A 50,000-nucleotide genomic window follows, 5' to 3' on the forward strand; every position below is an offset into this window, starting at 1 on the left:
CGGGCTCTAGAAAGGAGGTGTTCCAGCCGCACCTTCCGGTACGGCTACCTTGTTACGACTTAGCCCTAGTTACCAGTTTTACCCTAGGCAGCTCCTTGCGGTCACCGACTTCAGGCACCCCCAGCTTCCATGGCTTGACGGGCGGTGTGTACAAGGCCCGGGAACGTATTCACCGGATCATGGCTGATATCCGATTACTAGCGATTCCAGCTTCACGGAGTCGAGTTGCAGACTCCGATCCGAACTGTGACCGGCTTTGTAGATTCGCTCCTGGTCGCCCAGTGGCTGCTCTCTGTACCGGCCATTGTAGCACGTGTGTAGCCCAAGGCGTAAGGGCCGTGATGATTTGACGTCATCCCCACCTTCCTCACAGTTTGCACTGGCAGTCTTGTTAGAGTTCCCGACTTGACTCGCTGGCAACTAACAACAGGGGTTGCGCTCGTTATAGGACTTAACCTGACACCTCACGGCACGAGCTGACGACAACCATGCAGCACCTTGTAAATTGTCTTGCGAAAGGTCTGTTTCCAAACCGGTCAATCTACATTTAAGCCTTGGTAAGGTTCCTCGCGTATCATCGAATTAAACCACATGCTCCACCGCTTGTGCGGGCCCCCGTCAATTCCTTTGAGTTTCATTCTTGCGAACGTACTCCCCAGGTGGGATACTTATCACTTTCGCTTAGCCACTGAACTTGCGCCCAACAGCTAGTATCCATCGTTTACGGCGTGGACTACCAGGGTATCTAATCCTGTTCGCTACCCACGCTTTCGTCCATCAGCGTCAATCAATTGGTAGTAACCTGCCTTCGCAATTGGTATTCCATGTAATCTCTAAGCATTTCACCGCTACACTACATATTCTAGTTACTTCCCAATAATTCAAGTCCTGCAGTATCAATGGCCGTTCCACCGTTGAGCGATGGGCTTTCACCACTGACTTACAAGACCGCCTACGGACCCTTTAAACCCAATGATTCCGGATAACGCTTGGATCCTCCGTATTACCGCGGCTGCTGGCACGGAGTTAGCCGATCCTTATTCTCACAGTACCGTCAAGCTTGCTCACGAGCAAGTGTTTCTTCCTGTGCAAAAGCAGTTTACAATCCATAGGACCGTCATCCTGCACGCGGCATGGCTGGTTCAGGCTTGCGCCCATTGACCAATATTCCTCACTGCTGCCTCCCGTAGGAGTCTGGTCCGTGTCTCAGTACCAGTGTGGGGGATCTCCCTCTCAGGACCCCTACCCATCGTAGCCTTGGTAAGCCGTTACCTTACCAACTAGCTAATGGGACGCATGCTCATCTTTCACCGTTGTGACTTTAATTATAAAATGATGCCATCCTATAATGCTATGAGGTATTAATCCAAATTTCTCTGGGCTATCCCTCTGTGAAAGGCAGATTGCATACGCGTTACGCACCCGTGCGCCGGTCTCTACATCCGAAGACATATACCCCTCGACTTGCATGTGTTAAGCCTGCCGCTAGCGTTCATCCTGAGCCAGGATCAAACTCTTCATCGTATATTTTAATATTATATCTCGATGCCTTATTCAGGTTCTTTTAAAATCTTCCGATTCTACTGCTCTTATTTCTTTTGTTCCGATTTTCATCGGAACGGCTGTCAATTCAATATGTCTACGAACGTGTATTTCTGTCTTTTCGCCTGTATCTCAAAGCGGGTGCAAAACTAAAAATTCTTTTTGTTTCTCGCAAGAAAAATTTGAAAAAATTTTGAAGCTTTTTTTTCGCCTCCTTCTTCCATTTTCTATGCCAGTATCTCAATGAGCTTTACGCGTTTTGCGGGGTGCAAATGTAAAAAGCTTTTTCTTTTCCCGCAAGCTTTTCCGAATCTTTTTTCTGAAAATTTATTTCCTTTACGATTCTTCTTTCCTGCCTGAATTTCTAAGAGCGTTTTCGCTGTTGCGGGTGCAAAAGTAGAACCTTTTTCCGCTTTTCCAAGCTTTTCCGCCCCGTTTTTTTCATGTTTTTCCGATCTTTTTCCTAACTGTCTGGCAACGGTGTTTTTACATTTCATCTTTTTTTGGTCCTGCGTAGGGTTTTTCTGGGTTCGGGTGCGGTTTTCGTGATTTTTGGTCGGTTTCGATGTTGTTTTTTGCTAGATTTTCAGTCCTGTTTGCGCTTTGGACTTGATTTTTCAGGAAATCTGAAATGCCAAAGTACCCGTTTTCCGCCGTTTTGAATCTCGCGGTGTCGCTAAGGCGCCAAGTTTTTCCTTTATCTTCTTTTGAAAACCGATGCCCTAGCCCCGATAGTAGTGGAAATCCTTTTGTGCCGGGGTTCGGCACAAAAGATTGTAGCGGATAGCGGGATTAAGCTCCTCACTAAAACCAATGTTCAAATCCTAAATTCCAAAACCCAAAAGGCTTCGGCTCCGCTCAGCCAGACAATCTATACTTATATATTATAAGTAAGTATAAAAATCTGCCTATCTGCTGGATGAACCTTATAGTAAGTACTTACTGTGATTCCGGGGACTTGTGTTTTGTAGAACTTCCTATTTTCAATATTTTTTTCATCCCGTTTGTTTTTAGTTATTAAATCAATTCGATACCTCCTTTATATATATGTAACAAAAACATTAAAGAGTTTGGGAATTTTTTCATTCTTAAGATTTCAATCATTCATTATTAGATCAAGAGTTTGAAGCGGAAATAAAAAAGCATACTGTAAGGGTGTTACGCTATTGAAACAAATAAATTCCTTAAATAAAAGTTATATTTTGCATTTCACTGTTTTAAATGAATATTTTTTCATTTAACTTTACTACATGAGACCTTTAGATCCAGAAAAAAGAGAGAAAATTTTAAAGTCCGTATATGCACTCACCGGCAAACAAGGATTAGCAAGCGTTAATATTTCAGGCATAAGCAAAACAGCTGGCATTGCTACTGGAACATTGTATATCTATTTCAAAAACAAAGAAGATCTAGTACAGCTCGCCTATGCAGCTGTCGAAGATAAAATGACGCAGGCAATGTATTGTGATTTTGATATTAATTTACCTACAAGGCAATCGCTTAAACAGATTTATGTCAATATGCTCAACTACAGGCTGAAAAATTATGATGAAACCGTATTCATCGATCAGTATGTACAGTCCCGATACATACAGATAAATTTCTCAAAACAGCTGGCCGAATATGAAATACAGAACAAACCTCTGTATGATCTTTTAGAAAAGGGACAGCAGGAAGGAATCATTAAGACCATTGATGCCATTATACTGATTAGTTTTTTTGATGGTGCAGTACGCTCGTGTTCTACAGGTATCATTCAAAAGTTGTTTCCATTGAATCAGCAACTTATCGACGACTATTTTGATATGGTTTGGAGGGGGATGATCTAATGATTTCGATTTTAAATGAACGATTTTTCAATTAACAAATATTAATACTAAATATTATGAGCATTTTTAAAGACAAAACAATTATAATTACTGGAGCGGCAATGGGACTTGGATTAGCGGCAAGCAAAGCCGTAGCGTTAAAAGGAGCCAATCTTTCGATAGTAGATTACAACGCCAAAGCACTGGAAAAAGCTAAAGTAGAAATTCAGTCAGTAGCGCCCGATGCAAAGATCATAAATATAGTCGCTGATGTTTCAGATGAACAGGCCGTAAAAAATTATGTAGACAAAACAGTTGAGGAATTTGGACGCATAGATGGTTTCTACAATAATGCAGGTATCGAAGGAAAACAGGCTTCGATAGTTGATTATGATATCAATATCTTCAAAAAAGTAATTGACATCAACCTTATGGGAGTGTATTACGGACTGAAATACGTGATTCCGGTTATGCAGAAACAAGGCGGAGGAAAAATTGTAAACGTTGCTTCTGTTGGCGGAATAAGAGGTGTTATTAATCAGATGCCGTATGTTGCAAGTAAACATGCCGTTTCAGGTATGACCAAAAATGCGGCTATAGAATATGGTAAAGATGGAATATATACCAACGCAATCGCGCCTGGAGCTATCTTGACTCCAATGGTTGCGGAAGCTTTCAAACAAGTAAATCCAGCCGATCCAAAAGCTGCTGAAACAACATATGCACAAAGAAACCCAACAAGAAAACTAGGAAAACCTGAAGATGTAGGTAACCTTGTCGCTTTTCTGCTTAGCGATGAATGCCAGTATGTAAATGGGCAGACCATTGCAATTGACGGTGGGGAATCAAACCTTTATGGCAATTCATAAATCAAAAAAACTTTATTAAGAAGCGGATTAAAGCATATGCTATAATCCGCTTTTTTTACAGTAATCAATGGAATACTTATTAAAAAGAATCTCATTTAAATATACAGAAAAGTGATCTAGTTAATTTATAAAGCCAAAGTTTCTAATAAAACCTCATCCCTTCATTCCTAATAATAATTTGAAAACAGGTAGAAATACTGTATTGCAAATCAAATCATTATAATAACTTTAAACATATTTCTAAACAGATGGCATTATTAAACGACAAAAATATGAAAATAGGAATCATCGGCATTGGAAGCCTAACGCTTGAACTGGCACAGAGAGCAGCATCTGCGGGCTATGAAGTTCTTATAAACCATCCTCGTGGCAACTCCTTCATACGGCAGACAGTTGAGAATATAATCAATACCAGATTAGTTTCGCTACAAGAAGCTGCTTCGGGAGATATTATCATACTTTTTGTTCCTAGAGAAGAACTCGAGAAAACCATTGGCATGCTGCCTGATATGACTGGCAAAATCATCGTGCATACCAGCGGACTGATCTTTAATCCAAAACTTTTGGTATCGGGCATTACCAGCGCCCTTACTTTTCAGATTACAGCTTCACTGCTTCCTGATGCTCATGTGGTAAAGCTTTTCAGCCCAGTAATGCTGGAGCCTAAAAAAACGTCACTTATAACAAAAAAGAAAGATGAAATCTATTTTGCAGGCAGCCATGTCCCTTCAAAAAACAACATCAAAACCTTTTTAAAAGACCTTGGGTTCGAACCTTTGGATCTTTCTTCTAGATTAAAATCTCAATCTGCCCTTTCCCAAAATAAGAACAGCTTATTGAAGGTTTGGTATCAGCACAATCACAAATCAAATTGATTTTTTTACAGGCTTAACAAAATTAAATAGAGATTCAAAAAATAGCACTTAAGAATCCCTAATTATGGATTATGGATTTCCCGTGTTTGAATGTGGTCTGTTCAAAGAATCTTTCTCTCTGGGCCTGCGATTTTCTGGACGCAGATTTTTAAGTTCGCTCTCTTCTGCAAAAGTTGCGTCTTCTTTAAATTTACCCGTCGAAATTTCAAAATCATCTGCCGTTCCAGTTATTTTCATCGGAATATTTATAAGTCCCATTGGCGGCAGACCTACCCGAAATCCGACATTTATTTTGCCATCCATAGTAACCTGCCCTTCCAATTTTGCCCTAAAACCTGCCATTTTCATGGTTGTCGGCGTTATAGTCATTACATTATTTTTTATGGTTGAATGAATGGCAATTTTATTAAAAGTGGCTTTCTCTAAGTCAGCGGCATCTGCTTTTTTAGCTACATGGTTTAAAAGCTTGAAATTTTTAAATTTAATATCCTCCAAAGTCAATGTTCCCTCACCCTCAATGGATTTAAAATCCATATCCATATTCTGATCGATGCTTCCTCCCAATTGGTAGTCAACTGATACCAAACCGTAAGCATCTTTAGCCATACTAACCAATTCGGCAAAAATCGGAATCTCTGCATAAGCACGTTGGATATCAAAATTACTGGCTTTAAAATTTGCATTGTATTTCGCCAAACGACGATGCTGGGCTTTATAATCACCTGTCATAGCCATTTTGGTTCCAGCCATATTAAAAGCGGCTTCCGTTACCTGAACTTTGCGATCATTAACGGCTAGGGTTCCTGTAAAATCTTTAATCTTATAAGTGTCAAATTGAAGATTATTAACTTTTGCCACTATTTTTAAATCGGCTGTGCTTGGAATCCTAATTACATAATTTTTATTCTTTGCAGTGTTATTTTTAGGAGCTGCATCTACAGATATAGAATCTGTTTTTTGGATTGCTTCTTCTTCAGCTTTCTGATCTGTATATTTTGCAATCATATCAAAAAACTCGTTTGCATCAATCTGATTACTAGAAAGGTTAATATCTGCTTTAAGTTTTTCGTTGAATTGACGTAGATATTTTCGATTAAAAAGATATCGCAAAACGTTATGAATATAGCCATTCAATACAATATCTGATTTGCCATAAGTTACATTGAATTCTTCAAAACGCATCTTATCTTTAAAGAACTTAAATGTTCCTTTAGAAATTTCAAAGGGCTCAGTAAACATGGCACTCTTGATTACTAAATTCCTAGCTTCTAATTTACCTCCGTTTTTAATATTCTCGTAATTTTTGGCATCTATATCTTTTTTAGATCCCTTAGCAATCAGATTGGTCTGGATAACTCCAGAAATGCTCATGTCTTTAACGGGGAATATCTGGGTTAGTTTACCAACATCTAATGTTCCCTGCGTTTTGATATTGTAAACCAAATCGTAGAGATTGCTGACCTCACCCTGAACTTTAAACGGTGATCCAGCTAAAGCAAATTCAGCTTGCTGTAATTTTACATTTAAATCTTCTCCAGTACCTCTCTCACTTGCTATCGCAGCATTTAGATTTATATTTTCAACAGGTATATTAGGGAATTTAAGTGATTTCAAATATCCATTCCTAATACTTACAACTACTTTTGAAGATGGATATTTTTTCTGCTTGCGGTTTAAAATTCCATGCATGCTTACCTTTAGATTTAAATCTCCTTTAACTTCTAAACTGTCTAAAGGATAAAATTTATGCACTTCTGCTAAATTTATTTTCGATTCCAATTCGGTATCTACGGTAAAAGGATATAATTTATGAAGTTCAAAACGTCCGCGGACAAAATTCCCCAACGCCTCAGCATTCAAATTGTCTATTTTGGCCGAAACGTTACGTAAAATACTGTCTTTAGCCGTTAACACTAGATTTAAACTAATGTTTTTTATGGCGTCCTTTTTCTTTATATTTTGAACAAATCCATTTTTTAAATTAAGAGTCAGCTGAAATTTAGGTATGCTTTTTATTATAGTATCTACCTTGTTTAAACGCGGACTAAAACCTAACCCTCTTTCAAAGACACCATCGGCTTTTAAATCCAAAGCAATGTCGCCTCTAATATCATTATCGTTCAGATTTAAGGCTTCCTTCAATTTTTCCAAATCTAAATCAGCTTTTACAGCGGTTTTAATTTTTGGCTTTTTGAAACCTTCCGAATGGAAATTAATTGTAGTTTTCTTTTTATCAAGATTAAATGAGAGATTTTCCAGATCAAACTTTAATTTATTAATATCTAAATCTTTAACCTCTGCTTTGGCCGATATATTGATATCTTTTACTGGCTCCTTAATTCTTTTATAGGCAATTGCACCCTTATTAATCTGCAAATCAGCAGAAACAACTGGTTTCTCTGACAGGTCTTGCATATATTTTCCGCGTGCAAAAATTCTAAAATCAATATTGCCCGTAATTGTCATCTCTTCACGCCACTTATCGTAAGTTGGAGGTACGAGAGAGAGCATTTCTTCTAATGTAGAATTTTTAGATTGCATGCGCAAATCAAAATCATATCCACCTTTTATAAACGCGAAATGACCGTTAAAGGAAAACGGGAAATTTTTAATTCGAATAACATTTTTCTCAAATTTAAACTTAAGCGCTTTAGCATCTATGTAAGTGATTATTTCAGCATTGACAGGTTTATTTCGCACATAGTCAACACCGTTTAAACTAAAATCAAATGACTTAATTTTTACATTAGAATCAAGATCAAATAAAGCTGCGCTTAAATCACCTTTCCCTTTATAGTTCAAATCCTGAACCTTAAATTTTAAAAGTGCGCTTCTGTCATTGTATGAAATATTAGTTTGTTTAATGACAACTCGCTTAATATTAAATTCCGTCTCCGTGGTATCTGTAGGAGTTTTAGAGGATTTTAGAATATTAAAATTGGCATTCCCTTTTGAATCGATTTCAAGGTTTAAATCTGCTTCATCCAGATATACCGCATCTAAAACAATCTTGCCTTTCAATAAACTATAAAAATTTAATCCAGCTGATACTCTTCCCGCCTTTACGATGCTTGCTGCTTCAAACTGTTTCTTTTTGCTGATTATGCTGACATTTTTAGCATAAACCGTTAAGGCAGGAAAATGTTTGAAAACGGAAAGTCCAATCTGTTCAAAACGCACTTTTGCATCCAAATTTTCATTTGCTATACTTTCTAATTTATTTGTTATTTGATCTTTAAATACATACGGAACAATTGTTAGCACAATTATTAAAAGCAGAAATAAGGTCGTAATACTAATTGCAGTTTTCTTTAAGAACTTCTTAGTCATTTTTTAAAAGGTATCATTTTAAGATTTTAAAAATATAGATTTAGCAGTCAAGAAAAAATCTTGATTGAGATATTAACTCAAAAATAACAATTAAATCTTAATTAGATTTCTCAGGTGCTATTCGCTGGAAAAATCTATACATACCAAAAGCTGTCTTTTGCCTCTTCACAGACAATTACAATTACGAACCCAATTTCTTTTGCTCTAGATTTGAACGCTTTCAAAACTTGTTCAAATAGATTTGATACAATATATACCTTTCTATTTTATAAATAATCTACAGGCGTCGCCAAAATAATCTCTCTACTTTCTAATAAAGGAACAATCTGGCCTAAAACCAAATCTTGAAAATGTGCTGAATTTCTATGTTCTGCAACAGCAGTTTCATTAGTATATCCTTCAAATAACAATATCACATTAGCATCAGAATTGCTTCTATGAATTTTATAAAACAGATTCCCCTTTTCTTTTGTGCTTTGATGCTGCACCGCTTTTAATATATTCAAAACGTTTTCAACTTGATTTTCTTTTACTTTCCATGTAGCAAAAACATGAACTGGATTTTGATTTTCCATTTGATTTTTCTTTTATAATTATTTTTTATTCTTTAATTCTGAAATCGTATTGGCCTTTGTTCCTTTGCGAAAAAGGCCAATACGATTTGAAGATTATTTTTTAGAAGATTCTAAAACAACAATCATCTTTTCAGCAACTCCTTTTGCGGAAGCAGGATTTTGTCCTGTCACCAAATTGCCATCTGCGATACTGTGAGGTGACCATACTGCAGCAGCGTGAAATTTAGCACCTTGTTTCGTTAATGCAGTTTCCAATAAAAAAGGCACGTCTGCAATAGCATAACCTCTTTCTTCCTCATCTGTAAAAGAGGTAATATTTTTACCATTTACCAAATAAGATCCGTTGCTTAATTTTACATTTAATAAAGATACGGGGCCGTGACACACAGCACCAACAACAACATTTCGTTCGTAAGTATCTTTAATCACTTTTTTTAGCAGTTCATTTTCTGGCATATCCACCATTGGCGCTAGTCCACCAGGTACAAAAACTGCATCATATTTAGTAACATCAACAGTTGAGAGCTTAACGGCTTTCTGCATCTTTTCCCATCCTTTTCCTGTTAGAAAGGCAAGATTGTCAGGATCATTTGCCAAATTAAGAGCGTCTAAATAAGGCGTATCTCCCGTTAAACTTGCAAAATCTACTTGATAATTTGCCTTGTCAAATTCGGCATAAGGATGTGCTACTTCAGGAAGAAAAGTACCTGTTCTTCTATTATTTGGTCCAATTGCATTGGCATTCGATACGATAATTAATATTCTCTTGTTCATTTTAGTTTCACTTTTAAGAGTTGTTTTTTGTTTTAGTGCTGTGTTTTCTTTTTGATTTTGTGCGTAAGAAGAAAAAAAGGCAATTGCCATCGATAGAATCATAAGTTTTTTCATTGCTGTAATTTTTTAGGCTGTTATAAATTATTTATAGAGCAAATTTATGTCAGCTCTACTCCTCAATACGAGGAGGAAAGTCACAAAAAAAGTGTGATGAGAATCACACTTTAAGAATAAACGGTTATGTTATTTACTATTGGAGTAAAGCCTGCTGAGGGTTTCACGGCTCACACCAAGATATTCGGCTATATATTTCTTGGGAATTTTTTGCATTAGATTTGGATAAAGCGCGGCAAATTCTTTATAACGCTGTTGTGGATTATTAGAAAGCAAGGAAACTATTCTTTGCTGAAGAGCCATATATCCTTTGGTTAATTTTACTCTAAAAAAGTGTTCCATCTTATGGAGTGCTACAGAGAGCTGTTCTCTACCCTCGAGTGTCAGGCATAAAACTTCTCCAGGCTCCATACAAACCACATAAAGGTTTGCAGGCTTTTGATTGAAATAGGCAATATAATCAGACATCCACCAATTTTCTGTGGCGAATTGTACGATGTGTTCCTTTCCTTCTTCGTTAAGATAAAAAACCCTGAAAATACCGCTCATAATTATGTATTCATATTTTGCATCATCGCCCTGCTGAATAAGATACTGATTTTTTAATACTCTTCTTATAGTAAAAAACGGCTTAATCGATTCAAACTCTTCATCTGTTAGAGTAATAATTTCTTCAATATGTTTTCTAAGCTTTTCCATGGTTTATTTTTGGCTTTTCAAAGGTATAGGATTTAATTTTGTTGATGATTAGCTACAGTATAAAAGTTCGCCCCTAATTATTTCATATTTATACTACACGATCTTCTTTCAAGAGGACTTTTAAACAAAGTAATTTCGGACGTTTAAACAAAATTAAACTTATTCATCCTCTCTAATTTTGTTCCAACAAATTAAAACAAATAAAAATGGAACAGAATAATTATCAAGGAGCATTACAGAAAGCATTAAATTCAGGGTTTAATGCCAAATCTACAACAAGTGAAGTTATAGACAGAATTAATCTTACGGGAAAAACTGTCATAGTAACTGGCGGCAATACAGGAATCGGTCTGGAAACTGTAAAAACCCTTTCTCAAGCAGGTGCATCTATCATTGTTCCGGCAAGAGATGTAGAAAAGGCGAAAAGAAATTTAGGTAAAATTGCCAATGTACAAATCGAAGAAATGGATCTTATGGATCCAAATTCCGTTAACGCCTTTGCTCAGCAGTTTTTAAATTCAGGCAAACCACTACACTTACTTATTAACAATGCAGGAATTATGTGGGTACCTCTGCGCAGGGATAGCCGAGGTTATGAATCACAGTTGGCTACAAATTATCTGGCGATGTTTCAGCTAACAGCAAAGTTATGGCCAGCCTTAAAGAAAGCAGACGGCGCAAGAGTGGTTAACGTATCTTCTGGCGGGCATCAGTTTTCGGATTTTAATTTTGAAGATCCTAATTTCTTAAATAGAGAATATGAAACCTTACAGGGATATGGGCAGTCTAAAACGGCTGTAAACCTATTTTCTCTCGAACTTGATAATCGTGCCAAAGCATATAATGTTCGCAGTTACTCCTTGTGTCCTGGCGCCGTTGGGGAAACCGAATTATCTAGAGAAGCCCCTATTGATTTATTTCAAAAATTAGGCTTTAGCGATGCTGAAGGTAATATTCTTCCGGAAGTTGCAGCTTCATTAAAAACAATTCCACAGGGAGCTGCCACAACTGTTTGGGCTGCTACGAGCCCGCTTCTGAATAATATAGGTGGCGTTTATTGTGAAAATGCAGATATAGCAGATTTGAATGCAAATACGTCTGTAATTGGTGGAGTTGCGCCTTATTCATTAAATGAAATAAGCGCTAAAAAATTATGGGAATTAAGTGAGGACATGACGGGAATTAAATTCGATTTCTGCTAAAATTTGTATCTTTATACCACACAAGAATTTATGGATTATCAGGTAAATTATATAAACCCAGACATTAAACTTTCCCACTACACTGGTAAATTGTTTAAAACGGAAGCTGCATTTAACGATCATCTGCTTGTGTGGTTAATTTCGGGTGAAACAAAAATTATTCAAGCAGATCAAAGTTTTGTGTTTGGCGCAGGGAGTACTTTTTTGATACCAAGAAACCAATTGGCAACTATTATTAATATTCCTAAAGATGGGCTTCCACACAAAGCGGTTGCCATGCATTTATCTGCTAAAAGGCTCAGGGAATTTTATAATCATGAAAATACAGGACAAAAAATTGTCCAATCTAAAGTTTTCAGTTTTCAAGAACATCCTTTGCTTGAAAGTTGTCTGGCTTCTCTGATTCCTTATTTCAGTATGCAGGAAAACTTTCCAGAAAATATTGCATCATTAAAAATCACCGAAGCAATTTCTATCCTAAGAACTATTAGCAAGGATATAGACTCTGTTTTGTCAGATTTTGATGATCCTGGTAAAATTGATTTAATCTCTTTTATGGAGAAGAACTATATGTTTAATATGCCTTTGGAGAAATTTGGATATTTAACAGGACGAAGTCTGACAACTTTTAAACGTGATTTTCATAAAGCTTTTAACAATACACCTCAACGCTGGCTAACCCAAAAAAGATTAGAATTAGCTTATCATCACCTTGTCGAAAAAAACAAAAAACCTATTGAAGTTTATTATGAAATTGGCTTTGAGAATTTATCGCACTTTTCTTTTGCTTTCAAAAAACAGTTTGGTTACGCACCGACAGAATTGCAAAAAAACAAAAATAGCTCGTATTAGTAAATTCTTAGCTGAGTTTCAATTTAACTTAAATCTCCAACAAAATGCCGAGTATAAAACATAAAAAACTACAAATCAATAATTTTCACAAACACCTATAATGCATAAAAACCAATTCGTTTCTGAATTGGTTTTTTATTTAATAAATATCTGTTTGCCGAAAACAAATTATTTAACTACAGTCGCTTCAAGTTCCACTTTTAAGGTTTCAAAGAGACTTTTCACTTCCATTAAGGTAGTGGCTTGTTTGATGTTGTGTTTTGAAACCCAATCCTGAATAATAGAGAAATGCGGCCAAAGCTCATCAGTTGCTGTGGTGTAGATATTGAGTCTGACAATCCCACTGCATTCATAACCTGCTTCAACAATTACCTGTTCGAGATTTTTAATGGCAAGTTTCATCTGGGATTCCATATCTTCATTACTTGAGATTCCGTCTGCGCTGATGGCAGTCTGTCCCGAAACATACAAAGTTCCCTCTGGATTCTTTACTTCTACTGCCTGTACATAACTGCGTTCATTTTGCCACTGCCAAGGATTTATGATTCTTTTTTCCATTTCTTGTTTATTTAAAATTTATACTGCAAAATTGGAAATAAGAAACAGAATCAGCACTTGACAATTATCACTAATATAAAGTGAGGTTTATCACATTAGGATGACAATCGGCTTAATGTTTCGCGGGAAACCCCTAAATAAGAAGCAATTAAACTTTTGGGAACTCGCTGGGTTAAGGTAGGATATTGTTTTAGAAACTGTTCATAGCGTTCTTGCGAATTGGAAGTCATCCATGAAATAATACGTCGTTGCGAACCAAGAAAACCAAAATTAGCTTTCTCTAAAAAGAAACGCTCCATTTTCTGCAGTCCGTTACATAGTTTTTTATAATCTTCAAACGTAAAACAAAGCACCACTGAATCTTCTAAGCATTCAAGAGACATTGTCGCTTCTGTTTGGGTAAAGAAGGCGTAATAATCGCTTTCCCACCAGTCTTCCATAGCAAAAGAAACAACATGTTCTTTTTCTGAATCGTCAGTATGAACCAACTTTAAAAGGCCTGAAACTATAAAATAAAAACACGGAACATGAGCACCCTTCTGAATTATAAACTGGTGTTTTTTAAATTTTTGAATTGAAAAATGCTCGCTTACGAATGTGAATTCTTCATCTGTCAGCGGAATAATTTTTTCAATATGTTCACGTAATTTTTGTTGCATATGCTTCAAAGATATCTAAATTTAATTAATTGAAAAGAATGAATATATTTTGGATAAGACATCTTATAAATTTAGGTTCGAATATATTATTCAAGAAGTATAATTTCAATGAATACCATTATTCGATGTTCGAATTTTCACTGCAATACATTCAATTTCTATAGAAGCATTCTTTGGCAGCGATGACACTTCGATAGTGCTTCTGGCTGGAAAACGCCCTTTGAAGTAGCTGGAATAAATTTTATTGACAATGTCAAACTGCTTTATATCGGTGATAAAAATCGTGGTTTTCACTATGTGATCTATATCTGAATTACTGGATTGAAGCAATGTTTCTAAGTTTTCAAGCACTTGAACAGTCTGCTCATCAATCCCATTTTTAAGAATATTAGTTTTAGGGTCAATCCCTATTTGTCCTGAAACAAATATTAGATCACCATACTCGATAGAATGGCTGTAAGGCCCAACCGGTTCAGGCAAATTGGAATTTTTAGATGTGATTATCGCTTGTGAATTACTGCATGATGAAAGCACAATCAGGAAAAATAATAGTGCAACTTTATTCATAAAATTATGTTTTTGATTAGAATTAAAAAAAGGATTGATCTTTCGACCAATCCTTTGCTGTTTATTATTTTTTAATAAAGTTTAATAACTCTGAATTGAATTTCTCTAATTCTTCAATAAATAAAGCATGACCGCTTTTTTCTAATGGCACAAGTGTAGAATTTGGGATGAGTGCATGCATCTGCTCTGCCAAATCATAAGAACAGATTTTATCAAGTTTACCATGCAAGATTAATGTTGGGATTTTAATCTTTTTCAAATCATCGCGAAGATCAGTATCTCTTAATGTTTTTAAGCCTTCAGCCATTGCATAAGGAGATGCCTGCGCCTGAATTGTACCCAACCATGCTCCATATCCAGCAGAAACGCTAGTTGCATTAGCAGGGAATATTTGTCCGAAATTCTCCAATAGCTGCGGTCTGTTTGTATTGTTAAGCTGAATTAATCCGTCAATATCTGCCTTAGTCCAATTACCATAATTGAAATCTGCTCTTTTTGTCCAGATTGGCGCTGCGGCTCCAAATAAAGCTAGTTTAGAAATATGCGCTGCATTGTATTTTGCAATATAATGAATTACTGTTGCTCCTCCCATTGAAAAGCCTCCCAAAGTTGCATTTTCAATTTTAAGTTTATCTAAAACAACTTTTATGTCATCTGCAAAAACATCATAATTGTATTTTCCGCCTGGCTTATCAGAAAGACCAAACCCTCTTAGACTGATTCCGATTACGCGGTAACCTTTTTCAACAAAATACGCATATTGATATTCGTACATGGCATCACTTAAAGGCCATCCGTGAATTAAAACTATCGGCTGTCCTTCTCCCAAATCAGTAATATGAAGTTTTACATTTTTTTCCACTTCAATATACTCTTCTCTTCCATAAGAAGCAGGAATTCTTTTTGTTTGCGCAATAGACTGCATGTTAATCAATAAAGCAGTAAATAGTCCGATTGATAATATTAAGTTTTTCATTTTTTTAAATTTTAATGTGTGATTTATTTATTTGTTATTTTGATAAGGCAAAGTTGTTCTTATTTCAAAAGAGTTACAATGGATGCTTTTCGCTTTGCACTGCACTTTTTTCTTTTTCATTCTGGGCTTCTAATATTTAGGTTCATCGCTAATTGTTGTGTTAATTTGATACTGCAAAGTTGCATCAGCAGCCGACGATTTACAATGGACAGATTTCTCCTTAAACTGCATTATTTTCCCTTGTGCATTCTAACGCCTGAAATATTCCTAAATGAAACATTCATATAGGCTGATTTGAGTTTACTCCAAAAAAAAACATGACTTAAAAAAGTCATGCCCTATCATATTCATTCATAAATGTTCTAAAACTGCTTGCGGAAAGTCAGCGGAGAAATACCAGTGCTTTTGGTGAAAAACCGAATAAAGTAAGCATCGTCATCATAATTCAAACTGTATGCTATTTCCTTAACAGTAAGTGCTGTATGTGCCAAAAGACGCTTGCTTTCCAGAATAATTCTGTTTTTAATGATCTCGTTTGGCGTATCTTTACTAATTAAACCAATTTTCTTACTTAGATTTTTAGGCGTTAAATATAGCATTTCGGCATAGTCTGCAACGCTGTGATGTGTTTTGTAATGCTGTTCTACCAATTTGCTGAACTTTCTTAGAAACTGAACATCAGCCTGCTGGTCGGTATCAGCCAAAAGATGCTGCTGTTTCCAGATTCTGGTAGATTTCAAAATTATAAATTTCAGCAATATTCGGAGCATTTCTTCGGTATTTGAATCTTCGAATTTCATTTCATTGTCGATCTCCTCTATTAATCTGCGAATCTCAGCCGACTGGCTTTCATTGAGCGCAATAAAAGGAATTTCAAAAACATTGTTATACAATATTCCGTCACAAGCCACCTCCTGATCATGGATTTCAATGCAGTAAAAATCACGGTTAAAATGTAGTAACAGCTCCCCATTAAACTTATTCTCAAGTGGTTTTATTATTACTTTCGGATTCACAAAAAGCAGCGAATCATGATCCATTTCAAACTCCTGAAAATCGATCTGCACTTTAGTCTGTTTGGGTAAAAACAAGACCTTAATATGATCTTCAATTCTGGACAGCATAATGCCATCCATCTCCTCTTGGGTAAATTTTATATTTCCGAATTGCTTATAAGAGAATTCTCTGATCATAGATTTCTGGTTTAAAAGTACTTGCTGTGATTTGATTTATATAACAGATTGCACTGATGAAGTGGTCGCAAATATATAAATTATTGGAGCTATCCAACGACAGATTCTGCCTGTTCACCGAAAATGTGACCTGCTCTCTCTTCTTTCTGATGACCTTTACCAAAGAAAACAAAGGAATATTGTTTTACTAACTTTAAAAACTAAGATTATGAAAGCTAAAATCGGAATTACAGAACAAAACACAGCAGCTGTTTCTGCAGAACTTGCAAAACTATTGGCAGACGAATTTGTACTTTACACCAAAACCAGAAATGCACATTGGAATGTCACAGGTGATAATTTTCATGCCAATCATATTTTCTTCGAGAGCCAATACAAACAATTGGATGAAATTATTGATAGTGTTGCAGAACGTATTCGTAAAATCGGGCATTATGCACCTGCATCCTTAAAATCATATCTAGAACTTACGCATCTTACTGAATACAGCGAAAGAACAAATGACGGAGCTGGTTTTATGAAAGATTTATTAAATGACCACGAGAGTATTATTGAATTTATCCGAGGGAATATAACTCCTTTTGCAGATGATTATAAAGATTATGGCTCAAGTGATTTTATCACCGGATTAATAGAAAATCATGAAGAAATGGCTTGGATGATCCGCTCTTACTTTAGATAAATAATATGGATTAAGTATATTTGTCTGAACCAAAAACCGAATACCATGAAGGCGTTAATTGTTGACGATAATGATATTGCAAGAACCACTTTGTCTCATCTGGCAAAACAAATTCCAAACCTGACAGTTGTAAACGAATATTCAAATGCTATTGAGGCGTACCATCATTTACAGGAAAATCATATAGACTTGATTTTCCTAGATATTGAAATGCCAGAGATGACTGGAATTGAATTGACTAAAAACCTTTCTGGAAAAGATATCATTATCATTTTCACTTCTTCTAAAAAGGAATATGCATTGGAAGCTTTTGAACTCAATATTGCAGATTATATCTTAAAACCGGTTACTCCTGCGAGATTTCTTCAGGCGGTCAGTAAAGCGCAGTCCATTTTGGAAAGCAGAAAAGAAAATGTGCAATTTGGTAAAGAAGAATTTTTGTTTGTCAGAGATTCTAATATCACAAGACGCTTAAAACTGGATGACATTTTATACGCCGAAGCAATGGGTGATTATGTAAAATTTTACACCACGGAAAAAATGTTTGCCATTCATGGTAAGATGAAAACCGCCGAAGAACGTTTACCGAAAGATGATTTCATCAGGGTGCACCGCTCCTTTATTGTTTCGGTCAGCAAAATTGACACTTTACAAGATGGCGGCATTATGATTAATAAAAAATTCATTCCTGTCGCCGATGCATACCGCAAGGCACTAAACATCAGAATGAATGTGTTTTAAGATTCCTTAAATCCCTGCCTCAATACGGTCTTATCCAATTAAGATAATACCATTTATACTTTTATTTTATGACAAATACGTCTACAGTAATGGGCAATAAACGCTTCAGCTATTTTATAGTCAGTAGTTTTGTTTTATGCAGCATCCTCTTGATAGCTGTACAGATAAATTCGGCTAAAAATACTAAAGCGCTCATCAAAAACAATAATACGCTTTTAAACGAATTGCGTTCTAGCAATCATTTAAGAGAAATTGACCGTGATATACTGGGGGTTGAAAGCAGAATCAGGGCTTCTATAGCAACCAACGATACTACACATTTGGAAGGAATTGACCAAAAAATTAAACAAATAAGAAATTTTCTGGACTCCCTTTCTGTAGACAATTCAGATCCTGAAGAAGAAAAATTAATTCAGAGACTCGGAATTTTGGCAGAGGATAAAATGGCAACAAAAGGAAAACTACTTCATCGTTATGATTCTCTTGGAAATATGGATGATGAAAGCTCTATTGCAAATCCAAGAGCCAGAATAATCTCTAATGAAATCACTGGTATCACTGCTAAGATTTATCACAAACGCAAACTGCGAATGATGGAACTCAGTGCATTAAGTGTCAAAATGGGAAAAAGGGCCAAATTGTATGACATTTCTTTACTCGTTTTATTGGTTTTAAGCGGCGCCGTTATTGGCTATCATATTGTAAAACAGTTTAAAAGACAGCATTTCCTGATTAAGGAACTTGATATTGCAGAAAAAAAAGCATCTGTAGCAGCTCAGGCAAAAGAAAATTTCTTAGCCAATATGAGCCATGAAATCAGAACTCCTTTGAGCGGAATTTTAGGCTTTACCAATTTATTGCAGAAAAGACCTTTAGACGAAACTGCAGCAGAATTTGCGGCTTCCATCCAGCGTTCGGGTGAAAATTTAATGACTATTGTCAATGACATTCTTGATTTATCTAAGATTGAAGCCGGAATGATGCGAATTACTCCCGGAATATTCAGCATCAACGGATTATTGAATTCTGTTGAAACACTTTTCTCAGAACGTGTAAAAGAAAAAAAACTGACGATTTCAAGTAAGGTTGATAGCTCTATTCCAGATACATTAATTGGTGATGCGACACGATTGACACAAATCTTGGTAAACCTTATCGGTAATGCCATAAAATTTACTCATCAGGGATCTGTAAATATTGAAGTTTACAACAAAAATCAAAATGAAAATGAGGTCGTTTTAGGTTTCAAAATTACGGATACTGGAATTGGAATTGATAAAGAAAAACTAAGCGAAGTTTTCGACAGATTCAATCAGGGGGAAGATTCAACAACCCGAAATTACGGCGGGACTGGTCTTGGATTATCAATTGTAAAAAAATTGATTTTGCTACAAGATGGTGATATTAAAGTCAGTAGTAAACAGGGAAAAGGCACCACTTTTAGTTTTTACATTCCGTATGAAATTGCCAAAGAGCAGCTTAATACTATACCAGAAGTAAATATAGATCACTTTAAAGATATTTCTAACATTCCTTTGAGGGTGTTAGTGGTAGATGACAACGCCATCAACCAGAGTCTTATGAAACATTTACTCTCGCAGTGGAACATTACTTTTGAAATGGCTTCTAACGGTCAAGAAGCGGTTGATTACCTTATAAATAAAGAATGCGACCTTGTACTGATGGATTTACAAATGCCGCAAATGGATGGTTATACTGCTGCTCAGCAGATTCGTGAAATCTTAAAACTTGATATTCCTATAATTGCTATGACAGCACACGCACTGCCTGGCGAAAGGGAAAAATGTCTCAGCCATGGTATGAATGAGTACATTTCAAAGCCTATAAAAGAGGAAGAACTTTTTAAAATGATTACTGATTTTGGATTGAAAGAAGCAGGATCAAAAGACATAAAAGTCGTCGAAAATAATCCTGTTTTTGATTATATCGATCTTACCTATATGAAATCTGTAAGTGGCGGAAACAAAAGCTTTGAACAGACAGTCACCAAACAATTTATTGATAATGTGCCACTGCATTTGGAACAACTTATAATGGCTTATCAAAATCAGGATTTTAAAATTGTAAAACTTCGAGCGCATGATTTACATTCAAGTATTGCAATAATGGGATTACAGTCCCTTCTAGAGGAAAAACTCGACCTACTGGAAATGGCTTCAGAACAGAATACCACTTTGAAACAGATCTTAGATGATGTAGAAAATATTCTGAATCTGTCACTTTCTGAATCCAAAGTATTTTTAGAAACGATTTAAAAAATAAAACAATGAATTTATTTTCACCAATAACACTTCGCAATCTTACCCTAAAAAACAGGATTGTATTATCTCCTATGCAGCAGTACAGTGCCAAAGACGGAATACCTAATAACTGGCATTTGGTCCATTTGGGAAGTCGAGCTGTTGGAGGAGCTGGATTAATTCTTACCGAATGTACAGCAGTTGCTCCAGAAGGACTGGCGACACTTTATGATCTAGGAATTTGGAACGAAGAACAGCAAAATGCTTGGAAAAATATTGTAGATTTCGTTCATGAACAAGATGCTAAAATTGGAATTCAATTATGGCATTCTGGTGCAAAAGGAAGCCTCAAACATCCCAATGAACATATGAAACCTCTTGCTATAGAAGAAGGAGGCTGGGTTGTAAAATCATCATCTGCCACAGAAAATCACGGAGTAAAAGCACAGGCTTTATCAATTGCCGAAATTCAAGAACTTAAAAAGTCTTTTGTAAATGCTGCCTTGCGCGCAATTGATACAGGATTTGACACTATTGAATTGCATGCTGGGCACGGATATTTATTTCACCAATTTTACTCCGAAGTTATCAATCAGCGTACAGATGAATATGGAGGAAGTTTTGACAATAGAATTCGTTTTTTAGTAGAAACAGTTCAGGAAATCAGAAAAACAATTCCTGAAGGAATGCCTTTGATGGTTAGAATTTCAGCTGTTGATTATATAGAAACGGCTCTGGGTTGGACTTTAGAAGATAGTGTTCATCTTTCAAAAATATTAAAAGAAAATGGTGTTGACTTCATAACGGCTTCTGGCGGAGGTTTTACAAATGTGAGTAAAGATAAAGTCTTTCCGGGTTATCAAGTTCCGTTTGCAAATACTATTAAGCAAGAAACAGGTATTTTGACTGGAGCGGTTGGAATGATTACTGAGGCCGAACAGGCAAATGCTATTATTGCAGAAAATAAAGCAGATTTAGTAGTGATCGCTCGAGAACATTTACGCAATCCTTATTTCAGTATCGAAGCCGCTAAAGAATTAGAAATGAATATTGAAATTCCCTGGCAGTATAAAAGAGCTTTTTAACCAATTAAACAAAATAGTTATATGGAAAATCAAGGCGCATCTGTTGTGATCACACATCATATTTTGGATGGAAAAGAACAGCAATATGAAAAATGGCTCGACGAAATTGTTCCAATTACCAAACATTCAAGAGGTTTTATAGACCTTCAGATTGTTCGACCTATTCCACATTTAACGTTTGTCTACACAGTTATTATTCGATTTGATAGCATTGAAAATCTAACAAACTGGATGAAATCTGATAATAGAAAATTACTGATTGAAAAAGCAAATCCTTTTTTTAGAAAAAATGACAATTATAAGATAAGATCTGGTTTGGAGTTTCTTTTTAATACCGAAAACGAAGGAAACAAAGTTCCAGTTCGTTGGAAACAATTCCTCGTAACCTGGTCGGCTATTTATCCTTTATCACTTTTAATTCCGCTACTGGCAATTCCACTTTTAAGATTTTTAAAAATTCCTTCCAACCATTATTTTGATGGCTTAGTCATTTCAGGCTTCATCGTATTTTTAATGGTATTTGTCGTAATGCCAAATTATACCAGACTTATTAAAAAATGGCTTTTTAAATAATCCAAAAAACTCCTCTTTATAAGATTAAATCACTGTATGCTACAGTGATTTTTTTTTGTAAAGTCTAACAATTTCGATGTTTCGTAAAAAAATCCACTTAGATATACAAACTATTTTATAAGAAGTTTCTATCATGAAACTCAACGACTGTTTTTGCCCATTTAACGAATTCCAAATGCCAATCGCACATATCTTCAATAGCTTTACAATAGAATTAGCAAACCACTATTACTAATCATTAAAAGCTATTATCATGAATACTGAACTATTAAGCTTCAAATACGAATTAGAAAAAAAAGAACCACGAACCAATGACGGCGGTACAACAAGAGGAGCTTCTGTAAAAGATTTTCCTGCTTCAATAGGAATTGCAGGAGTTTCAATGCGATTACAACCCGGAAGTATGCGCGAACTGCACTGGCACGCAAATGCAGCCGAATGGGCTTATGTTATTTCTGGAACTGTGCGCACAACGATTATTCATCCAAACGGTCATAGCTACACCGATAATTTTGAACCTGGAGACGTATGGTATTTTCCAAAAGGATACGGACATTCGATACAGGCAACGGGAACCGAAGAATGCCATTTTATTTTAATTTTTGATAATGGAAATTTTTCAGAAGACCATACCTTCAGCGTTACCGATTTTATTTCGAGCATGCCTCCGGAAATCGTTTCTCAAAATTTGGGAATTACATTAGAAGAAGTCGCAGCATTACCTCAAAAAGAAGCCTATTTTGCAGCTGGAATTGTTCCTGATGAATTATCCTTTGCCGCCGCTTCCCGCCCTGAAGAATCAGATATTGAATTGACTAATTTACATCGTTATCCGCTACATGCACAGCAACCGAGAATAGTTCCAGGTGGTGGCTTGCAAAGATTGGTAACCAGCAAAGAATTTCCCATCAGCACTACAATGGCAGGTTCTATTATAGAATTACAGCCTGGCGCTTTAAGAGAAATGCATTGGCACCCAAATGCAGATGAATGGCAATATTATATTTCCGGTCAAGCCGAAATGTCTGTCTTTTTAGCAGAAAGCACAGTGGTTACGGAACAGTTTAATGCAGGAGATGTTGGCTATGTACCAATGGGCGCGGGACATTACATAAAAAATACTGGAAATACAGTCTGCAAAATCTTAATCGGATTTAACAGTGGTATTTATCAATCTATTGATTTGAGTGAATGGCTTGCAGGAAATCCAAAAGATGTGGTTGTAACCAATTTTGGTCTGGAAGAAGGCGAAATAGAAAAGTTCCCTAAAAGTAAGTTGTTTATTCAGCCCAAAAAATAATCGCTGTGGCTGTTTCAACAGAATTTCCAACCTCATTTGATCAAATCAGAATACAGGAAAAACTAGCTATATTTTTAGCTTTCATTGCCGGATATCTCGATGCTGTCGGAATTTTGAAATGGAAAATTTACGTTTCCTTTATGAGTGGTAACACCACGCAATTAGGAGTGGCACTTTCTAATGAGAAATCATCCATAATAATCACAACATTTACTGTAATTCTTTTCTTTATACTCGGAATATACACAGGAACATGTTTATCGCTGTGGAAAGAATCAAAAATACCGACGTTGCCTTTTTTTATCGTTTCAGGAATACTGGCTATATATACAGCAATATCACAATATTATACTATAAGTGATGTATTGTCAATTGCTATAATTGGTTTTTCAACAGGAATTATGAATACAATTGTAACGATGGTAGGAAACCAAAAAATAAATACTGATTTCGTTACAGGAACTCTAAACAGTCTGGCAAGAAATACAGCAATGCTCACTATGAGCAATGATAAAACCAACAAAAAGCAGTACAAACAAAATGCTATTCGTTTATTACTCCTATGGGCAGGATTTATATCAGGAGCTTTTACTGCACCGTTGTTATTTCCATTATTAAAAAGTTCGACACTCATCCTGCCCGCCATACTACTAATCGTTTGCGGATTGTTTTTGCCAATTAACGAACTAAACCTTAAAAATAAATCTTATGCTACAGAGAAATGACGTTGCGCCAGATTTTACATTATTTGCAACACCCGACCAAAAAATCACCTTATCAGAATTTAAAGGAAAAAACGTGATTTTAGCCTTTTATCCCGCTGACTGGAGTCCAGTTTGTAGTGATCAAATGGCACTTTACAACGAAATGCTGAAATACTTCAAAAAATACGATGCTGAAATATTCGGCATTTCAGTAGACAGCAAATGGTGCCATATGGCTTTTTCTCAATCTAGAAATCTGCACTTTCCTTTATTAGCTGATTTTGAACCGAAAGGAGAAACTTCAAATAAATACGGCGTATACAATAAAGAAGAAGGCGAATGCAACCGCGCTCTTTTTGTAATTGATAAAGAAGGAATTATACAATGGAGTTATCTATCACCGATGGCAGTAAATCCAGGAGCTGATGGAATTTTAGAAGCATTAGAAAAACTTTAAAAAAAATAATTATGTCACTACAACCAGCAGTCAGTAAAACTGACCATACACAAGGAAAAAAAGATGCCGATATTGTAATCGTTGAATATGGAGATTATCAATGTCCGTATTGCGGCGCTGCCTATCCTGTTCTTAAAGAAATAATGAAAAAATACGGAAAACAAATACAATTTGTTTTTAGAAACTTTCCGTTATCCGAAATGCACCAATATGCGCGACCTGCAGCAATCGTAGCAGAGGCTGCGCCATTGCAGGGAAAATTTTGGGAAATGCACGACGCTATCTACGAAAATCAGGAATATTTAAATGAAGCTTTTTTATTGGAATTAGCAGAAAAATTGGAGCTCGATCCTCAACAATTTAATACTGATATTAAAAACCCTGAAGTTGCGGCTAAAATAGATTCTGATTTTGAAAGCGGGGTTAGAAGCGGCGTAAACGGTACTCCTTCCCTATTTGTAAACGGCAGAAAATTCAACGGCGGTCCGGAAGATTTACTGCAGTTGATGGGTGAGATTGTGAAATAAACGAATGTTCTTCAAACGTTTTTAAAATCACATAAACACATGTTAATTAATAATGCAAAATATATTTTTGATCCGATTATTAATTAAATTTACGTAGCAATCTTAATCGCAATATCATGGAAATAAATTATTCGGAATTAGTTTCCATCAAACATGTCAGCGTACAAAGAATTGATGAAACTAAAACCTCATCCTTTTTAGATACACTTTCAGTTGAGGAACCTCTAGAAATTAGATTATCGTATGGTTCCAATACACAGAGAATTCAAAAGAATATTTCGGTTACCATGCGTACTCCTGGTAATGATATTGATCTTGCGATTGGTTTTCTTTTTACTGAAGGAATTATTACTTCTTTTGAAGATATAGAGGACGCTTATTCTGTAAAAATGAATTGTCTTTCACAAAAACAAAACATTGTACAAATTGATTTAAACGAGAATTTCACTCCAAATCTAATGCAAACAGATCGGAATTTTTATACTACTTCAAGTTGTGGCGTATGCGGAAAAAGTTCCATTCAATCTATAAAAACAGCAAGTCCTTTTGTTAATTTAATAAAACCAAAAGTTACGATCGAGGCTTCGGTATTTTATCAGTTACCCGAAAAATTAAGAATTGCTCAAAGCGACTTCGAATCAACTGGAGGACTTCATGCATCGGGACTTTTTACTATCCAAGGTGATTTGGTTCTTTTAACTGAAGACGTTGGAAGGCACAATGCATTAGATAAATTAATTGGTAAATCACTTAGAAATCAATCACTGCCATTAAAAGAAAATATTTTGCTTCTTAGCGGAAGAGCGAGTTTTGAATTAATCCAGAAAGCTGCAATGGCGGGCATTTCTATTATTGCGGCTATTGGCGCACCGTCAAGTCTGGCGGTAGAGCTTGCAGCAGAATTCAATATCACGCTTTTGGGATTTCTAAAAGAAAACAGATTTAATATATACAACTCATCGGATCAAACCGTAATCGTCACTGGCTGAAATAAATTAGTCCGAGCACAACGCAATTTCAATTAAACCAAAATGTAATGAAGGAAGATCAACCACAAAATATAGATGATTTAACCAATAAATTACCCGAAGCGGAAAATCCGTACCAGCTTTCAAAACTTAAATTAACAAAAGTAGAAAAATGGGCTGCCGGAGTTCCAGCGGTTTTGGCAGCTGTAAGTAATTTAATTGAAGATAAAGCAGTCCTTAGAGGCGGTAAAGCTTTGTTTAAGATGAACCAAAAAGGAGGTTTTGACTGCTCTAGCTGTGCGTGGCCAGATCCTGATGATGACAGATCTCCTTTGGGCGAATATTGTGAAAACGGAGCAAAAGCTTTAGCAGAAGAAGCCACAACCAAAAAAGTCGATGCTGCTTTCTTTAAACAAAATTCCGTTTACAATCTTTCACAATTAGACGATTACCAAATTGGAAAAATGGGAAGACTCACTGAGCCAATGTATCTCCCTGTTGGCGGCACACATTACGAGCCAATCAGTTGGAATGATGCTTTTACAAAAATTGCTTCTCATTTAAATGCATTGGAATCTCCAAATGAAGCTGCTTTTTATACTTCAGGAAGAACAAGCAATGAGGCTTCTTTTTTGTATCAGCTTTTTGCAAAAGAATTTGGAACCAACAATATGCCAGATTGTTCCAATATGTGCCATGAAACTTCTGGAACTGCTTTGAAAACCACAATCGGTATTGGAAAAGGGACGGTTACTCTAGAAGATTTTTATGATACAGATGTCATTATAATTATTGGACAAAATCCAGGAACAAATGCACCGCGAATGCTGAGCGCTTTAGAAAAAGGAAAGAAAAACGGAGCGAAAATTATTGCTGTGAATCCGTTGCCAGAAGCAGGTTTAATGGGATTCCATAATCCGCAGGAGATAAAAGGAATAATTGGTTCAGGCGGAAAATTGGCCGATCTTTTTCTTCCAATAAAAATAAACGGCGATATGGCACTTCTGAAAGCTATTGAACTTTTATTAATTGAATTGGAGAAGAAAAATCCAAGTGAAGTTTTTGATCACGAGTTCATCAAAAACAAAACAACTGGTTTTGAAAATTTTGAGAAACAATTTAAAAATTTAGATTTAGATCATTTAGCTTTTCTTTCTGGTGTTCCTAAAGATTTAATTATCGAAGCTGCAGAAATCATTGCCTTCAAAAAAAGAATTATCGTCTGTTGGGGAATGGGATTGACACAACAACCCAATGGTGTTGACATGATTAGAGAAATTGTCAATATATTATTAATTAAAGGAAGCATCGGAAAACCTGGAGCTGGAGTTTGTCCTGTTCGAGGGCATAGCAACGTGCAAGGAAACCGAACCATGCTTATTGATGAGAAACCTACAAATGAACAATTGGATCGTCTTCAGGTTTATTTTGGATTTAATCCGCCAAGAAATCATGGTTACGACGTTGTTGAAACTATAAAAGCAATCCACGAAGAAAAAGTAAAATTTATGTTCTGCATGGGTGGCAATTTTCTATCGGCAGCGCCAGATACTACGTACACCGCAGAAGCATTCAGAAAACTCAAACTGCTAGTATCTGTTTCTACAAAACTCAACAGAGGTCATTTAGTCCACGGAAAAGAATCTCTTATACTTCCTACGCTTTCGCGAAGTGATATGGATATCGTAAACAACGAAGTGCAAATTATTAGTACTGAGAATTCTATGGGCGTTGTACAGTCTTCTAAAGGAGTGCTTAAACCTATATCAGATCAATTTGTAAATGAAACACAAATTGTCTGCCGCATGGCAATGGCAACTCTTGGTGATAAATCAGTGATTGATTGGCAACGTTATCACAACAGTTATGATGCAGTGAGAGAAGCCATAGAAAATTGTATTCCAGGTTTTGAAAATTACAATAGTAGAGTTAGAAAAAAAGGCGGTTTTTATCTGCCAAATGCGCCTCGACATGGAGAATTTAAAGCAAAGGAATCTGCTGATCGTGCTGCCTTTACTCTGACTAAAATTCCGGATAATGAATTGGAACCGGACGAATACATGATGGCGACAACACGCACACATGACCAATTCAATACCACTATTTATGGTATGGACGATCGATATCGAGGTATAAAAAATGAAAGACGCGTTATTTTCATGAATCAAAAAGACATTGATAAAGCGGGATTTAAACCAGGAGACAAAGTAGACTTATTCAATTATAATGATGGCATCGAAAGAATTGCCCCTTTATTTCTGATCGTTTCTTATCAAATTCCAGAGCGAAACACGGTCACTTATTTTCCCGAAACAAATGTTTTAGTTTCTGTAAATAATGTGGTGAAAGAAAGTAATATGCCAGCATCCAAATACGTGAAAATAAAAGTAAAAAAACACGATCCTGCCATTTATGAAAAGATAACCAAAATATAATTCTTTTTTCTATCAATAAAAATGGTGAAATGTTGGTTTCAGAATAAGACCAGCACGTATCATGCCTCTTTTTTTGACACTTTAAAACTAATTTTCAGCATTCAGGCTGCCTTTAAAATCAATTCCAAAAAAAAAGAATTAACTTAAAAACCAAGTTTCAGAAAGCAATATATTTGTAAAAGTGCATGAGTTAAACTTATACGAACGATTTGGATTATCGAAATCAAAAATCACAGTAAATTGCAAAGGAATTGATAACACTAAAAAAGATGTCAACTATAAGGCATCAGCAAAATAAATGAGCAATACAAAAAAAGGATTTACAACTACAATATTACATTCGGACCGACTATTACAACCTGAATTCGGCGCATTACACCAACCCATCCATACTTCTGTAACATGGGGATTTGAAGATGTAAATGATCTTGTCGATGTTTTTCAAAACAAAAAGAAAGGATACGCTTATTCAAGACAAGGAAATCCAACCGTAACAGCTTTGGAACACAAAATAACGCAGATGGAAAATGGTCTTTCAACCGTTGCCTTTACTACCGGAATGGCTGCCATAACTGCTGCATTTCTTTCTCTTTTGAAAAAAAATGATCATGTAATTGCAAGTTCATTTCTCTTTGGAAATTCAAGGAGCATTATGCAAACCTTAACCGAAATTGGCATTGAAATATCATTTGTGGATGCCACCAATATTGAGAATATAGAAAAAGCCTATACGCCCAATACTCGAATGGTATTTGTGGAAACAATTGCCAATCCAGGAACTCAGATTGCACAGCTCGATCAAATTGGTGATTTCTGCCAGCAACATAATCTAATTTATGTTGTAGACAATACCATGACGTCTCCTTATTTATTTAAACCTGTTGAGGTAAAAGCAAGTCTTGTCATTAACTCCCTTACAAAATATATAGGCGGTCATGGCGACGCTCTCGGCGGAAGCCTTACTGACACAGGGCTGTATGATTGGAGTACTTTTGGAAATATTGCTCCAATTTTACAAGAAACCATTGCACCTGCTTTGCTTGGAATTACTCAAATCAGAAAAAGAGGATTGCGCGATGGCGGTGGTACTTTATCTCCCGAAGCGGCGCATAGCATTTCGGTAGGATCTGAAACTTTAGCATTACGTTTAGAGCGAACTTCAAACAATGCAATGATACTTGCCAATTTTCTGAGCAGTCATAAATTGGTTAAAAAAGTTAATTATCCCGGTTTAGAAAGCCATCCTCAGCATAAAACTGCTTCCAAATTATTTAAAGCCTTTGGAGGTCTGATGAGTTTTGAATTGAGTGATGAAATTGACAGCTTAACATTCCTAAACCGCCTTAAAGTTGTTATTAAATCCAGTAACTTAGGTGATACCCGAACTCTTGCTATTCCTGTAGCGAAAACCATCTTTCACGAGCTTGGAGCTGAACGCAGGAAAGAAATGGGCATTGAGGACTCTTTAATCCGTTTGTCAATAGGAATTGAAGATATTGATGATTTATTAGGAGATTTTACTCAAGCCTTGCATTAAAATTAATTAATCAAATCGCTCAAAATAAAGCCCTAAAAAAATAGAAGTTACTAGAAAAAGTTCAAAACAAGCGTAAAATAAAAAGCCGTCTCAAAAACTTGAGACGGCCTTTTAACAACAATAACTAACTAAATTTTAATGCTTAAGTTCAGTAAACTTTGAATCCAATTCAAATGCTTTCTTCACTTTTTCAACTGTAATTTCGTTTGCAACTGAAAACGAAGCAGTTTGTTTTATGTTTAATGAAGAGGCTCCAACAAGCACTTTATAATCTCCAGCTTCAGCAATCCATGCACTTTTATTTTCTAAGAAAGAAGCCAAATCTTTTGGAGCTAACGTCAATGTTAACGTTTGGCTTTCACCTGGTTTCAATTCTTTTGTTTTAGCGAAAGCTTTTAATTCTTCTTTCGGTTTGTCAATCGATTTTGAAGGTGCCGAAAGGTATAATTGAACGACTTCTTTTCCTGCTATTTTTCCAGTATTTTTAACGGTTACAGAAACAGTCAATTTATCTTTGAATGTTGGAGAACTTAGTTTTATTCCTGAATATTCAAATGAAGTATAAGACGTTCCAAAACCAAATTCGTACGATGGTTTAATGTTGAATGTATTGAAATAACGGTATCCAACATAAACGCCTTCTTCATAAGTCACTTCTTTTGGATTGTCAATTGGAAATCCTGGGAAATTTTTAGCCGAAGGTGTATCAGAATATTTTGCAGGGAAAGTCATTGTTAATTTTCCTGATGGATTTATTTTTCCCGAAACAACATCTGCTACAGAATGCCCACCCTCTTGTCCTGGCTGCCAAGCTAATAAAATAGCATCAACTTTATCTTTCCATGAAGCCGTTTCAATTACGCCGCCAATGTTTAAAATCACAACCACTTTTTTACCTTTTGCATGGAAAGCTTTTGAGATTTTATCAAGCATTTCGATTTCTTCGTTTGCCATATTAAAATCGTTGTCGACAACTCGATCTCCTCCTTCTCCAGAATTTCTTCCTAAAGTCACAAATGCAATTTCAGAACTTGCCGCTTTTTTAGCCAAGAAAGCATCGTCCATTTTTAATTCTGGAAGTCTTTCTGGCAAAGCCAAAATTCCTCTTGCTTTTCTTCTTTCTTTTTCAGCAACCACTTCTTTTTCAGCATGAGGCGTGTACAAATCAACTAATTCTTTGTCAAGTTTGTAACCAGCGGCATTTAAACCTTCTAAAAGCGAAACGGTGTGTTTATTGTTTACACTTCCACTTCCTGTTCCGCCTGTAATCCAAGCGTATGAAGTAACTCCGAATAAAGAAACTTCTTTTTGCTTGTCAGCGAAAGGCAGTGCATTTTTTTCGTTTTTAAGCAAAACCATTCCTTCAGCCGCTGCTTTTCTGGTTACAGCAGCATTTTGAGTTAAGTTTGGTTTGTCACTGTATTTATATTTTGCAAAAGTTGGCGTGCGGAAAATATATTCTAAAATTCTTTTTGCATTTACATTCGCCACTTCCTGAGATAATTTACCCGAATTTAAAGCTTCTAATAATGCTTTTTTCTGCACAGGAATTCCAGGCATCAAAAGATCATTTCCTGCAATCATCTGTTTTACAACATCAGAATTTGAACCATCTTTAATTGTTTCAAAACCAGGAAAACCACCAAACCAGTCAGTCATTACAATGCCTTTAAAACCCCATTCATTTCTTAAAACATCAGTCAATAAATCTTTTCTAGCAGAAGTATATTCTCCATTTAATTTATTGTATGACGACATAATAGTCCAAGGCTGTGCTTCTTTCACCGTAATTTCAAAACCCTTTAAATACAGTTCTCTAACAGCTCTTTCAGAAACGTGAGCATTGATCGTCAAACGATTGGTTTCTTCATTATTAACTGCAAAGTGTTTAATTGATGTTCCAACTCCTTGCGACTGAATTCCGTTTACAATTGCTGCAGCCGTTTTTCCAGAAATCAATGGATCTTCAGAATAATATTCGAAGTTTCTTCCGTTCAGAGGATTTCTTTGAATATTCAAAGCTGGCGCTAATAAAACATCGACACCATATTCTTTTACTTCATTTCCCATTGCTTTTCCAACTTCTTCCAAAAGGGCTTTATTCCAAGTTGAAGCCAAAGCGGTTCCCACCGGAAAAGCCGTCGCATAATACGTTTTAGAATCGTTTTCTCTAGTTGGCGCAATTCGTAAACCCGCAGGACCATCGGCTACAACCGTTGCAGGAATTCCAAATCTTTCGAAAGCAGCCGTTCCTCCAGCAGCTCCGGGAACCAAACCTTGTTTGGAATCTCCAACAGGACCTGTCAGAACTTCAATTCCAGGCATTCCAGTTCCAATAAGAAGTTCTACTTTTTCTGCATTGGTCATTTCTTTGATTATGGCATCAATTCTTTGATCAACAGAAAGACGCGTATCTTCCCAAATATCTAATTTTCCGTTTTTATTCGAATCAACAAAACTAAATCCGTTAATGGTAATTACAGGATCTTTTTCATTAATTGGCAACTTGTTAAAAGACAAGTTAGAAAGTACAAGCGCCGTTAAAAGCGTTACTCTCACTGTTTTTGTAACTGTATGTTTCATAATATCTATAGTTTTTAAAGTCTTTCTTTTAGTTTAAAAATCCTTGAAGTTTTAACCATTCTTCAAAACGAATTTCCCATGAATCGACAGGCAAATTTTGTTTTCCTGTTCCAAAACCATGTCCGCCTTTTGAATACATGTGTAATTCTACACTTTGGCCTGCCTCCAACCATTTGTTATACATTTGAATACTTCTTGGAGCAAGTTTCAATTGATCGTCGCTTGCCGCACAGACAAACATTGGAATCTTTTTTTCTGGTGCAGGAACACTCAAAAGTTCTGGTCGTGGTCCGCCATAAATATTGGCCACAAAATCTGGAAGCTGTTCTAAAGAATTGTCTAAAACCGTTTCCATTGCTACAGTGCTTCCGGCAGAGAAACCAATAATCCCCACTTTTTTGATATCTATGCCGTATTTTGAAGCATTGCTACGAACGTAGTTCAAAGCTCTTTTTCCATCTTTTGCCGCCAATTGTATAGTTGCCAAGGAATTTTTTTCAAAAGCTGCTCTGTCTTTCAATTTGTCCATCATTTCCCTTGCAGGATCGTTGGTTTCGGTTTTGTTCAAACGATATTTCAAAACAAAAGCCGTAATTCCTTTTTTACTTAAAATTTCCGCCAGTTCTTTTCCTTCTCTATTGATGGATAAACTTTGAAATCCTCCGCCTGGCACAATGACAATTGCCGTTCCTGTATTTTTAACGCCTTTCGGAACTGGATAAACCAATACACTTGGATCTGTGACATTGTAAACGACTTCCGTTTTAAAAAGATCCGAATACATTTGAGCTTCTGTCTGTGTCCAGTTTTCAGATCCTGGTGCTTTTCCTTCGTATAATTTTACTGTTTCTTGTGCTTTTGCTGTCGTAATCGAAAGCATGCAGATGGCGAATAGTATTTTGATTTTATTTTTCATAATGTTGTTGTTTTTTGTTTAACCGAACTTTTTAAACGTTTAGTTTGTCATTTCGAAGAAGGAGAAATCTCCGTCAGTAGCTCTGTTCCTAAAAGAAGCCAATCTCTATCGAGTTTCTCGCGAAGATTTCTCCTCCGTCGAAATGACAAAAAATGAGGGAAAAACTTTGCGAACCTTTGCGTAAATCTTTGCGAACTTTGCGGTTAAAATCTACACAAATCAAAACCTATTTCTTATAAACCTCCGTTCGAGCATCTTTTATAACGCCATTCCAATTCAGTCCAAAAGCAAAATCGTAAACATTCCCTTCTGAATCTTTATGTGGAATCATATCAAAAGGAACATCTTCAAATTGTTTTTCAACCGTTTCCATATTCGCAGGCATTTGTACCGGAAGTAATCCTGAAGGTGCTGTTTTTCCTGAAATAATATCTAAAACAGCCTGAGAAGAAACTCCGAAATTCAAAACAATTCCGTCTACTTCTTTTTCAAACTCATTAAAAATCATTGGTTTATTTGCGGTAACAGAAACAATAACTGGCTTTCCTTTCATCATATCTTTGGTGTCGAGAATTGTTCTCAAATCCATAGTGTTGGCAGCGGTAACCGTTTTATTTTTATACGTTCTGTCTTTAATTGTCGGGTCAATGACCTGATCTCCTGCTGCAATACTTTTTGTTCTCGCTTCGGTTGCAGTGTAAGTTCCGTATTGAAGTGAAATCGGCACATAACCGTTACTTCCGTTGGTACGGTCTTTTAAATCATAACCACCTTCTAAACTCTGTGGACTTGTCACAAAAACAATCGCAAAATCTGCTTTTGAAGGATCTTCGGTAACATTATAATATTTCTTAACCAATTCTAAATTAACAGGATATTCTAGTTTCGGCTGACTCGCAACGCCCCACCAATCTTTCGTTGAAGCTGTATATATTTTCGGAATAAAAACGGTTTTCTTTTCTTTTAAAGGAAGAACTGAAGCTTTGTTTTTCAACAACACAACCGATTTTAATTGTGCTTCATAACCTGCTTTCATAAATTCAGGATTTCCAACAATTGCTTTCGTTTCTTCAACATTCAGATATGGATTTTCAAAAAGTCCGACTCTAAAAATATTTTTCAATAAACGCACTGCCGATCTTTCAAATCTGGCTCTCATAAAAGGTTCTCCAAATTCTTTAATTCCCATTTGATAAGCCGCTAAAACGGGCTTTTTATCATTATTCCCACCAAATTGATCTACTCCTGCAACAATGGCTTTGTAATGTCTTTCGTCAATAGAAAGATTTTCTACACCCCAAGGTTTTCCCGCAAAAATACTTGGTGTTTTTCCTTCTTCTCCTGTTACTAACCAATCGGTACAAACAACGCCATCGTAACCGTATTTATCTCTTAATAAATCGGTTATAATGTATTTACTAAAACCGTTAGCTACGTTTTCATTATATTTTTTATCCTGATCAAAAGTGATGGTATAATAAGGCATCACCGCCGAAGCTTTACTTGTTTTTCCTTTTAGTTTGAATGCGCCATTAATAAACGGATCAATATGCTGCTGCAAATTATTTCCAGGATAAACTGCAAATTTTCCATAAGCCCAATGACCGTCGCGTCCGCCTTCTTCAGCGCCTCCGCTTGGCCAGTGTTTTACCATGGCGTTTACACTTTTGTAACCCCAGCCGTCTTTGATTTCGTCTTTTCCGTATGAAGTTTGAAAACCATCAATATAGGCTCTTCCCATATCTCTGGTTAAAGCTGGGCTTTCGCCGAAAGTCATAGAAATCCTGTACCATCTTGGCTCAGAACCTAAATCGATTTGCGGAGATAAAGCCGTTGCAATTCCTAAAGCACGATATTCTTTTGCAGCAATCTGACCAAACTGCTCCACAATTTTCGGATCAAAAGTAGAAGCCATTCCGAGACCATCAGGCCACATCGAAATTGTTCCTCCTGCTCCTGCATTAAATTCTGAAGTTACGTTTGCCGTATGACGTGGATCAGTACTGGTATTACTTGGAATTCCCAATCCAATTCCTTCTACAAAAGCCTGCATTTGATTGTTCCATAAAGCGGCAACTTCTGGAGTTTCTACGCTTGTAATCAAAACATGACGCAGATTATCTTCTTTCAAAAATGTTTTTTGCTCATCTGTCAATTGCCAAGGTTTCGCACCGCTTTCTGGATATAATTTTCCGTTATAATGACCTGCTCTATAACCGTCAACCGGAGCAGGCAAAGCTTGATGACGACTGTAAAGCATCAATCCTGCGATTTGCTCAACCGACATTTTTGAAGCTAAATCTTTCGCACGTTCATCCGCCGAAAGGCGCCAATCTTCATATTTATCGAGCTTTCCGTTTTTGTTTAAATCTTTAAACTTTTTGCCATTTACAGTCAAAATTTGGATGCCAGATCCGGGAGAATATCCCAAATCTGCACCTTTATTATTTTTAACAATCGTAAAATTAGCTTGTTGTGCCTGCAATGAAACACTCAGAAAAAAAGCAAAACCGGCAGTTATAATTATTTTTTTCATCGAAATAAAATTTTAGAATCTGAAATTAAGAGAAGCTTCCAAAGTAAATGGACGGATGTAAGATCCTACCAAAAGCTGATCGTAATAAGCCGAAGCATCTGTAATTAGCTCTGCTCCGTTGATAGTTCCTTTGGCTCCCGTTTGGTTCAAGAAGTTTACAGCGGTTAAACCGATATCAAAATGATCGTTGATTTTGTAATTTACACCTCCAAAAGTTTCCCATCTTGGAGCAAAGAATAAGGCGTTTGTTAAGTTCGCATATTGCTTGCTGAAATAACGAAAACTCGCCCAAACTTTAAAATCTCCATGCGTATAACTTGGATCAATTTCCATCAATACTTTAGAAATTTCTAAAACGTTTTTATCGTTGTAAGAATAGCTGTTTCCGAAAGCATTAAAATCATAATTTTTATAAACCGGATCTTGAAAAGTAATTAAATAATGAAGATTAAATCCTTTAAATGGAGTTGCTACGATATCAGTTGTCCACCCTAAAGTCTGGATATCATAGAAAACCGTTGCTACTTCAGACTGGCTTGCATTTGCTGGATTAACTAAATTTAATCTTGCCTGATAATTATTTCTTGTCAAGTAAGTTGCTTGAGAAACTACACTGAATTTTTCTTGATTATAATACAATCCAAAAGCAGCTAAAGGACTTTTTGTTTTAGCCAAATTTGGCGTTACGGCTCCAGAATAGCTTTCTAATTGTCCATTTTTTTCGGTATAAGTAAAGTCTGCAAGAATTCCAGCGCTTTTTGTAACTTTATAAACGGCATTTACAGAACCTCCTAAATGGAACCAGTTGTTGTCAAAATAAGTTTTCTGACTTGGATCAAAAACTAAATTTGGTGTTCTTGGTGTCAAGTAAAAATCTCCTTTTAATTTATGGTATCTCAAATTAACTCCGTAAGCTAAACTCAAACGATCAGAAATAGTCCAATTATCTGAAAAATAACCTGATAATTTATTCTCGAAACCATTGTGATATTCACCTCCTACATTGTAATTGTAAAATCCGTCAGCATCCGTATTTGAAGTTCCGCCTGGCGTATTACGAACTAGTTTATCTGGATTTGCACTTACCGTTTGGTTAAAGAAAGAACGGCTTGAAGTAAAATCGTCAACTTGGTAATAGTATTCTAAAAGGCCAAATCTCCATTTGTGTTTTTCTACATTTTTTTTAATTTCAAATCTTGAAAGCGCGGTTTTTGTTGGCGTTCCGTCTGTGTATAATCCTAACATCGAATTCACATTTCCCACATAAGCATTACCTGTTGATTTGTATGTGAAATTATCTGCCGCAGTTCCTGCAAAAATTCCAAGTGGAATTGCAATTAACTGAGAAGCTTCAGCATAACGAAAACGAGTTGAGAAATTAAACTTCCAATCATTGGCTAAATCATAGTTTCCTAAAATATCAAAAGTATGTGAAGTCGATGCAGCATCGCTTCCGCCCATGTCGGCAAATTTAGTTTCGCCAGTCATGATGTCTTTAAATTTTAAAGTTCCGTCATTTACGATATACGAATCACGTCCGATTTTAAAATCGTTATATTCTTCTACTTTTCCTCCTTCTTTATATCTGAAAACCGCATAATTTGTTAGTGAAGCAGAATTGGCATATTTATACAAAAAGCTAATTTGTCCTTTTCCGTTATTGAATTTCTTCGTCAGACCTGCTCTATAAATTTGTGTTCTGTCTGAATATTTAGCAAATTTCAAATCAAAAGAATTCGGATCGAAATTCGCGTAAGCTCCCATGGTGTAAGACCAGCCTTTTGCCAACGGACCAGAGACGTTCAAATCTCCTTTCATCCACCCGAAACTTGAACCCGAAAGATTTCCAACTATTTCTAATTTATCTGTTCCTAATTTTGTATATGAGTTTACTGCAAATCCTAAATCTCCAGTGGTAATCGCAGCTTCACCAATTTTTAATAATCCTGTTCTTTCTAAGCTTTTGCTTTGTCTCCAGGTTCTGTTTGGCAATTCTGGCCAGAAATAATAAACCACTGGCAAATCATTTTCCTGAATGGTAATTCCTCCAACGGTAGAAGGCAAACCAATATTTACATCACGCGGTCCTGTATTGTTGGCCGCATTAAGCATAACATTTCTGTTTTTTTCTTCTTTAGTATCTGTTTCTACAATTTTTGTAATTGTTTTAATTGAATCTGTGGCTTTTAGCGGCTTTTTATCCTCTTGCGAAAAAGCTTCAGAAGCAGGATAAAATGCCAAACAAACTGTGGCAATAATTAATTTTTTCATGAGTAGTTTAAGTTAGGTTTTCATTACGAATTTTCATTGCTTCATAATGAAGCAATATTAAATACTATTTTCCATATCAACAAATTATTGGTGTTATAATTTTCATTATCGCATTAAAATGCAACCATAAATTCCATATAAACAACAATTAAGAAGATATGTTTGAATTGTCAAATAGACACTTAAAAATCACTACCTCGTTTGCGTAAACTATTGTAATTATTGAAAAAATGAAACGATTAATAATTGATTTATGAAATCGCATAAAGTCCAAAAAAGATAAATTTTCACTTTTTAAGTTTTTTTTGTGATGCTTAAAAAATGTCAGAAAAAATTGAAGGAATTTGACTTGTACCTATTAAAAAGTTTAAATTTGGAGCTAATTGTATCTCAATGGAATTTAAAAAACTACTCGAAATACGTTCTGAAGAGTCTTGGGAAAAATATATTCCAACACTTTCTATTGACTGCGTTGTCTTCAGTTTTCACGAAAATGAACTTCAGGTTTTGACTCTAAAAATGAAAGATCGAGAAGAATGGGGACTTCCAGGCGGTTATGTAGAAAAAGTAGAAAATGTTGATGACGCGGCAATTCGCATCTTAAAAGACAGAACTGGAACAGAAAATATTTATCTACAGCAATTCTATACTTTTGGAAATTTAAACCGCTCTGAATTTGCATTTGAAAAATACGATGACACTATCTGGCACAAACAGCGTTTTGTTTCTATTGGATATTATGCTCTTGCGGAACATGGACAAGTTAAACTAGATGTCGATGAATTTTCGAGCATTGTCAAATGGCATCCGATAGACAACCTTCCATTATTTATGATGGATCATAAAACTATTTTTGACAAAGCCTTAGTAACACTCAGAGAACAGCTAAACAATCATCCGATTGGTTATAATCTTCTTCCTGAGAAATTTACGATGCCGGAACTGCAGAAATTATACGAAGGTATTTTAGGAAAGAAACTGAACAGAGGAAATTTTTATCGAAAAATTCTACGCTATGATATTCTAACCAAATTAGATGAATCAAGAAAAGGTGGTGCACATAAAGCGCCAGATTTGTATAGTTTTGATTTGAAAAAATACAATGATGCGTTAAAAGAAGGTCTTAAAGGAAGTTGGTAAATTTTATTTCTTGAGTTTATTTTCAAACTCAAGCCTTTATTTTTCTTAGAAAACACTAAATAAAAAATCTAATTTTTTGAAAAATAGAGATAACTGCTTTCATTGCTTAAAGCACGAAGTCGTATGTCTGAATTGTTAATTTCAAATAAACTCCAACCGTAATAATTACCATTCAATTTTGAGAGTGGTTGCGAATTAAAAATCAAAACTAATTTATCAACTCCATATTGGGATACAAATTCCCACTGCCCTGTTTCTGTAACTGAACTTTTTGTTGCTGTAACTGATTGATCACTTTTGAAAACAAATGAATAGCCACTCAAAGAAGCGGTCTGGTCTGAAGTATAAAAAAAGTAAGGAATATTCCAAGAGCCCTTTGTTATAGTTTGTACAAAATCATACGAAGCGATATTGTTTTCTGGGCAGTAATCTATGGCATATTTAATTGCATTTTCAAAGTCTAAATTATTGGCAAGCGATTTAGTCTGACCACTATAATCTACAATAGAAACAGGATATTTTAAGGAAATATATTGGCTATCGTTCAGATTTGTTATAAAATTAAAAAATGTCTGATCGCTTACAATTGTCTGTGAACTTGCTACCTGATTGTCACTGTTATAAATATTAATTGTAATTGGATATTGAATATTAAGTCCGTTAATTTTAGATAATAAATCGGGATACATATTCCAGTAATCAATTAAGGTATCGAAATCATTCTGGTTAGGTATAAAATTTTCAATGTAATTGTAGTAAACCATCGTAACTGGAAAATCGATTTTTACAATATCGTCATCAGTAGTGCTAGCATTAATATTGTCAAGTACTTTTTGGTAATCTGCTGAAGAATTAAGTGCAATGTACTCATTGTTAACGGTGACTGAGTAAGGAAATTTTATTGTACAGTAACTAGAACCATCGACTGCATTATCCTGAACGGTCGCAACCATTGCCACTCGCTGTAAATAAGAAGTTAGAGGAGATTCTTTTGAAACGGTATTCTGCATGTTAGAACTCTGCTCATCTATTTCACTTTGGCAAGAGAAAAACAGAAAAGGTGCTACTAATAAATATTTTCTTAAAGACAGCATATTATGATTTTTACAAAGGTAATAAAATTTAGAAATTGGTTTTTAATTACTGAATCAAAGATCTTGGCGTAATACTAAATTATCAAAAGCCGATAGCATTTTATTCTTATACAAAACAATCTGGTTTGCTTCTACCCTACTTAAATTAAAAACAAATACTTTTGCATTTTCCAAACTGCAAATCTAAATGCCAAATAACCCCGAATCAAACACTTGTGATGAAATCATTTTTTCGTCCTTTTTCAAAAGCCAGATCAAAGCACTTCGCAATTTTCTTATTTACAAATTTGGGGATATGCAAAAGGCTGAAGATGTTGCACAGGAAGCTTTTTTAAAACTTTGGCAAAACTGTTCTTCAGTGCCTTTAGAAAAAGCAAAATCCTACGTTTATACCATTGCCAATAACAGCAGCCTCAATGAAATCGCGCATCAAAAAATAGTTCTCAAATATGAAAAAGATTTTACGGGACTTGATAAAACCAATCAGAATCCTGAATATCTTTTAGAAGAAAAACAATTTAAGGACAAACTTTTAAAAGCTATCGCAAACTTAAATGAAAAGCAGCGTGTCGCATTTTTGATGCATCGAATTGATGGAAAAAAATACAGCGAAATTGCCGTAGATCTAAATATCAGCGTAAAAGCAGTTGAAAAACGCATCCATTTGGCCTTGTTAAGTTTACGTAAAGAAATTGATTTATAAAAAGTAGGGTAAATTTAGTTCTAACTGTTTTAATAATATAATACCAGTAAAATGAAAAAGAATCAATTATTGGCCAAATGGCTTAGCAATGATTTGTCTGAGGATGAATTGAAGGCATTTGAAGCGAGTCCTGATTTCGAAAAATATCAAAAAATTAAACAATATACAGAGCATTTAGCAGTTGATGATTTCGATGAAAATAGCATGCTCTCCAATATTCTGAACGCTAAAAAAGAAACACCAAAGGTGATTCCGCTATACAGAACATGGTTTTTCCGTGTGGCTGCTATTTTTGTTTTGGCTTTGGGAATAGCTTTTGCATTTAGAATGCTGGCGCCTCAAACTGAAACGGCAGCTTTAGCAGAAAAAACGACTTTTTCGTTACCTGACAATTCTGAAGTAGTTTTAAATTCGGGTTCTGAAATACAGTATAAAAAATGGAATTGGAATAAAAACAGAAATCTTGAACTGCAAGGTGAGGCTTATTTTAAAGTTGCAAAAGGAAGACGCTTTGAAGTCGAAACCAAACTAGGAAAAGTTGCTGTTTTGGGAACACAGTTTAACGTAAAAGTCAGAAAAAATAGGTTTGATGTAGTTTGTTATGAAGGACGAGTAAAAGTCAATTATGCCGACAAACAAATTCTGCTGACTCATGGACAAGGTGTGAGCTTTGAAAATGGAAACCAGATAAAGATGCAAATTGCTTCAATGAAACCAGAATGGATCAGCAATCAAATAAGTTTTTACAAAGAAAATATTAGAACTATTTTGGATGAAGTTGAGAGACAATATAATATCAGTATAGAATTAAAAACAAAAGATACTGTTTCTTTATTCACAGGTAAATTGCCTGCCAAAAATCTAGATACTGCACTGCAGATTATCTGTACTACTTATAATCTAAAAGTTCAAAAAGTTTCAAAAAATAAAATAATTATTGCTAAAAAATAAGTGTTGCGCCCCAAACAATATCATTTTTTTTTCTGCCTCTTTTTTTTTCTCCTGAATCTTTTTGCTCAGGACAAAGGGAAAGCTGTGCCTCTGAGCAAAATATTGAGTGATATTGAACAGCAGCATCAGGTAAACTTTAATTATCTGGAAGAAAACATCTCCGGATTGCGGTTAATCGCTCCTAAAAATTCCTTTACTTTAGAACAGAAACTGCACTATCTTACTCAAAAAACAAATTTGTCTTTTGAAAATATTGATAACAAATTCATTAATATTTATAAAAATAATAGCGAAGAGCAAACAATCTGCGGTTATGTATTTTCGGCATTAGATAAAAAACCTATTGAAGATGCCAATATTAATTTGCCAGGAAAAATCCACTTTACGACAGATTCCAACGGTTATTTTGAAATAGCAAAAAGAGACAGAAACATACTTACTATAAGCCATATCGGATTTATCACTAAAAGAATTTCAGCAACCAACTTTAATTCTAAAAATTGCATTGAAATTTTATTAGAGCCAGAAATTACTGCACTCAAAGAAATAAAAGCAAATTCTATTTTGGCATCTGGAATTTCAAAAAACTCAGGCGGATCTTTTGAAATCAAACCTAAAAAATTTGGCATACTTCCCGGACTTATTGAACCCGATGCACTGCAGGCCATGCAACAGATTCCGGGTGTTAATAGCATTGATGAAAGTGTTTCAAGCATTAACGTGCGTGGCGGAACGCACGATCAGAACTTATTTTTATGGAACGGTATCCGAATGTTTCAAACCGGACATTTTTTTGGATTAATATCAGTATTCAATCCCAATTTGGCTCATACTATTTCCATATACAAAAACGGAAGTTCAGCTTTTTTCGGCGAAAGCGTCTCTAGCGTAGTTGACATTTCTTCTACTCCTGAAATTACAGAAAAAAATAGTTTTAGTGCGGGAATCAACATGATAAATGCGGATGTTTACGGAAAATATAATCTTTCGAAAAAGAGTTTTATAGAAATCTCAGCGCGTAAATCGATTACCGATTTTGCAGAGACTCCAACTTATAAAGAATATTTTAATAAAGTATTTCAGAATACGACGATTACCGACTTTAGTCAGAACCAAAATATTGATTACAAGAGCGATAAAAAATTTGGTTTTTATGATGCTACTTTTAAATATTTTCAGAAAATTGGAAATAAAGATCAGCTTATACTTGATTTAATCACCATTCAGGATAATTTAGAAGTTTTTCAAAGCGCGAATACATATGACATTTACAGATCAGAAGACAGCGAATTGCGCCAACAGAACTACGGCGGGAATTTATCTTGGAAAAGAAATTGGAATGCTTTTAATACCACCAAAATAAATGTTTACAATTCGGCTTACGAACTTTTAGGCAACCAAAAAAATAGTATTACTGATCAAACAGCGATTCAGGAAAATACGGTTAACAATAATGGAATCAATTTAGAAAACCAGCATATTTTGAATTCTAAATTTGTTTTAAATAATGGTTATCAGTTTAATGAAATCGGTATTACAAATTTAGAGCGTGTAAACAATCCGGATTTCTATCGCAGAGTTAAAGATGTATTAAAAACGCACGCTTTTATAGTTGAGGGAAAGTATAATGACACACTTTCAAGAATATATTTTAAAGCAGGAACTAGGCTCAATTATATCGAAAAGTTTAAAAAAATCATTATTGAGCCTCGTATTCAGTTTAATTACGGGATCAATAAAAACCTTCATTTAGAGCTTTTGGGAGAACTGAAAAGCCAGAATTCACAACAGATTATTGATTTACAAAAAGATTATTTCGGAATTGAAAAAAGACGCTGGATTGTTTCCAACAATGCCTCAATTCCGATCCAGAGAAGCAAACAGCTTTCTCTTAGTTTATTTTATAAAAAAAATGACTGGCTTCTGGATATTGAGAACTTTTATAAAAAAGTAAACGGGATTACCACATCGAGCCAAGGTTTTCAAAACCAACTGGAATTTGTCAGGACAACCGGCGACTATGAAGTTTTAGGGAGCGAAATTCTGATCCAGAAAAAAATGAATCACTTTTTAACATGGCTGAGCTACACTTTTAACGAAAATAATTACAACTTCCCTAATTACGAAATTCAACGATTTCCGAACAATTTTGAATTAACTCATACCCTTTCTTGGGCCGTAATGTATGAGGAAAATAATTTCAAAATTGCTTTGGGAACTAAATGGTCGTCAGGGAGACCAAAAACTTCTCCTGATACGGCATCAATTAATCCGTCAGATCCTGTATTGGCCTACCGCAGACCAAACGGTGACAATCTACATGTTTTTTCACAGGTCAATCTTTCTTCCACTTACAAATGGGAAACTGATAATGGAATTCAGTACAAAGTCGGAATATCAATTCTGAATATCTTAAACCGAAAAAACGAAATAAGCGAATACTACAGGATAAGTTCGCTTAACAATTCTATTGAAGAAGTAGAAACTTTTGCCCTACAGAGAACTCCGAATGTGAGTTTCAGAATTTCCTTATAACTTACTCGTTACAAGAATCATAAAGATCGCTTGTTCACTTTTTAATTTTTTTTTCAAAATTTTCAAATTCTTTGGTAGGGTAATCTTCGCTGAGGCTGTTTTACTATTAAATCCTATCAAAAAAGAATAAAAAATGAAAAGAAAAAAAACAGCCCTTCTTGTTGCATTGGTGTTGATTGTCGTTTCAGGAGGCATTTATTTTTATTATGGTTTTCTTTTTAAAGAAGCCCGTAATATCGCATCTGAAAAACCTGAAATCACCATTACTGCGGACTCGTTAATCGAGGATTATGACTCCGATCCTCAAAAAGCAGATTTAAAATATCTCAACAAAACTATTGAGCTAAAAGGTATTGTAACCAAAGAAACAGATTCTACCCTGACCCTTAAAAGTACTGTTTTCTGTCTTTTTAATGAAAAACTAAACAACAATCATCTAAATACGGTAGTGGCCGTAAAAGGCAAATGCATCGGATACGACGAACTGATTCAGGAAATAAAGTTAGACCAGTGCACCATTATTAAACCAAACAATTAAATAGTTATGAAGAAATTCTTAGTCCCTTTCTGCTTCTTTTTAGCCACTATGGCCTACTCGCAAGATGATTTATTGAAAAGCCTTGACTCTACCCAAGTGGATGGAAACTATCCAAATGCTGCTTTTAAGGCTTTACAGCTTGTCACACTGCAAACGACAAAAATGCCAGCCAAAAATGAGTTCTATTTTGTAGTCTCACATCGTTTTGGAACCGTAAAAGACGGTTTGGATAGTTTTTTCGGACTCGACAATGCTACCACAAAGCTAGGAGGTATTTATGGAATTACCGATTGGCTGTCTGCTAGTGTTTCAAGACATACTTTAAACAAAATGTACGAAGTTGGTCTAAAATACAGATTGGCAAGACAAAGCGATATTTTTCCTGTCGACATTGTTGGTTACAGCGTGGCCGATATCAATACTTTCTTAGAAAAAGAACAATACCCTGGTTTAGAGTTTAAACACCGAACTACTTATGTACAGCAGGTTTTGATTTCAAGAAAATTCAGCGAAAAATTATCTTTTGAATTAGTGCCTTCTTTTATACACAAAAACCTTTACAATCCAGATATTGAAAAAGACAATCAGTTTTCTTTTGGAGGTGGAGGCCGCTATAAAATTACCAAAAGATTATCTGTCAACTTAGAGTATATGCACAATTTTGACAAACCAGATTTTTACAAAAATCCTTTATCTGTAGGTTTAGATGTAGAAACAGGTGGACACGTTTTTCAGCTCATTTTCACCAATTCACAATCAATGAGCGAAAGCGGCTATCTGACAAATGCTTCGGGAGACTGGGGCAAAGGAGACTTCTTCTTCGGCTTTAACCTATACAGAGTATTTTAATCAACCAATAAAAAAAAACAAACTATGAAAAAAGCAATCGCCCTTATTATTTTACTAGCTGCATTTACAAGCTGCAGCGATTCGGATACTTATCAAGATATCGAAACCCCGCCAACGACGGAAAATCCGACTCCAAATCCAAACCCAAACCCTAACCCCAATCCTGAACCAGCTGCTGCTGTAACATATACTAAAAATGCAAAATCAATTATTGATGCTAATTGTATTGGCTGCCACCAAAGCGGCAGATCTGCTGGCTTCAGACCTTTAACGACTTATGCTGAAGTAAAAGCTGCAGTTGAAAATGCTGGTTTGCTAGGAAGAATTCAGCTTCAAACAGGACAACAAGGTATTATGCCTCAAGGAGGAAGAATGTCACAGGCAAATATTGATGTGATTGTGAAATGGAATACAGACGGACTAAAAGAAAACTAATCATGAAAAAATCATTTTACCATTTCCTAATCATACTGGTAACGTTTGCCTGCCATACAAATGGAACTGCACAAAAGTTGATTACCAAAACCGGAAATATCAAATTTCAAGCTACTATGCCTTCTTATGAAGAAGTGGCAGCCGAAAACAAAAGTGTTTCAGCAGTATTGGAGCAGTCAACGGGAGATTTTGCTTCATTGGTTCTTATAAAAGGATTTCGTTTTAAAGTAGCTCTGATGGAAGAGCATTTCAACGAAAACTATATGGAATCTGAAAAGTATTCTAAAGCTACTTTGAAAGGTAAAATTGTGGATTTTGATAGTTCTAAAATCACAAATACTCCGAAAAGTTTCACTCTTAAAGGCGATCTTACTATTCATGGAAAAACCCTGCCCGTAAGCATTGCTGTGAAGATTTCAAAAACTGCCAATGGTATAAGTCTGACTGGTTCTTTTGATGCAAAACCAGAAGATTATGATATCGAAATACCTAGCTTGGTAAGAAAGAAAATTTCAGATAAGGTTAGAATCGACTACAATTTTTTACTTAAATAAAAGCTTTCTTTTATTAACTCATTTAGACATTTAGTATGAGGCTGACTCATAAACAGCCAGCCTCATTTCTTATTAACTTCAAACTAAACTCAAATGATCTGCAAAAATTATACTGTTACAGGAGAAGATGTAAACGATTCTATGATAATGGAAAATACCGCTTACATTTCGTATACCTTACGATTACTATATCATTATTTATTTGGTCACGGATTTTCAAAACAGAGGCTCAATTCGCTGCAATTGGGATTTAAGGATGAAAAAAATGAATTAGTGCTATATAAGGATCTCATGTTCACGGAATCTTTTACAGCTCAGATCCAACACTGTCAAATTAATGACAGCATCAATATTGAAAGCCATTTTTTTAATTCAAAAAACGAGTGCTGCGTCAAAGTGACCAAAGAAGTAAAATGGTTTGATACCATCCGAAAAGAAAATATTTCTACCCCTTCACATATTCTTAAACATTTTGGAGCTAATCTATAGCTAAAATTGCAGAATATATCATTTCTGTTACAACTGATAAAGCCGATTTAGTGCAGAGGTAATAAAATTGCTAATGTCTGATGTTTAAATTGGCATACCTTTGATAAGGATATTTTATTGTCTTTAAATAAATGTATCCTATCGCAACTTCTAGAAATCATTTGGGAAATGAAACTTATTTTTCATCAATACCCAACGGCACATCCAAACCAAATTATTAGAGGCAGACTCTAGTAGTACGCCAATCACTTCAAATCCTCCAAAAAAAGATAGGAATTTGTTCTATCGAGGTCACAAAATTTAAAGTTCATCTTTTATATAATTGCCATCAAAGGCCTCTGAAAAACATTGTCATTTCCAGAGGGTCAATTATATAATTAGCTCATTTACTTCGATCTTACAGCTTTAATCAATTTAGCATTGCGTCTGTCTGCTCTTGAATTCTGAAGTGACACCACAGCCCATATAGCCGCGGGAATCCATCCGATAAGTGTGATCTGCAGAATAAGACACAGCAATGCGGTTAAAAGCTTTCCTCTCAAAAGGAAAGATAGCGAAGGAAAGAATATAGCGATTAATGTCATCATAGCTTTTAATTTTAAGATTAGTCGACACCAAACCTGTTTTGTTTCAAAAAATAATATTAAATAAAAAACAATATGATCTGAAGTTGCCTCCAAGTTTACAATAAAAAGTTAAGTTCACATCCCTTAAAACACACACAAGTATTTGAAAATAAAACAATTATAAATTTAAAATAAAAATTAAATTTACTGTAAATATTTTAAAACTTGTATTATGAAAAGAAATCAAAGACAAAATAGACAGTTTTATGCTTTTGCATTAATTTTTCTTATTAGTTTCATGAGTTCAAGAGCACAAAAAATAACTGTTCAAAATGCTCAAACATTGTTCTCGTACATGGTGCGTTCTTAGATGCTTCTGGTTGGGAACCAGTTTATATAATTTTAACAAAAAAGAGCTACAAAGTATCTGTAACACAGCATTCATTGAAAAATTTTGATGATGATATAAACACCATGAACCGAATTATAGAACAACAGGACGGTCCTTGCATTTTAGTTGGACATAGCTATGGTGGTGTCATAATTACGCAGGCAGGCAATAATCCTAAAGTAGCAGACTTAGTTTACATTGCAGTTCATGCTCCCGAAGAAGGCGAATCAAGAGCAGATTTAGTAAAATAATTTCCTTCCGCATACAAGTCCCTGATAAAGGGAAATGACGGTATATATTATATAGTCCCTGAAAAATTTCATGAGGATTTCGAAGCTGACCTTGAAATCAACAAAGCCCTTTTTATGGCAAATTCTCAGGTACCAACATCAGATAAAATTTTTAAAAGGATTGTAAATAAATCGGCACGGAAGACCAAACCAAGCTGGTATATGGTAGCTGATTCAGATAGGATTATAAATCCTGATTTGGAAAGATTTTATGCAAAACGCGCAAAAAGCATAAAGATAGTTGAAACAAAAGACAGCAGCCATGCAATTTATACTTCACGGCCAGAAAAAGTTGTCGATTTAATTAAAGATGCGTCAATTGCATCTTTATTGACTAAACCAAAATAGAAGTTCAATTTGTGTAAAAACCAGTATGCTTAAGCGGATTTCTCTTTTTCTTTTACATTTATAACTAAGGCGGCACTTAAAAAATCATTACGAGGTTTAGATATAGGAATTTTTCCAGAAATCTAAAAAAACTTCAATAAAAACAAATTAATACAAAAACTAAATTCAATAATAAACCACCAGTAAAATCTTTGCTTTTCAATGCACATTAAACGGTTTAAAGCATAATTTCTAAAAAGAAGAGCCAAGGTTCATCCATAAAAATCAATACCATTTAAACGCTAAAAATTAGTTTTTAAAAAACACAGCAGATAAGCAGCGGCAGAAAATTTCTGAATTTAGAACCGTCCCATTCCCAATTATGACGTTTCCCTCCGGGTCGGGCTGTACGCTGTATCTTTTGCTTCAGAAAGTTTAAGGAAAAAATTAGAAGCTTGAGGTTTGCGCAAAAGGATGCCGCTTGCATCCCTAACGCGGCCAGCAGCAAACTGAAGTTCTGTTTTACAGTTTATCCAAAACATTTTTTAAAACAGAAAACCCCATCCGATACGGATGGGGTTTTCCAAAGAAAGGCGACGACATACTCTCCCACATAACTGCAGTACCATCTGCGCAGGCGGGCTTAACTTCTCTGTTCGGGATGGGAAGAGGTGAGCCCCGCCGCAATAACCACCTTAAGGTTTTTAGTCCAAAGCCAAAGGTCATAAAGCTGCAAAGCCTTTCGGCTTTTGACTTTAATCTTTCGACTGAAAGACTGCTCTTGCGTCGAGCAAATATTTTAACATACTGGGATAAAGAAAAGTTTTTATCGTTTAGAAAGTTTCCTCCCCCGATCTGCATCGGGGGAAAAGGGTGTGCATAAGCTTACGGATTATTAGTACTACTCGACTATGACATTACTGCCTTTACATCTATAGCCTATCAACGTGGTCATCTTCCACGATCCTT

At 35.4% G+C, this 50,000-nt stretch carries 45 protein-coding genes and 3 rRNA genes (1 of these 48 cut by a window edge); 29 read left to right on the top strand and 19 right to left on the bottom strand.

Annotated features, from left to right (window positions below; genetic code table 11):
- Positions 1-10: 10 nt before the first annotated feature.
- Positions 11-1,524: ribosomal RNA gene (locus QLQ96_RS02265) — 16S ribosomal RNA — on the bottom strand.
- A 245-nt stretch (positions 1,525-1,769) separates the two neighbouring features.
- Complete coding sequence (locus QLQ96_RS02270; protein WP_482494328.1) at positions 1,770-2,039, bottom strand: hypothetical protein; 270 nt, start codon at positions 2,037-2,039, stop codon at positions 1,770-1,772.
- Positions 2,040-2,792: 753 nt separating this feature from the next.
- Between QLQ96_RS02270 and QLQ96_RS02275 the strand changes: the two genes are divergently transcribed.
- From QLQ96_RS02275 to QLQ96_RS02285, 3 genes are all read left to right on the top strand, one after another.
- Positions 2,793-3,371 (top strand): TetR/AcrR family transcriptional regulator, encoded by a 579-nt coding sequence (locus QLQ96_RS02275; RefSeq protein ID WP_482494330.1) that lies wholly within the window; start codon positions 2,793-2,795, stop codon positions 3,369-3,371.
- A gap of 56 nt (positions 3,372-3,427) precedes the next feature.
- On the top strand, positions 3,428-4,219 hold the full coding sequence (locus tag QLQ96_RS02280) for a glucose 1-dehydrogenase (RefSeq protein ID WP_482494332.1): 792 nt from the start codon (positions 3,428-3,430) through the stop codon (positions 4,217-4,219).
- Between the two features lie 248 nt (positions 4,220-4,467).
- A complete protein-coding gene (locus QLQ96_RS02285) occupies positions 4,468-5,094 on the top strand; it encodes an NAD(P)-binding domain-containing protein (RefSeq protein WP_482494334.1) in 627 nt (208 codons plus the stop codon).
- A gap of 69 nt (positions 5,095-5,163) precedes the next feature.
- Here QLQ96_RS02285 and QLQ96_RS02290 read toward each other — a convergent pair whose 3' ends face one another.
- The 4 genes from QLQ96_RS02290 to QLQ96_RS02305 form a co-directional block, all read right to left on the bottom strand.
- The gene (locus tag QLQ96_RS02290; RefSeq protein ID WP_482494336.1) at positions 5,164-8,424 is read right to left on the bottom strand and encodes an AsmA family protein; all 3,261 of its coding nucleotides are present in this window, start codon (positions 8,422-8,424) and stop codon (positions 5,164-5,166) included.
- A 266-nt stretch (positions 8,425-8,690) separates the two neighbouring features.
- On the bottom strand, positions 8,691-8,999 hold the full coding sequence (locus QLQ96_RS02295; protein ID WP_482494338.1) for a putative quinol monooxygenase: 309 nt from the start codon (positions 8,997-8,999) through the stop codon (positions 8,691-8,693).
- A gap of 93 nt (positions 9,000-9,092) precedes the next feature.
- On the bottom strand, positions 9,093-9,887 hold the full coding sequence (locus QLQ96_RS02300) for a type 1 glutamine amidotransferase domain-containing protein (protein ID WP_482494339.1): 795 nt from the start codon (positions 9,885-9,887) through the stop codon (positions 9,093-9,095).
- A gap of 129 nt (positions 9,888-10,016) precedes the next feature.
- Complete coding sequence (locus tag QLQ96_RS02305; RefSeq protein ID WP_482494340.1) at positions 10,017-10,586, bottom strand: Crp/Fnr family transcriptional regulator; 570 nt, start codon at positions 10,584-10,586, stop codon at positions 10,017-10,019.
- Between the two features lie 206 nt (positions 10,587-10,792).
- Here QLQ96_RS02305 and QLQ96_RS02310 point away from each other — a divergent pair, with 206 nt between their 5' ends.
- Both QLQ96_RS02310 and QLQ96_RS02315 read left to right on the top strand, forming a co-directional pair.
- Positions 10,793-11,788 (top strand): SDR family NAD(P)-dependent oxidoreductase, encoded by a 996-nt coding sequence (locus QLQ96_RS02310; protein WP_482494342.1) that lies wholly within the window; start codon positions 10,793-10,795, stop codon positions 11,786-11,788.
- A 30-nt stretch (positions 11,789-11,818) separates the two neighbouring features.
- A complete protein-coding gene (locus QLQ96_RS02315; protein ID WP_482494344.1) occupies positions 11,819-12,640 on the top strand; it encodes a helix-turn-helix domain-containing protein in 822 nt (273 codons plus the stop codon).
- Between the two features lie 168 nt (positions 12,641-12,808).
- Here QLQ96_RS02315 and QLQ96_RS02320 read toward each other — a convergent pair whose 3' ends face one another.
- From QLQ96_RS02320 to QLQ96_RS02340, 5 genes are all read right to left on the bottom strand, one after another.
- A complete protein-coding gene (locus QLQ96_RS02320; protein WP_482494345.1) occupies positions 12,809-13,198 on the bottom strand; it encodes a RidA family protein in 390 nt (129 codons plus the stop codon).
- 95 nt (positions 13,199-13,293) lie between these two features.
- On the bottom strand, positions 13,294-13,857 hold the full coding sequence (locus QLQ96_RS02325) for a Crp/Fnr family transcriptional regulator (protein WP_482494347.1): 564 nt from the start codon (positions 13,855-13,857) through the stop codon (positions 13,294-13,296).
- Between the two features lie 105 nt (positions 13,858-13,962).
- Entirely contained in the window at positions 13,963-14,424 is a 462-nt protein-coding gene (locus tag QLQ96_RS02330) for a RidA family protein (protein ID WP_482494349.1), read from the bottom strand.
- Positions 14,425-14,488: 64 nt separating this feature from the next.
- Positions 14,489-15,400 (bottom strand): alpha/beta fold hydrolase, encoded by a 912-nt coding sequence (locus QLQ96_RS02335; RefSeq protein WP_482494351.1) that lies wholly within the window; start codon positions 15,398-15,400, stop codon positions 14,489-14,491.
- Between the two features lie 362 nt (positions 15,401-15,762).
- On the bottom strand, positions 15,763-16,593 hold the full coding sequence (locus tag QLQ96_RS02340; protein WP_482494352.1) for a helix-turn-helix domain-containing protein: 831 nt from the start codon (positions 16,591-16,593) through the stop codon (positions 15,763-15,765).
- Between the two features lie 208 nt (positions 16,594-16,801).
- Here QLQ96_RS02340 and QLQ96_RS02345 point away from each other — a divergent pair, with 208 nt between their 5' ends.
- The 12 genes from QLQ96_RS02345 to QLQ96_RS02400 all read left to right on the top strand — a co-directional run bounded on the left by QLQ96_RS02345 (position 16,802) and on the right by QLQ96_RS02400 (position 29,863).
- Positions 16,802-17,275 carry a Dps family protein gene (locus tag QLQ96_RS02345; RefSeq protein WP_482494354.1) on the top strand — a complete coding sequence of 158 codons (474 nt, stop codon included), beginning with the start codon at positions 16,802-16,804 and terminating at the stop codon, positions 17,273-17,275.
- A gap of 45 nt (positions 17,276-17,320) precedes the next feature.
- Positions 17,321-18,016: a LytR/AlgR family response regulator transcription factor gene (locus QLQ96_RS02350; RefSeq protein WP_482494357.1), complete on the top strand. Its 696-nt coding sequence runs from the start codon at positions 17,321-17,323 to the stop codon at positions 18,014-18,016.
- A gap of 68 nt (positions 18,017-18,084) precedes the next feature.
- Positions 18,085-20,292, top strand: coding sequence for an ATP-binding protein (locus tag QLQ96_RS02355; protein WP_482494358.1), 2,208 nt, complete (start codon positions 18,085-18,087; stop codon positions 20,290-20,292).
- An 11-nt stretch (positions 20,293-20,303) separates the two neighbouring features.
- Positions 20,304-21,362: an NADH:flavin oxidoreductase/NADH oxidase gene (locus QLQ96_RS02360; protein WP_482494360.1), complete on the top strand. Its 1,059-nt coding sequence runs from the start codon at positions 20,304-20,306 to the stop codon at positions 21,360-21,362.
- A 21-nt stretch (positions 21,363-21,383) separates the two neighbouring features.
- Entirely contained in the window at positions 21,384-21,935 is a 552-nt protein-coding gene (locus QLQ96_RS02365) for an antibiotic biosynthesis monooxygenase (RefSeq protein ID WP_482494361.1), read from the top strand.
- A 253-nt stretch (positions 21,936-22,188) separates the two neighbouring features.
- The gene (locus tag QLQ96_RS02370; RefSeq protein ID WP_482494363.1) at positions 22,189-23,235 is read left to right on the top strand and encodes a cupin domain-containing protein; all 1,047 of its coding nucleotides are present in this window, start codon (positions 22,189-22,191) and stop codon (positions 23,233-23,235) included.
- Positions 23,236-23,240: 5 nt separating this feature from the next.
- The gene (locus tag QLQ96_RS02375) at positions 23,241-23,960 is read left to right on the top strand and encodes a YoaK family protein (protein ID WP_482494364.1); all 720 of its coding nucleotides are present in this window, start codon (positions 23,241-23,243) and stop codon (positions 23,958-23,960) included.
- On the top strand, positions 23,944-24,396 hold the full coding sequence (locus tag QLQ96_RS02380) for a redoxin domain-containing protein (protein ID WP_482494365.1): 453 nt from the start codon (positions 23,944-23,946) through the stop codon (positions 24,394-24,396). Before QLQ96_RS02375 ends, QLQ96_RS02380 begins: the two co-directional genes overlap by 17 nt.
- 11 nt (positions 24,397-24,407) lie before the next feature.
- Positions 24,408-24,923 carry a DsbA family protein gene (locus QLQ96_RS02385; protein ID WP_482494367.1) on the top strand — a complete coding sequence of 172 codons (516 nt, stop codon included), beginning with the start codon at positions 24,408-24,410 and terminating at the stop codon, positions 24,921-24,923.
- A gap of 116 nt (positions 24,924-25,039) precedes the next feature.
- Positions 25,040-25,912 carry a formate dehydrogenase accessory sulfurtransferase FdhD gene (gene fdhD / locus QLQ96_RS02390; protein WP_482494369.1) on the top strand — a complete coding sequence of 291 codons (873 nt, stop codon included), beginning with the start codon at positions 25,040-25,042 and terminating at the stop codon, positions 25,910-25,912.
- A 47-nt stretch (positions 25,913-25,959) separates the two neighbouring features.
- Complete coding sequence (locus QLQ96_RS02395; RefSeq protein WP_482494371.1) at positions 25,960-28,326, top strand: FdhF/YdeP family oxidoreductase; 2,367 nt, start codon at positions 25,960-25,962, stop codon at positions 28,324-28,326.
- 298 nt (positions 28,327-28,624) lie between these two features.
- Positions 28,625-29,863 (top strand): cystathionine gamma-synthase family protein, encoded by a 1,239-nt coding sequence (locus QLQ96_RS02400; RefSeq protein ID WP_482494373.1) that lies wholly within the window; start codon positions 28,625-28,627, stop codon positions 29,861-29,863.
- Positions 29,864-29,998: 135 nt separating this feature from the next.
- Here the strand turns inward: QLQ96_RS02400 and QLQ96_RS02405 are convergent, their stop codons facing one another.
- The 4 genes from QLQ96_RS02405 to QLQ96_RS02420 form a co-directional block, all read right to left on the bottom strand.
- Entirely contained in the window at positions 29,999-32,446 is a 2,448-nt protein-coding gene (locus QLQ96_RS02405) for a glycoside hydrolase family 3 C-terminal domain-containing protein (protein WP_482494375.1), read from the bottom strand.
- Between the two features lie 28 nt (positions 32,447-32,474).
- The gene (locus QLQ96_RS02410; RefSeq protein ID WP_482494376.1) at positions 32,475-33,362 is read right to left on the bottom strand and encodes an alpha/beta hydrolase; all 888 of its coding nucleotides are present in this window, start codon (positions 33,360-33,362) and stop codon (positions 32,475-32,477) included.
- Positions 33,363-33,588: 226 nt separating this feature from the next.
- A complete protein-coding gene (locus tag QLQ96_RS02415; RefSeq protein ID WP_482494378.1) occupies positions 33,589-35,898 on the bottom strand; it encodes a glycoside hydrolase family 3 protein in 2,310 nt (769 codons plus the stop codon).
- 12 nt (positions 35,899-35,910) lie between these two features.
- Positions 35,911-38,169: a TonB-dependent receptor gene (locus QLQ96_RS02420; RefSeq protein ID WP_482494380.1), complete on the bottom strand. Its 2,259-nt coding sequence runs from the start codon at positions 38,167-38,169 to the stop codon at positions 35,911-35,913.
- 393 nt (positions 38,170-38,562) lie between these two features.
- Between QLQ96_RS02420 and QLQ96_RS02425 the strand changes: the two genes are divergently transcribed.
- Complete coding sequence (locus tag QLQ96_RS02425) at positions 38,563-39,309, top strand: NUDIX hydrolase (protein ID WP_482494382.1); 747 nt, start codon at positions 38,563-38,565, stop codon at positions 39,307-39,309.
- A gap of 68 nt (positions 39,310-39,377) precedes the next feature.
- On the opposite strand, the gene QLQ96_RS02430 is transcribed toward QLQ96_RS02425, so the two are convergent.
- The gene (locus QLQ96_RS02430) at positions 39,378-40,403 is read right to left on the bottom strand and encodes a hypothetical protein (RefSeq protein WP_482494384.1); all 1,026 of its coding nucleotides are present in this window, start codon (positions 40,401-40,403) and stop codon (positions 39,378-39,380) included.
- A gap of 187 nt (positions 40,404-40,590) precedes the next feature.
- Between QLQ96_RS02430 and QLQ96_RS02435 the strand changes: the two genes are divergently transcribed.
- The 8 genes from QLQ96_RS02435 (at position 40,591) to QLQ96_RS02470 (ending at position 47,457) form a co-directional block, all read left to right on the top strand.
- The gene (locus tag QLQ96_RS02435; RefSeq protein ID WP_482494386.1) at positions 40,591-41,106 is read left to right on the top strand and encodes an RNA polymerase sigma factor; all 516 of its coding nucleotides are present in this window, start codon (positions 40,591-40,593) and stop codon (positions 41,104-41,106) included.
- A 51-nt stretch (positions 41,107-41,157) separates the two neighbouring features.
- Positions 41,158-42,057 carry a FecR family protein gene (locus QLQ96_RS02440; protein ID WP_482494387.1) on the top strand — a complete coding sequence of 300 codons (900 nt, stop codon included), beginning with the start codon at positions 41,158-41,160 and terminating at the stop codon, positions 42,055-42,057.
- 102 nt (positions 42,058-42,159) lie between these two features.
- Positions 42,160-44,592 carry a TonB-dependent receptor gene (locus tag QLQ96_RS02445; protein ID WP_482494388.1) on the top strand — a complete coding sequence of 811 codons (2,433 nt, stop codon included), beginning with the start codon at positions 42,160-42,162 and terminating at the stop codon, positions 44,590-44,592.
- A 133-nt stretch (positions 44,593-44,725) separates the two neighbouring features.
- Positions 44,726-45,130: an OB-fold protein gene (locus tag QLQ96_RS02450; RefSeq protein ID WP_482494389.1), complete on the top strand. Its 405-nt coding sequence runs from the start codon at positions 44,726-44,728 to the stop codon at positions 45,128-45,130.
- Positions 45,131-45,136: 6 nt separating this feature from the next.
- Positions 45,137-45,979: a DUF5777 family beta-barrel protein gene (locus tag QLQ96_RS02455; protein ID WP_482494391.1), complete on the top strand. Its 843-nt coding sequence runs from the start codon at positions 45,137-45,139 to the stop codon at positions 45,977-45,979.
- A gap of 24 nt (positions 45,980-46,003) precedes the next feature.
- Positions 46,004-46,414: a cytochrome c gene (locus QLQ96_RS02460; protein WP_482494393.1), complete on the top strand. Its 411-nt coding sequence runs from the start codon at positions 46,004-46,006 to the stop codon at positions 46,412-46,414.
- A gap of 2 nt (positions 46,415-46,416) precedes the next feature.
- Complete coding sequence (locus tag QLQ96_RS02465) at positions 46,417-46,968, top strand: YceI family protein (protein ID WP_482494394.1); 552 nt, start codon at positions 46,417-46,419, stop codon at positions 46,966-46,968.
- A gap of 93 nt (positions 46,969-47,061) precedes the next feature.
- Positions 47,062-47,457 carry a hypothetical protein gene (locus QLQ96_RS02470; RefSeq protein ID WP_482494395.1) on the top strand — a complete coding sequence of 132 codons (396 nt, stop codon included), beginning with the start codon at positions 47,062-47,064 and terminating at the stop codon, positions 47,455-47,457.
- Positions 47,458-47,843: 386 nt separating this feature from the next.
- On the opposite strand, the gene QLQ96_RS02475 is transcribed toward QLQ96_RS02470, so the two are convergent.
- A complete protein-coding gene (locus QLQ96_RS02475) occupies positions 47,844-48,044 on the bottom strand; it encodes a YqaE/Pmp3 family membrane protein (protein ID WP_482494396.1) in 201 nt (66 codons plus the stop codon).
- 211 nt (positions 48,045-48,255) lie between these two features.
- Between QLQ96_RS02475 and QLQ96_RS02480 the strand changes: the two genes are divergently transcribed.
- The 3 genes from QLQ96_RS02480 to QLQ96_RS02490 all read left to right on the top strand — a co-directional run bounded on the left by QLQ96_RS02480 (position 48,256) and on the right by QLQ96_RS02490 (position 49,052).
- Complete coding sequence (locus QLQ96_RS02480) at positions 48,256-48,393, top strand: hypothetical protein (RefSeq protein WP_482494398.1); 138 nt, start codon at positions 48,256-48,258, stop codon at positions 48,391-48,393.
- A 29-nt stretch (positions 48,394-48,422) separates the two neighbouring features.
- Positions 48,423-48,665 carry an alpha/beta hydrolase gene (locus QLQ96_RS02485; RefSeq protein WP_482496908.1) on the top strand — a complete coding sequence of 81 codons (243 nt, stop codon included), beginning with the start codon at positions 48,423-48,425 and terminating at the stop codon, positions 48,663-48,665.
- A gap of 114 nt (positions 48,666-48,779) precedes the next feature.
- Positions 48,780-49,052 (top strand): alpha/beta fold hydrolase, encoded by a 273-nt coding sequence (locus QLQ96_RS02490; RefSeq protein ID WP_482494400.1) that lies wholly within the window; start codon positions 48,780-48,782, stop codon positions 49,050-49,052.
- A 567-nt stretch (positions 49,053-49,619) separates the two neighbouring features.
- Here the strand turns inward: QLQ96_RS02490 and rrf are convergent.
- Together rrf and QLQ96_RS02500 are read right to left on the bottom strand one after the other, a co-directional pair.
- A 5S ribosomal RNA gene (gene rrf, locus QLQ96_RS02495) occupies positions 49,620-49,729 on the bottom strand.
- Between the two features lie 177 nt (positions 49,730-49,906).
- Positions 49,907-50,000: ribosomal RNA gene (locus QLQ96_RS02500) — 23S ribosomal RNA — on the bottom strand (it continues 2,789 nt past the right edge of the window).

Source organism: Flavobacterium sp. B167r (assembly GCF_056824315.1).

What these genes read in the sequence shown, in the direction of transcription:
- QLQ96_RS02270 (WP_482494328.1), bottom strand. Translation starts at nt 2,039, where the DNA reads ATGAAATGTAAAAACACCGTTGCCAGACAGTTAGGAAAAAGATCGGAA.
- QLQ96_RS02275 (WP_482494330.1), top strand. Translation starts at nt 2,793, where the DNA reads ATGAGACCTTTAGATCCAGAAAAAAGAGAGAAAATTTTAAAGTCCGTA.
- QLQ96_RS02280 (WP_482494332.1), top strand. Translation starts at nt 3,428, where the DNA reads ATGAGCATTTTTAAAGACAAAACAATTATAATTACTGGAGCGGCAATG.
- QLQ96_RS02285 (WP_482494334.1), top strand. Translation starts at nt 4,468, where the DNA reads ATGGCATTATTAAACGACAAAAATATGAAAATAGGAATCATCGGCATT.
- QLQ96_RS02290 (WP_482494336.1), bottom strand. Translation starts at nt 8,424, where the DNA reads ATGACTAAGAAGTTCTTAAAGAAAACTGCAATTAGTATTACGACCTTA.
- QLQ96_RS02295 (WP_482494338.1), bottom strand. Translation starts at nt 8,999, where the DNA reads ATGGAAAATCAAAATCCAGTTCATGTTTTTGCTACATGGAAAGTAAAA.
- QLQ96_RS02300 (WP_482494339.1), bottom strand. Translation starts at nt 9,887, where the DNA reads ATGAAAAAACTTATGATTCTATCGATGGCAATTGCCTTTTTTTCTTCT.
- QLQ96_RS02305 (WP_482494340.1), bottom strand. Translation starts at nt 10,586, where the DNA reads ATGGAAAAGCTTAGAAAACATATTGAAGAAATTATTACTCTAACAGAT.
- QLQ96_RS02310 (WP_482494342.1), top strand. Translation starts at nt 10,793, where the DNA reads ATGGAACAGAATAATTATCAAGGAGCATTACAGAAAGCATTAAATTCA.
- QLQ96_RS02315 (WP_482494344.1), top strand. Translation starts at nt 11,819, where the DNA reads ATGGATTATCAGGTAAATTATATAAACCCAGACATTAAACTTTCCCAC.
- QLQ96_RS02320 (WP_482494345.1), bottom strand. Translation starts at nt 13,198, where the DNA reads ATGGAAAAAAGAATCATAAATCCTTGGCAGTGGCAAAATGAACGCAGT.
- QLQ96_RS02325 (WP_482494347.1), bottom strand. Translation starts at nt 13,857, where the DNA reads ATGCAACAAAAATTACGTGAACATATTGAAAAAATTATTCCGCTGACA.
- QLQ96_RS02330 (WP_482494349.1), bottom strand. Translation starts at nt 14,424, where the DNA reads ATGAATAAAGTTGCACTATTATTTTTCCTGATTGTGCTTTCATCATGC.
- QLQ96_RS02335 (WP_482494351.1), bottom strand. Translation starts at nt 15,400, where the DNA reads ATGAAAAACTTAATATTATCAATCGGACTATTTACTGCTTTATTGATT.
- QLQ96_RS02340 (WP_482494352.1), bottom strand. Translation starts at nt 16,593, where the DNA reads ATGATCAGAGAATTCTCTTATAAGCAATTCGGAAATATAAAATTTACC.
- QLQ96_RS02345 (WP_482494354.1), top strand. Translation starts at nt 16,802, where the DNA reads ATGAAAGCTAAAATCGGAATTACAGAACAAAACACAGCAGCTGTTTCT.
- QLQ96_RS02350 (WP_482494357.1), top strand. Translation starts at nt 17,321, where the DNA reads ATGAAGGCGTTAATTGTTGACGATAATGATATTGCAAGAACCACTTTG.
- QLQ96_RS02355 (WP_482494358.1), top strand. Translation starts at nt 18,085, where the DNA reads ATGACAAATACGTCTACAGTAATGGGCAATAAACGCTTCAGCTATTTT.
- QLQ96_RS02360 (WP_482494360.1), top strand. Translation starts at nt 20,304, where the DNA reads ATGAATTTATTTTCACCAATAACACTTCGCAATCTTACCCTAAAAAAC.
- QLQ96_RS02365 (WP_482494361.1), top strand. Translation starts at nt 21,384, where the DNA reads ATGGAAAATCAAGGCGCATCTGTTGTGATCACACATCATATTTTGGAT.
- QLQ96_RS02370 (WP_482494363.1), top strand. Translation starts at nt 22,189, where the DNA reads ATGAATACTGAACTATTAAGCTTCAAATACGAATTAGAAAAAAAAGAA.
- QLQ96_RS02380 (WP_482494365.1), top strand. Translation starts at nt 23,944, where the DNA reads ATGCTACAGAGAAATGACGTTGCGCCAGATTTTACATTATTTGCAACA.
- QLQ96_RS02385 (WP_482494367.1), top strand. Translation starts at nt 24,408, where the DNA reads ATGTCACTACAACCAGCAGTCAGTAAAACTGACCATACACAAGGAAAA.
- fdhD (WP_482494369.1), top strand. Translation starts at nt 25,040, where the DNA reads ATGGAAATAAATTATTCGGAATTAGTTTCCATCAAACATGTCAGCGTA.
- QLQ96_RS02395 (WP_482494371.1), top strand. Translation starts at nt 25,960, where the DNA reads ATGAAGGAAGATCAACCACAAAATATAGATGATTTAACCAATAAATTA.
- QLQ96_RS02400 (WP_482494373.1), top strand. Translation starts at nt 28,625, where the DNA reads ATGAGCAATACAAAAAAAGGATTTACAACTACAATATTACATTCGGAC.
- QLQ96_RS02405 (WP_482494375.1), bottom strand. Translation starts at nt 32,446, where the DNA reads ATGAAACATACAGTTACAAAAACAGTGAGAGTAACGCTTTTAACGGCG.
- QLQ96_RS02410 (WP_482494376.1), bottom strand. Translation starts at nt 33,362, where the DNA reads ATGAAAAATAAAATCAAAATACTATTCGCCATCTGCATGCTTTCGATT.
- QLQ96_RS02415 (WP_482494378.1), bottom strand. Translation starts at nt 35,898, where the DNA reads ATGAAAAAAATAATTATAACTGCCGGTTTTGCTTTTTTTCTGAGTGTT.
- QLQ96_RS02420 (WP_482494380.1), bottom strand. Translation starts at nt 38,169, where the DNA reads ATGAAAAAATTAATTATTGCCACAGTTTGTTTGGCATTTTATCCTGCT.
- QLQ96_RS02425 (WP_482494382.1), top strand. Translation starts at nt 38,563, where the DNA reads ATGGAATTTAAAAAACTACTCGAAATACGTTCTGAAGAGTCTTGGGAA.
- QLQ96_RS02430 (WP_482494384.1), bottom strand. Translation starts at nt 40,403, where the DNA reads ATGCTGTCTTTAAGAAAATATTTATTAGTAGCACCTTTTCTGTTTTTC.
- QLQ96_RS02435 (WP_482494386.1), top strand. Translation starts at nt 40,591, where the DNA reads ATGCCAAATAACCCCGAATCAAACACTTGTGATGAAATCATTTTTTCG.
- QLQ96_RS02440 (WP_482494387.1), top strand. Translation starts at nt 41,158, where the DNA reads ATGAAAAAGAATCAATTATTGGCCAAATGGCTTAGCAATGATTTGTCT.
- QLQ96_RS02450 (WP_482494389.1), top strand. Translation starts at nt 44,726, where the DNA reads ATGAAAAGAAAAAAAACAGCCCTTCTTGTTGCATTGGTGTTGATTGTC.
- QLQ96_RS02455 (WP_482494391.1), top strand. Translation starts at nt 45,137, where the DNA reads ATGAAGAAATTCTTAGTCCCTTTCTGCTTCTTTTTAGCCACTATGGCC.
- QLQ96_RS02460 (WP_482494393.1), top strand. Translation starts at nt 46,004, where the DNA reads ATGAAAAAAGCAATCGCCCTTATTATTTTACTAGCTGCATTTACAAGC.
- QLQ96_RS02465 (WP_482494394.1), top strand. Translation starts at nt 46,417, where the DNA reads ATGAAAAAATCATTTTACCATTTCCTAATCATACTGGTAACGTTTGCC.
- QLQ96_RS02470 (WP_482494395.1), top strand. Translation starts at nt 47,062, where the DNA reads ATGATCTGCAAAAATTATACTGTTACAGGAGAAGATGTAAACGATTCT.
- QLQ96_RS02475 (WP_482494396.1), bottom strand. Translation starts at nt 48,044, where the DNA reads ATGATGACATTAATCGCTATATTCTTTCCTTCGCTATCTTTCCTTTTG.
- QLQ96_RS02480 (WP_482494398.1), top strand. Translation starts at nt 48,256, where the DNA reads ATGAAAAGAAATCAAAGACAAAATAGACAGTTTTATGCTTTTGCATTA.
- QLQ96_RS02490 (WP_482494400.1), top strand. Translation starts at nt 48,780, where the DNA reads ATGGCAAATTCTCAGGTACCAACATCAGATAAAATTTTTAAAAGGATT.